This window comes from Thalassotalea agariperforans (assembly GCF_053470345.1).
In genome coordinates this window covers 516622-574292 of sequence record NZ_JBQMWH010000001.1, presented here as the reverse complement: position 1 = coordinate 574292, position 57671 = coordinate 516622, and the positions used below count along the sequence as shown (strand labels likewise).

The window sequence follows — 57671 nt, the reverse complement described above, 5'->3', positions numbered from 1 at the left end:
ACCAGTGAACAATCATAAGATAACAGACAAAACAGCCACAGCAGAGTGTGCAAAAACGACCTCTGCTGTGGCTAGCTGCTTAGCTGCCAAACTTAACTCTGATCCCTGCGTTGGCAATAAAGCCATCATTTCGAGACCAAATATCGGTTGTCCATTGGCCACTTGCGGAACTTGATGGTAATAATAGTGGATGCTCATCTGTTTGTTTAACATCAAGCAAGTTTTCCAAATTAATAAACCAGCTTACTCTGCCAATTGTTATCTCCCCCATTAAGCCTAAATGCCAATATGGACGAGACTCTTCTAAATATGGATTATCATTTAATCGCTGTGAGCCCGTATAATAGGCTTCAAAACCGGCTCTAAAATTACCGTGTTGTTCCCACATCGCAACAAATCCTGCCGAGTGCTGTGGTGTTAATGCTATCGCTCTTCTATTTTCGTCATTTAAAGGTGCTTCTGTCGCATCTAAATATAAATAACTGGCCGTGAGTTTAAGGTCGTGCCAATAATAACGTAACAGAACTTCCGAACCTCGAATTTTACTGACTCCCTCAGTATTAACTAATTTTACCCTGTCTAAATTCATATCGTTGCTTGATGAAAAGGCTTCTAAGCTCGCCACGTTATCAACATCAGAGCCAAATAAAGTCAAACTCGTTTCTATACTTTCAAAGGTATAGGTGAAATCAAGCGAAGCCGTTTTAGCCTGCTCAGCTTGTAAGTTCTCTATTTTTTCAAGCCTTGATAAACCAACAGCTTCAATTTCTTCAACAAAAGGGGTTGTCGCAAAATAGCCACGTCCGAATGAACCTCTAATAGTTAAATCTGAAGGGCGATATAATAGTGATATTCTTGGGCTAAATTGAGTGCCAAATTCACTATGTTCATCAATACGCGCGCTGTAAGTCGTGGTTAGCTGATCATTTAGCTCATAATCTAATTGAGCAAATACACCCGGCACTTTATAAGAGTAATTAAATTCAGCGAATGTCTCAGAGCGATAAAATTCAGCTTGGTATGCAATACCGACCACCCAATCACTTTTATCGCTATATCCAGCAACGCTGGATTCAAGTAAATAACTTTCATGTTTGTCATCTTCACCGATTTCGCCATACATATGCTGATGATCTTGCAACATAGCAGATGCTCGTGTACTAAACGTAAGGTTGTCTAACAACGGCATATTAAAAACTAAACCACTGTCTACACGTTGTGATTTTTGTGATTGCTGGTAAAAACTGCCATCGGCAACCGTGCCGCCAACAGTGTTGCCACCAACACGTTGCTCCTTCATTACCCCTGCCGTAGCATAAAGCGTTTCGCCTTTTTCCCCTTCCCAAAAAAGGCGAGGTCGAGCGGTATAGCGCTCATATTCAGCAAGATCCAACCAGCCATCATTATCAATATCTTGCCCATCTTGGTAATGAGCGCCAGCCGTTAATGAACCTTTAACTGTCTCTGTTAATGGCGTTTCAATATAAGAGGTAAAATCTTGCCCTTCACGTGTTGTTAAATTGATCAACATTTCACCATTAAGATCATCACTTGGTTTTCGAGAAACAAGGTTAATAACACCTCCAAGCGCAGAGCCACCGTAAAGCGATGAAGCAGAGCCTTTAATGATCTCAACCCGGCCAAGATCCGTCGGCGGAATTTGTAACAAACCAATTGAAGCTGCCTGATTGCCGTAAAGCGGTAAACCATCCGCTAATAATTGTGTGTAACGACCATACAGCCCTTGTAATCGCACATTGGCACTACCAAGAGCTGGCGATGTGGTTTGGACACGTACGCCACCAGTTTCAGCCACTAGCATCGAAATATTACCCGGACGCATCGCAGCTTTTTCTTCAATTTCTTCTCTGTTAATAAGCTCTACCCGAATAGGTTGTTCATTAGCAACCCGCCCAGAACGTGTTGCTTGCACTACTATTTTTTCGATATTTTCTTCATGTTCATGTTCGTGCCCATGCTCATCTTCTTCATGGTGTTGATTTTCTTCGTGTTGATGTTTGTTCTGTAGTTGAGCGCCATGCGTTAACTGCGCTTCACTGTCGCTTAGCTGTGCACTTAGTGCTTGGCTATAAGGAAGTAAAGGTATACTCAGGCTAAAAACAAGAATTACAGGGGAAAATGAGTTGGACATAGGTAGCATTTTTTACAAAATATTTAAATTAATGATATGCTCATTTTAAAGGTTACAGCTACTGGAAGGTCAAGGTGAAAATAAGCGAGTTAGCCATTAAATCCCAAGTACCCGCAAAAACAATCCGCTATTATGAAAAAATCGGTTTGTTAACGCCACCACATAGAACAAGCAATGGTTATAGACAGTATCAAAAGGAAAATATTGAAACGTTAATTTTCATTCGACGGTGTCGAGAACTAAATATTGCAATTAGCGATATAAAACAACTGATTGAAGTACAACAAGAGCCAAAAGCGTCTTGTGCTAGCGTTGATAAAATTATTACCGATCAACTCGCACGTATTCAGCAAAGTCAAAGGGAGCTTGCGATGTTAGAGGTGTCGTTAGCAGCACTCGCCGACTCTTGCAAAAATCATCAAGTTCAAGATTGTTGTATCTTGCACCAATTAAAATCTATGTAACCTTATTTATCCGCACGTAATTGCGATGGTAGCTCATGAAATAGCATTTTAAAGTGACGACTAAAATAACTGTGATCTGAAAAGCCACATTCATAGGCAATTTCCGCAATAGGTAAACGCGTTTCAACGAGTAACTGACGTGCTTTTTCTAAGCGAAATTCTCGAATAAATTGTTTCGGGGTTTTGGATAAGTATTTTTTAAAACGTCTTTCTAAGGCACTTATGGATAAAAACGCAATTTCTGCTAATTTTTCAACGCTAATTTCTTCTTGGTAATTGTTTCTTACATATTCAACCGGAGCTTTAATCTCGGTAATGCCCGACATAATTTCCGACGTTTTATGAAGGTGTCGGGTGACACCATATGAACCAATAATATTACCTTGATCATCCGTTAAGGGTTTTTTAGAGGTTAAATACCATGCTAATCCACCTTCTTTGGTTAAATTCATTTCTAAACGATCAGTTACAACTTCGCCAGCCATCACTTTTTGATCATCAACAATAAATTGTTTCGCGATATGTTTTGGTGAAAAGTCGTAATCAGATTTACCCAGTAACTGCTCTAACGTTTTATAGCCAACTCTTGTGATATAGCTATGATTGGCATACATCACTCGGCTTTGTTTGTCTTTTATCCAAAAAGAGATTTCTGGTAATAAATTAAACATGGCTAACGCTTGCTGGCTAGATATTTGCGATAACAACTCTTCTCTATTCAAACGAAATCCTTAACTGAATAAACCCAATATACCGGTTAGATATTTACATTTTAATTGCATATAAAAACATGTCACGCCGATTTTATTGCATCGATAACCGAATTTTTATTACCTGTCTTTTTATTAGATGGCTACACTGAATAAAGCTTTTATCAAGCAAAATGGAAATAACTTTATCATTTTGACATACATTAATAACAAATATTAGGTAATAAAATGGCTGAGACAAGCAAAACAAAAATTAGAATGGGCATGATCGGCGGCGGCAGTGGTGCTTTTATTGGCGCCGTACATCGTATGGCAGCAAGTATTGATAATGAAATAGAACTTGTTTGTGGTGCATTTTCCAGCTCAGCTGAAAAATCTATCGCTTCAGGTCGCGCATTAATGTTACCAGAGCAGCGTTGTTACCCTGATTTTCAAACCATGGTTGATGCTGAATCAAAGTTACCTGCTGATCAACGTATGCAGTTTGTCGCCATTGTAACTCCAAACCATATGCACTTCCCTGCGGCAAAAGCCGCTTTAGAAGCTGGCTTTCACGTATTATCTGATAAGCCCGCCACCCTTAATTTAACCGAAGTTAAAGCGCTAAAAAAAATCGTTGAACAAACGGGCTTATTATACGGCTTAACCCATACCTACACTGGCTATCCTATGGTGAAAGAAGCTCAAACCTTAGTTGCTAATGGTGAGTTTGGCCCTATTCGAAAAGTCATTGTAGAGTACATTCAAGGCTGGTTATCTGAAGCACAAGCTAGCGACAACAAACAAGCAGATTGGCGAACGGACCCCGCACGTTCAGGCATTTCCGGTTGCATGGGTGATATTGGTAGCCACGCTGCCAATTTAGTGGAATATGTTACCGGTAAAGAAATTACCCATGTTTGTGCCGAGTTAACCGCTTTTGTTGAAGGTCGTCGTTTAGATGATGACGGTATCGTTTTATTAAAAATGCAAGATGGCATTAAAGGCACCTTGCAAGCAAGTCAAATTGCCGCTGGTGAAGAAAACAACTTAACCATTCGTGTCTACGGTGAAAAAGGTGGCTTAGAGTGGCAACAACAAGAGCCAAATACATTAACGCTTAAATATTTAGATAAACCAATGCAAGTATTAAGAACCGGTGGTATGCATAGCGCTCGCACAACCGCAAATACTCGTACACCAATGGGTCACCCTGAAGGTTATTTAGAAGCATTCGCCAATATTTATGTCAGTTTTGCCCAAGCCGTTCGTGATTTTACTAACGGTGACTATGATGCCAATAAAGACTACGACTTCCCTGATGTACATGAAGGTGTCCGTGGTATGGCGTTAGTGGAGTCATTTGTTAACAGCTCAAATCAAGACACTAAATGGTACAACCTAGAGCAACTGTTAGCTGATTAAAAATTAATTACTAAGTTTATTGAACTTAACGAATAAAGATAACAAAGAGAGTTTATATGAAAACGTTAAAAGGTCCTGCGATATTTTTAGCACAATTTGCTTCTGATGAAGCACCATTTAATACCCTACCTAATATTTGTAAATGGGTAGCAAGTTTAGGCTATAAAGGTATTCAAATACCCTCTTGGGATGGCCGTTTATTTGATTTAGAAAAAGCAGCTAACGACTTAGATTATTGCCAAGAAGTACAAGCGATTGTCGCTGAAAATGGTTTAGAAATCACCGAACTTTCTACCCATTTACAAGGTCAATTAGTTGCTTCACACCCAGCTTACGATGCCTTATTTGACGGTTTTGCCCCTGATCATGTCCGTAATGATTATGAAGCAAGAACCAAGTGGGCAACCGAGCAAATGTTTTTAGCGGCAAAAGCCAGTAAAAACTTAGGGCTAAAAAGCCATGCTTCATTCTCTGGCGCATTATTATGGCATACCGTATACCCATGGCCACAGCGCCCTGCGGGTTTAGTTGAGCAAGGTTTTGCTGAATTAGCGCGCCGTTGGTTACCTATTTTAGATGCTTTTGATGAAGCCGATTGTGATATTTGTTACGAACTTCACCCTGGTGAAGATTTGCATGACGGCGTTACTTTTGAACGCTTTTTAGCTGCTGTTGATAACCACCCTCGTGCAAATATCTTGTACGATCCAAGCCATTTTGTGTTACAACAATTAGATTATCTTGAATTTATCGACATTTATCATGACCGCATTAAAGCCTTTCATGTTAAAGATGCTGAATTTATTCCAAATGGTCGCTCAGGTGTTTATGGCGGCTATCAAAGCTGGATTGACCGCCCTGGTCGTTTCCGTTCATTAGGTGATGGCCAAGTTGATTTTAGCGGCATTTTCACTCGTATGGCCAAATACGATTTTGACGGTTGGGCTGTTTTAGAATGGGAATGTTGTGTTAAACACCCTGTTGCTGGCGCGACTGAAGGCGCACCATTTATTGCCAAGCACATTATTGAAGTCACCGAAAAGGCCTTTGATGATTTCGCTGCAACTGGGGTTGATGAAGAATTTAATAAAAGTATTTTAGGCATAAAATAACCTAAGTTAGCATTTAATAACCTCAATTAGGGGTAAGCTATTTTAGCTCTTCCCCAAAGTGAGGTTAAAAAATATAACTTACTATTATTTAGAATAATAAAAAGTAAAAAATAACTATAACAATGAGAGAAATAATTATGAGTTCAGCAACACATATCTCTGATGCAGATGCAAAACGAGTCTTTAACATCAGCTGTATCGCTCTGATCGTAACAGCAATGACATTTGCTATTCGCGCAGGGATTTTAGGAGACTTAGGTCAAGAATATGGATTAAACGGTAAAGAACTAGGTTGGATTGCCAGTATGGCATTCTTAGGCTTCCCATTAGCCACGATGTTTGGTGGTATTTTGTATAATGCAATTGGCGCTAAAAAAATCGTCTGGTTAGCCTTTATCGGTCACGCTTTAGGATTAATATTAACCGTATTTGCTGATGGTTTTTGGGGCTTAATGATCTCAACTTTTCTAGTTGGTTTTGCCAATGGTTTAGTTGAAGCTGGTTGTAACCCGATAATCGCACAACTTTTTCCTGATAATAAAACCACCATGTTAAACAAATTTCATGTCTGGTTTCCTGGCGGCATTGTAATCGGGTCTCTAGCTTCAGCAGGCATGAGTTCAATGGGCTTAGGCTGGGAAGCTCAAGTATCCGTTATTTTAATTCCTACTATCATTTATGGTGTGATGATGCTTGGTTTTACCTTCCCTGAAATAGAATCTGAAAATGACGATACCTTAATTAACCTTAAAGGCTTATTAAATCCTATTTATATTTTTCTGATCATTTGTATGACCGTAACTGCAATCAGTGAATTTGGCCCAGGTCAGTGGATTAACCAAATTCTTGGTTCTTCAGGAGCACATCCAATGCTAATATTGGCCTTAGTAACAGGTATTATGGCACTTGGCCGTTATTTTGCTGGACCATTAGTACATAAACTTAGCCCTCCTGGCGTATTATTAGCTTCTGCTGTTTTAACAACCTTGGGTTTATATTTAATGGCTCAGCTGCAAGGTGGTTCAGTTTATATCGCTGCCGTTGTTTTTGCTGCTGGTGTAACATACTTCTGGCCAACAATGATCGGTTGTGCCGCAGAATACACACCTAAAACAGGAGCTTTGGGCATGTCATTATTAGGTGGCGCTGGAATGTTCTCCGTAAGTATGTGGAACCCTGTGATTGGTGGTTGGATTGACTCAGCAAAAGCTGAAGCTGCCGCTACCGGCCTAACTGGTTCAGCACTAGAAATTGCAACAGGACAGGCTGCTCTGAGTAATTTAATATTATTCCCTATCTTCTTAATTATCATCTTTAGTGGCTTTTTTGTTTACATGAAGAAAAAACAAAAAATAACCATCGATAGCTCAATTTAAGCTAACCTTTGATATCTTTGGCGCTTACTACTTCTATTGTAAGCGCCATATTTTCTTTAACAAATATACCTATAGTATCCACATCAAAAGGTGTAAATAATTTTGCTCTTCCATAGTTAATAAAGCCTTATAAATACGACAAAAATGCTATTAAGGCGCTCTAACAAAAGGCTAAAAACACAAGTTTTTGCTAAAAAATAGTGATTCGTTTAACATGAAGTTTCAGGCTTGAGCCACTCATACAAATACAATAAAAATAAAACTCACCTATTATGAAAGATGTTATCTTCAATACCCACGATCTCGCATTATTAATTACCATTTATCAATGTCTACTTTTTGCTATTTTTCTGTTTGTCTTAAAAAAAGGGCGTAGACAAAGTAATATTCTTTTGGCGTTATTTCTGTTAACCAATGCCGCAATTCCCTTAGATAATTTAATTAATTTTGGTGAAATGTTCAGGCAAATAATCATCGGTTATTCGCCGCATTTATTTTACACCTTTGGTTTAGCTTATTGGTTAGAGCCGGTGGTTTTATTGTTTTATGTTCGAACACTTATTTATAAAGATTATCAATTTAAAAAACAGCACATTCTTTATTTATTGCCGCTATTAGCTTATTTTATTCACGAAAGTCAAAATTGGTACTTCCTAGATGCTGAAACCAAAATAGCGCATTTAACCACTTACAGCCTAGCCGATGCCCCCGATTATATTTTTGGTATAAATTTCTTTAGAGAGTGCTTTCGCACATTTTGCGGTATTTTATGTTTGGTTGAGCTAAAGCGCTATCATCAACATATTAAAAATGAGTTTTCGGATATAGAGTCAATTGATCTGACCTGGCTAAAAGTATTAATTATCGGCTTTCTCACCATTTATATCTTTGCCATTATAATTACTATCGGTTTTACCATTAACTTTACCTTAGGTATTGAAATAGATTATGAACTGATTGGCCTAACCTCAAACTGGTGTGCCATGCTCTTGATCAGTTTCTTGATCTACTTCAGTTTAGGGTTTACGTCATTATTTAAGGGTATTGATCCTGAAATTAATAAACAAAGTGATAAAAATCCTGTCGATTTAGAACAAATCGATAGCATTGTCGCTTATATGGAAAGTAGCAAACCATATTTAAATCACTTGTTAACTTTAGAAAATCTGGCTAAGCAACTAAATATGCCAGCACGTATGTTATCGCAAAATATTAACCGTCATTTCAAACAAAACTTTTTTGAGTTTATTAATAGCTACCGTATTGAAGAAAGTAAAAGATTATTGCTGTTACCTGAGCATAAAAAGTCAACCATGTTAGACATTATGGATTTAGCTGGCTTTAATTCAAAAGCAACATTTAATACGTTTTTTAAAAAGCTGGTTGGCGCAACCCCAACCCAGTTTAGAAAAGAACATTTAAGTAACACCAAGCAAGATTGTTAACTTCGTCATTTGATGCGGCTTTACAATTAAAGTAATAAAAGCTTATACCATTGCGTATAAAGAAGTGCTCACTTTCTTATACGGATTGGTATAACCTGTCACTTAACGAAACCAAACATGTTCATTTTTTGTACTAATTAAGAACTAAATTCCGCTAAAAGCCAGTTAAAACAATAAATACAGTTAAAAAATTAGTACAAATTAAAAACATTGTTTACTATATAAAGATATAAAAATAATATTAAATCTCTATTTTGTTTAGATTATTTATAACTTTTTTCATTTTTTTCGTGTTTGGGTTAAGTATTAACCCAGCACTAAATGCGGCTGAACTTGAAAAAGTTCGTATGCAACTTCGTTGGCATCATCAATATCAATTTGCCGGTTATTACGCCGCTAAATATAAAGGGTATTATGAACAAGCTGGTTTTGATGTTGAGATTGTTGCTGGCGGCCCTGACATCCAACCAGTACCAGAGCTATTAGCAGGTAGAGCTGACTTTGCTGAAGGTAACAGTGAAGTTTTAATCAACCGCTTAAACGGAGAGCCGCTGGTAGCCTTAGCCGCTATCTTCCAACATTCGCCATCAGTGTTGATCACCATGGCAGATTCCAATATTACCAAAGCTGAACAGTTAAAAAATAAGCGTGTCATGCTTGCGGGTAATAACGACGATGCCGATCTTATTGCGATGTTTAGAGCCGCAGGTTTAAAAGAAAACCAAATTAATATTCAAAAAAGCACTTATAAATTAAATGATCTGATCAACGGTAAAACCGATGCTTTTAACTCTTACAGTACCAATGAGCCTTTTTACATTGAAGAACAAGGGCTAAAATATAATGTAATTGCACCAATCGATTATGGTGTTGATTTTTATAGCGACATTCTCTTTACTTCCGAAGAAAGAGCTATAAATAATCCCGAATCTGTTCAGCGATTTAAAGAGGCTTCATTAAAAGGCTGGCAATACGCCATCACCCACTCAGAAGAAATCATTAAAATTATTATTCGCGATTATAATCGTAATAAATCCTTAAACCATATGCGTTTTGAAGCATTAACGGTGAATTCGTTAGTAAAGTCTGAACTATTACCCATTGGTCATATGTTTGAAAAGCGGCTAGAAAAAATGGCCGATATTTTTTTAGAACAAAATATGATTGTTGATAAAGACAACCTTACCGGTTTTATTTTTCAGCCACCACAACCGCTTGATTCTCGCACTTATACTTGGCTAATTTCTGCTGGCTTTATTACCTTTTTATCTATTGCTGTCGTGGTACTTATTTTAAGAATGAACTGGCAATTAAAAAAAGAAATTAAAAAACGGAAAAAAGCTGAAGCTGAATTACAACTACTTGCTGATACCGATGGCTTAACACAATTATTAAACAGACGTGCATTTATTAAACAATTTCAAGAGCATGCCGCACTGTCTGAGCGCTATCACCAGCCTTTTACTTTATTACTTTTAGATTTAGATTTATTTAAAAATATCAATGATACTTATGGTCATGATGTTGGCGATAAAGTACTTATTCAAGCCACTCGCTCGTTAAAATCCAGTTTACGTGATGTTGATATTTGTGCCCGTTTTGGTGGCGAAGAATTTATCGCTTTATTACCCAATACCAGTATTGAACACGCATTACCGAGTGTTGAACGGATCAGAGAAAATTTTGAAAATGACAAACTCATCTTAGACGATGGCAACGAAATACACTTCACAGCATCTTTTGGTGTTGTTCAATGGCAACAAGAACCGTTAAGTGAAATCCTCAAAAAAGTCGATAAAGCTTTATATGAGGCCAAAAATTCTGGTAGAAATAGAGTAATATATTGCTAACAAAAATTAAGGCTGAATAACATCTCAGCCTTAATTTTATCCTCTCTACTTTATTACTAATTAAGCTAGCTGCTCTATCGCTGATGACTATGGTTAATTAACTATGGTTGATAGCTAAAATCGGCTTGTAAGCGAACATCATCTGATGATGCGGCTAACAGGACACTAAAGTCCCCCGCTTCCGCGTACCAACCGTTACGCTTAATATCCCAAAAAGATAAATCACGTTGGTTCAGTGTTAAGCTTACTTCTTTAGTTTCACCCGGCTTTAAAAATACCTTAGTAAAATCTTTTAACTCTTTAGCAGGTCGAGCAACACTTGCCACTTTATCATGCAAATAAAGCTGTACTATTTCAGCGCCGGCAACTTGGCCAGTATTAGTGATTTTAGCCGTTACCGTTAGCTGCTCAGCACCTGAAAGTTGCCGACTTGATAACGTTAAGTCACTATAACTAAATTGGCTATAAGATAAGCCATGGCCAAACGCAAAAATCGGCTGAATATTTTGTTGCTCAAACCAACGATAACCAATAAACACGCCCTCAGAATAGAGTGACTCAACCGCGTTATAGTCATTTAAAGCAATAGGCGCTGTATCAGATAATTTTTTGGGTAACGTAATAGGTAATTTACCACTTGGGTTAACATCGCCAAAGATAATATCAGCAAAGGCATGCCCTGCTTCCATACCACCATACCAGCCCCACACAATAGCGTTAGCTTGCTCAGCCCAAGGCATTTCAACTGCAGAGCCCGCAATTAAAAACACTACAGTTTTTTCATTTACAGCTAATAATTTACTGATAATTTCATCTTGGCTGTTAGGTAGTTTCATATGGCTTCGATCGATAGACTCACGATCATCAGCGTGACTCAATCCGCCAAAATAAATAACCGCATCAGCTTCTTTTGCTGCCGCTAAATATTCAGCTTCTGGGGTAAATAAATCATTCGGCGCTTCCCAACCAAGCACAAAACCTTGACTGCCTTGGTATTCAACTTCAAATTGATAGGTTGTATCTGCTTGCAACGCAATTTTATGGCTTAACTGTTTATCAGTTGTTGATGCCAGTACCACTTCGTTATTAATTTTTAAACTAAAGCTCCCCTCAGTTTTAACTATCAGTTCGTGTATCCCCGTATTTAACGGTTTAATATCTGCGGACATGGTAATGTAAACAGAGCTGCTGACATTTACCGGTTGATACTGAGAATCAACTACCCAAGATTCATCAATAAGCTGGTTACGGTTTTGATCAGAGTAATAAGCAATATTCCAAGCTGGGGTACCTGTCCAATGGCGACTAGCAACATAATCACTGGCGATAGGTGCCAATTCACTACTTTTTGCACGCATCAAGGTAATTTTTACTTCATTACCTAATTGTGCCTTTAAACCTGCTAAAGGTGTTATTTCATATAAAGATTTAACTTCAGATGAACCACCACCTTGACCATGTTTTTTATCGGCATTCGGGCCAAGTACCAAAATATGCTTGATCGCTTTTTGATTTAGCGGTAACACAGCTTGCTGGTTTACCGGCTCATTTTTTAATAACACAACCCCTTCAGTCGCAATTTTACGTGCCGCGGTTTGATGTTTAATACTATTTCGTTCACCTTTATATCGCGCCTTATCGTACATACCTATACGATGTTGAACACGTAAAATGCGACGCACTTTATCATCTAATACCGATTCGGGTATCTCTCCTGCTTCGATCATTTTTTGGAAAGGCTTAGCTAAAAAATAATCATCATAACTATCAACAACGGTTCCCATTTCTAAATCTAAACCATTAACTGCCGCCTCATAAGTATTAATATCGACATTCCAATCAGTTAGTAACACGCCATTAAAGCCCCACTCGCCTTTTAAAATATCCATCACTAAATGCTTACTTTGATTAGCATTAGTCCCGTAATATTCGTTATAAGCCCCCATAACTCCTAAGACATCGGCTTCTTTTACCGCATATTCAAAAGCTGGTAGATAAACCTCTCTTAATGTTCGTTCATCTGGCTTAGCATTAACACCTGTTCGGTTTAATTCTTGGGTATTTAACGCATAATGTTTAATGGTGGCCGCAACATCATTTTGTTGAATAGCCTTAATTTGGGGAACAACTAACTTGGCAGCTAAAATAGGGTCTTCCCCCATGTACTCAAAGTTACGCCCATATAGAGGTAAGCGCGCTAAATTGACACCAGGCCCTAAGATGAAATCTTTTTCACGATCGCGTGCCTCCGCCCCTAACACTTGGCCATGTAACGCTGCTATATCGCGATCCCAGCTTGCGGCAACCGAAGTCAAATGGGGTAAGTAGGTTGCGTGATCATCGGTCCAACCCGCTGACGCCCAACTATCTCGCTCTATTTGGTGTCGAACACCATGAGGGCCGTCAGATAACCACATTTCTGGAATACCAACCCGATCAATCGCATTGATATGAAATTTGCCACTGGCATGCACTAACGATATTTTTTCCGATAACGTTAATTCTGCTAGTTGCTGTGCTATTTTTTTTTCTAAATCCTGTTCCCGTTTATTCACAGAAGATAATGTTTGTTTAACATTTGTTGTAGACGCTAGTGCTGAATTTTGCTCATCATTTGATTTTCCACACGCCACCAACATAAAAAAGATCAGCAGATAAACCAACCTAGATAAAATTTTCATTTTTTTGCCTTTATCGAATTATTTGACCTTATTCTGCCGACGTCTTTATCATGACAAAAATCAATCAAGATAAGTCTTTAGAAACTAACAGCAATTAAGCTCTATTAGAAAAATGTGTTTCGCTAAGCGAAACACATTTTTAATGCTAATTAACCTTAAATAATGCTCAATTTAAGCTTAAAAATTAGCACGAACGACAAAAGCAATTCTGCGGTCTGACTCAAACCATGAACGGCCTGTTGCTAATAATTCATCATTTAAAATCATTAACGTTTTCGATACGGAATTGGTTAAGTTTGTACCTTGTAAACCAACAGTAAAGTTATCAAAGTTGTAGAATATTGACGCATCTACTTGGCCGCGGTCATCATTCCACAATGGGGCTTTACTAATAACATCGCGGGTGGTTAATAAGTATTTTGAACGCCAGTTATAAGCAATACGCGCGTTAATCGCGTCTTTTTCATACATAGCAACAAAGTTAAAGGTTTCTTTTGACTGACCTTGCAGTGGCACTGAATCAAAGTTTACGCGAATGCCAGTATCTTCGGCATCACTGCTAAACCAAGTTTCATCTTCAGGTAATATTTCATTGTTAGGTGTACCGCTAGCATCAATATAGGTAAACGTTGATTGAATACCAAAACCTGGAATAAAATCATCAAAGAACTGTTGATACGAGATTTCTACACCATCCATCTTACCTTCAGCACCATTAACCGTCGATGAAACTAATGAGGTTTCAGTACGACCCGTTGATGGGTTTGTATGGGTTTGCGCGGCAGCACCTTTGATAAAGTAGTTTTCAAGGTCTTTATGAAAAATGGTCGCACTTAATTGACCAACATCAGCAAAATACCACTCTAAAGCAAAATCATACTGCACCGACTCCATTGGTTTTAAACCCGTATAGCCACCTTCACCGGTACGACTACTGATAATAGCCCCTTGGATCAGGTAATCTAATGGGTCTAATGTTGCAGGATCGGCATTTTCATCAATTTCAGGTCTAAACGCGACAATATCAGCACTTAAACTCGTTTGATTACGAACATCTTGTAAATCAGGAAATGCCGCCGCTTTAGAGATAGCAAATCGGCCGATCAATGAATCGGTCAATTCTACTTTAATATTAAAGCTTGGTAATAATAAGTTAAAATCGGCTTCTGATTGCAATACTTCAGCGTGATTATTACCCCATTCGCGATCTGCTAATGATAAATAGTTAACTCTATCACCAACCCAATTATTGTCATCATCATCAAAAAACTCACGTGCATCTGCGTATGTGCCATTATTAATTTGCGTGGTGATATAATCACGAACATAGTCTGTCGTTAATTGTTCCGGTACACCCGCTGGTACGGCAAAATCAGGACGAATATCAGGGAAGTTTATATAACCACTCGATTGGCGATTTAAGGTTACATAACGCAAACCTATGTTACCGCTAAACACTAAATCAGTGTCCCCTTCAAAATTTAAACGAACATAAACCGCTTTGTTCTTTTCAACGGTGTTATTAATATCACCTGGTGAAAATAAACCAAATTCACTATCATTAGCACCATTTAAATTAGGATATGAATTCCATTTATCACTACTTGTATAAGGCTGTCTAGCCGGATCTGCGCCCATAATGGAACGAACATATTCTTTCGTTGGTAAAATAGTGTGATCACCAGGCACATTAAAAACGCCACCGCCTTGGAAATCACTCCAGTCAACCAATTCAAAATCATCTTGATAACCTTGTAAGTTGGTTAACCAACCCGTACCACTTGAAAATTCAGGTGCTAAGGCATTCCAATTGTAATCGGTTCTGCGCACGGTTTGATCGCGTTTTGCATAACGAACACCCGCTTGTACTGAGGTAAATAAGCCGTCATCTTCTAAATGGTAGGTACCATCAAAACGAACAGCAATTGAATCGCCATCCGAACGTTCATAATGATCCATGGCACTGCGTAAAAAATAGCTATCATAGTCACTATAATAATTGGTATCGCCAGCAGGATCATTGGTAAAACCAGGCCAAATACCATCGGGATTATTCGGTGATGTACCAGCAGCAAAAAGTTCTGGGTTAGCATCACGGTAACCATGCCATGGGTCAATTAACGTTAATTCAGGTTTATCGCCTGTTACATCATAGCTTTGTGCGGCTTTTGTTGCCGTCATAACAACTACGTCATCATTTGAGCTTTTTGCTTTTATGTATTGAAAATCAGCTGATAAATCTAAGCGCTCGCTTGGGCTCCATTCAAAATTTATTGAAGTGTCTTCAACCAATGATGAACTGTCTTGAATTCGGCTATCAAACTGAAAAGTATTGGGAAACTCAGGATGTGAACCATCTCCCCAAGTGCGAGGAATACGGTCTTGATTACCGTCGGCGGCTCCCCAACCATCCGTTGCAGCAAATGCACCTGATTCAAAGACACCACGCTCATCAAAGGTCCATTGTGTGTCGGCATGAGGACGTGTTCTCCGATTATCAATGCCGTAATAACCCCCTTGGTATTTCATTGCTTGCTCATGCCACGTTAAATTAGAATCTGAGCGCATGTATTGCAAGGTGGTTCTAAAAGTTTCATCAGCATTGGCATATTGTAACGCGGTTGAAAAGCCTTCACGGGTACGATCATCACTTTTTTTCAGGATATTGCCACCTTGTGGTGCCCATACAATTCCTTCGCCATCTTCGCCAACAAAAGCTTCAGCTCCTGCGATATTTGATGCTTTAAATTGCACGGCTGCGTCCGACTGAATACCGTGTGACTGACCATATAATTTTGATTTAGCAAAGTTGGCTAAAAAGCCAAAACGACCACCGCTGTCTAATTCCCATTGGTCACTGAATAAACCTGAAAAGGTTGGGCTACCTTTTTCAGCAAGGCTACCGTAAGAATAATCGGCGTTAAAGGCAACTACACGCTCTTGTGAGTCAAATGGTTTACGGGTACGTAAACTGATGGTACCGCCAATACCACCTTCTATCATGTCAGCGGTTTGGTTTTTATAAACATCAACGCCACCCATTAATTCAGGGGAAACATCTTGGAATGATAAACCACGGCTAGAATCGGCGCTGAAAGAGTCACGACCATTAAACTCAGAGCGAGTTTGGGTCATACCACGAATAATCGCGCCAGAGCCTTCAACACTAAAATGATCAGGATCATCTGGGCCATCAAATAATTCAATCGAAACACCCGGTAAACGTTGGATCGCTTCTAACACGCTGCGATCAGGTAACGAGCCAATATCTTCAGCGGTGATTGAGTCAACAAAGGTGGCTGATTCTCGTTTTAAGTTTTGCGCGCTTAACAAATTACCGCGCGCGCTGGTTACTTCAATAACTTCAATATTTTCTTCTGCTGCATTGGCTGGCGCTTCTTCAGCGATAGTGCCGGTGCTGACACTCATCACTGCCAAAGCAATTAAGGAATGTTGAAATGATGAATTAAATTTATGTTGAACCGATATTTTATTTTGAATACTCATTGAGTACTTCCCCCGATTTACTTTTATTTATTTTTTTATTCACTCAAATTAAATAAAAGTTTCTTATTTATGGTTATTGTTGAACTTCCAGTAATTAAACTAGCAGCCTTAAACAAAGCTATCGTCTTGATTAACAAAAAAGATGAAAATTGAACGTTCAACTTTACGCATACCGATACTTAAACACAAAAACAAACATAACCAATTGATTAATAATAAATAAAAACAAAAACAACAAGTGCTTTTACTCTAAAAAATTTATTTAAACCAACATAAATTAAGCATTCTTGAGATAATACGGTTATCAAATTTTCATTAACGGATAAGTTTTTTTTCTGAGGCTTTAATTCCTGAATGTACCTAATAAATATAGTCAGAAATAAAGAAAAAATTGCAGACAAAAAAATAAAAGTAAAAAATTAAATTTTTTTTGAACTAATTGAAGTGACGCCACTCTTATTACTTGAAAGAATTAATCTCCCTTAGTATTTCATGTTTTTTAAACGCATTTTTTAATGCGTTTTTTTTTGCTTTTTATTTAGAAGCGGTTAATACCATTCCGTATAAAGAAGTGCTCACTTAGAACGGTATGGTATAATTATCAAAAGGCAGTTCAATAATTAATTGATAACTTTTGCCCGCTTGAATACCAGTAATAAGGTGAGTGTCTAAACAGTTACCATCAAGAGTTACTTTAAGTTGCTTGCTAGTACTTGGCATAGCTACTTTTTTAATGACAAAATGAAAAGTTGCCTGCTGAAAAGTGCGAACGCCGCTGATGGTCTGCAATGACTTCGGCAGTTTAGGTTGAATTAACAAGTTGCCTTTTTCGCCCTTTAAACCACATAATTCTTCAACAATACAACGATAAAACCAGGCTAATGTACCAGTATTAAAAAGGTGGCTAGATTTACCCGCTTGTTCAGGTAACTGAAAATAAGCACCACGATAATAATTAGGGATATAAACCGGTAATTGACCACGGGTGACAGCATCATCAAAATTTGGGATCATCGCTTTTAATACTTCAAAAGCTTGTTGATGCTCACCGTGTTGGTACAAACTATAAGCATAAAAAACCGCGGCATGATTATAAACCGAGCCATTTTCAGAAACGCCTGGGTATTTTTGTGTTAATCGGCCAACATCTTCACGCATTTTGGTATAGCTTGGCGCTAACATCATAACACCATAAGGTGTCGTTAATTGTTCAGCGATACTTAAAAGCATACTGGCTTTTTGTTCATCGCTTGCTGATCCGCTTAATAAAGCCCACGACTGTGGATTTAAATAAATTTTACCTTCTTTATCATTTTTAATACCAAACACCACATCATCATCGGTAATACCACGAGCAAACCACTGGCCGTCCCATAAATGCGTTTGCACTGCTTGCATCATCGCTTCTGCCGCTAAACTATAGTGTTCAAGTTTATCAAAGCGTTGTTTACAATCGGCCAAATATTGCTGACAAATATCTCGCCAGCAATTAATGGCATAAATTGTCGCCAAAGTTAACCAAGCTGATACTCCTTTGCCTTTGTAACCAACCATATTCATCGGATCACACCAATCACCCTGCTCAATTAAACTGAGTCCACGATAATCTCTAGCTTGTAATAACCAATCAATGGCCAACTCAATATGCTCAGCAACCGTTTTTTTATCATCGCTGTCAGCAAAATTCAGCAACTCAGTTAATAAACCCGCATCATTGCTTTCATTTAAATATGCCATTAAACAAATTGGCAACCATACACAATGATCCGCATGTGGAACTTGGTTAATGTATTTAAGTTCGGCATTTTGATGTAATAAAATACCATCAGGCATAGCACCATTAACGGCTTGTTGTGATAAGGCTGTTAATATCGCTTGTCGTGCTATAGCTGGAGCAAGGTAAGCCATGCCCATATTATCTTGAATATAATTTCGGGTTTGTGGATCTGTGGTCAGGCGATTAACATCACCATGATAAAACATTTGCCGTGGTAACCAATGATTTACCATGTCATCGAACGCTTTATCATTACTATGAATAGTTAAGCAGCCTTTTGCTTGCTTAAGATAATTAACATAATTTAATTTAGCTTGTTGTAAACAGGTATTATTTTGTAAATATTTTGCTTTCAATTGGGCTATTTCAGCTTCATCTTTCGCAGGCCCAAATAAAAAATTAAAGCGACATGTTTGCTCCGGTACCAAGCCGCGTTGATATTGCATAACCGCCGCAGGTACTTCATAACAAGCGGGAGTATTACTTAACTGCTCAGTTTTTAAGGCATCTGGCGAGGTTAAACCGCCTTCACCTTCAAAAACATTTTGATTAGCCAGCCAAGCTGTTGGTTGTTCATCCGCTAGAAAAAAGGTTTTATCTTTAAGTTCTTTATTTTCAAAATATTGTTCTACCTTTTGATAAGTCGTGATGGCTGTTGCGACAATAGCATTTAACTGACGATGATAATCAGCCGATTGATTCATCCACGACATATAACCAATAGGAAAATAAGGATAAACACTAATATTACGTGGCTTATTAGATAAGTTAGTCACCTGACACGACCATATTTCAACAGCGTCGTCGGTAGCTAAGGTCAAGGTAATTTCTACACGTAGCGCTAAATTCTCAATCTGCCATGAAATTTCACTATCACTGATAATAAACTTGTATGAATCTAAATGCCCTTTAACAGGCTCATAAGGCGCTGAAAAAAAGTTATTATTATCTTCGTCTTTAATATAAAAAAAGCGTCCTGGATGATTAGCATAATAATGATGCTCAGGCTGCATGAAGGTTTTTGCTTCAATATTTGGCGCATAAGCATATTTAGCCGGCTCTGGCTGCATAAATTGTGCAACCGCAAAGCCACGACAATTCATTTGAATCATCATTTTTTTGTTCCACAAAAATCCAGCTGACTTAGGTAATAACGTTGGATCATGTAACTCAACTTGTGAATCACTGGCACCTGCATTAATGACAGTAAAAGGCATTGGCTTAGACATTTTATTTTCCTGAATCTGTGGCTAAATGATCACTGGCTGTCTTTCGCTCGGCAAGTTCACGCTGTACTTGAACAAGCTTGGCTTCGGTTAACGGGTAAAACCAAATAACTACCATGGAAATAAACGCAAAAACAGCGGGGATCAGGGTCATCAATAACACAATACCTTGCTCTGAAGCGCCGGTTTGCGCTTGATTAGCAACATAACCTAACGAAGCTAAAAGCCACCCCATCATGGCACCAGCAAAAGCACCACCAAGTTTTTGTGAAAAAGTGGCGGCTGAAAAAATCATCGCGGTGGCTCGTCGGCCAGTTTGCCATTCCGAATAATCAGCCGAGTCAGCATACATAGAAAACACTAAGGGTGATTTAGGGCCTAGTGCTAAACCAATGGCAATTTGCAAAGCAAACATTAAGGCAATTTGATCTTTGGGCACAAAATAAAAAACAACAGATAACACCGTCACTATGCCCATTAAAATCAACAATAAACTACGTTTATCAATAAACTTAGTTAACAGTGGCGTAATAGCGGCACCACACATTAACGACAACATATAGGCCATTGAAAAACTACCAATCAAACTTTCTTGTTCAACATAGTATTTAAAATAAAAAGTACCTGTGCTACCCCGTAAGGTGATTGTCATCATAATAATGAGCGCTAAAGTAAACAAAACTAGCCAAGGTTTATTCTTGGTTAGGTCTTTTATATCTTGGCTGATCGCCGTGTTTTGACCTGCCGGTGGTTTAATACGCTCTTTAGTGGTACTGAATGAAATGAAAAATAATAAAGCCGCTACCGCACCATATATTCCCATGGTTAATTGCCAGCCTAATGCTTCATCACCTTGCCCAAGATAGCCAACTAATTCAGGCGTTAAATAAGCAACAATACTACCGCCGGTAAACGCCCCAATAAAACGAAAGCTGGTTAACGTGGTACGTTGCTGCGAATCTCCCGTAATAACCCCTAATAATGCGCCGTAAGGAATATTAATAAAGGTATAAGCTAACATCATGAAAATATAGGTTAAATAAGCCCAAATTAATTTATTGGTTTCATTTAAATCAGGCACGGTAAACGTTAGCACGCCTGCTGCAGCAAGCGGAATGATCCCCCACAACAAGTAGGGGCGAAATTTACCAAAACGAGTTTCAGTACGATCAGCTAATGCCCCCATTAACGGATCTGAAAACGCATCGATTAAGCGAGTTACCAGCATCATGGTGCCAACAGCACCAGCTGAAATACCAAAAACATCGGTATAAAAAATAAATAAAAAAACATCAAATACCCGCCAATAAAAATTACTGGCGACATCACCGCAGGCATAACCCAATTTTTCTTTTAACGACAGTTTGGCATTTACTTCATTTAAGTTCATGGACTTTCCTAATTCTATTTATTGTTATTTAGGGATAACTATTGCTTCGGCTAGTGACTATCAAGCATTCATATTTTTTAAACTATTGACCGTATTGCTTTAAAGTAAAAAACAACAATGAAAGCGCTTACATAATAAACCTGTTTATGTTTTTTTTTCAACACATAATTAATATTAATTAAATGTTATTTAATCAAACACTATTCAAAAGTAAATTAAAGCCATTATTTACAAACAGTTAAAATATAAAAACTTATTAATTAAGATTATAAACACCACATTTTTTGAGAGTTAATTAACAATTTATTAAAATAAAACACAAATTAACTTGATCTTATTTAAATATTAACCTACGTTAATGAAAGCGCTTTCAAGGATTTTACATTCAAGTTTGTCGTTTTTTTTAAATTACATGTAAGCGCTTACAATGAAAATTATAAATAAATAGTCAAATGATTTGATCACTCGTGGGAGAGAGATATGAAAACAAGTACATTTAGAAAATCAAAATTAGCGACTAGTTTATCACTAGTATTAGGCGCAACCATTGCATCCCCTGGTTTTGCTGAAGAAACAAAAAGTGAACAGCAAATTGAAGTAATTGAAGTAACAGGGATGCGTTCAAGTATTAAAGAATCTACTCGCTTAAAACGCGATGCAACAGGTGTAGTCGATGCTATATCTGCTGAAGATATAGGTAAATTCCCTGATACAAACTTAGCAGAGTCATTACAACGCATTACCGGTGTTTCTATTGACCGTTCTAATGGCGAAGGTAGCCGTGTAACTGTTCGTGGTTTTGGACCACAATATAATATGGTGACATTAAATGGCCGTGCAATGCCTGCTACAGAACTCCCTTTTGGTGGTGGTCGAGCGAATAATCGTGCATACGACTTTCAAAACCTATCTTCAGACGCGGTCAAGTCGGTTGAAGTGTATAAAACGGGTCGAGCCGATATTGCAACAGGCGGTATTGGTGCATCAATTAATATCAACACAGCTAAACCATTAGATAAACCAGGTTTACATGCGAGTATTGGTGGTAAAGCTTTATTCGATACATCAGTACGTGATGGTGTGAGAGATTTAAATGATAAGGTAACCCCTGAGCTTTCTGGTTTAATTAGCTGGACGGATGAAGAAGAAGTATTTGGTGCTTCATTTACCGGTAGTTTCTCTGAGCGTCATAGTAGCCAAACGGGCGCTGAAGTTAACGCTTGGCGAAATCGTACATTTTCAGATTTAGATGGTGATGGTGATCCCGACATTAACCGAGAAGTTGAAGAAGCCTATGTTGAAGGCGGCGTTACTTATCCTGCAACTGTATACTCTAATTTACCTGCTGAAGGTACGGCAATTCAACTTCCTTCAGACATTGCCTATCGTTTAGAAGATACTCAACGCGAACGTACCAATGCTCAATTAACACTACAATATCGTCCAATGGATAACCTAACCGCAACCTTAGATTATACCTACACGGAATTAACTCAAGAGAAACAAATTTCTGATATTTCAGGATGGTATGACAGCTTCTTAGGCGAAGTAACCTTTACATCGGGTCTAAATCCAACACCAGAGCTATATTTTGAAAACCGTAATCAAAGTGCTCCTCGTGATATCGCTCTAAAACAAATTGCCCGTAATATTAAAACTGAAGATAAATCAATTGGTATTAATCTTGATTGGGATGTGAATGATTATTTTAATCTAACGTTAGATTACCACGACTCAAAATCTGAAAGTTTACCTACTGAAAAATTTGGTAATGATTTAACCGTTGGTATTGGTTCTAATGTCCATGCCGGCATTGGTGCTCGTTATCTATCAAGTGGCTTACCTGTTCAACTGGCTAATTTTGATGATTGTGATCCTCGTCCATCCACCCAAACTGGAAACGGCTATAACTGTAACGGTGTTTTAGATATTAACGATTTAGGCACAACGATGTTACAAACGGTATGGAATGAAAATACCAATGACATACAACAGTTACGTATTGATGGTTCATATGAATTTGATGAAGGCAGCATAGACTTTGGTATTGAATCTCGTGATATGAAAAACCATACCATTCGTTCTCATACCGGCAACCAAGCAATGGGTGGCTGGGGTGCTTCAAATGCAGGTGAATTACCGACAGCATTTTTAGATCCAATTGATTTTAACGATTCTTTAGATGATTACAAACTGCCAAGCGAAGCTTGGACACAGGGTTTCAGAGGTGATGCCAAAGAAATTTTATACTGGGCAGATACTCAATACGATCTAGTAACAGATAAAAACCCTAATAACGAAGTTGATTTGGTAATAGAAGAAGAAATTTTTGCCGCTTACTTCCAAATTAATTTAAACGGTGAATTAGGTGGAATGCCTTATCACGTAAGTGCGGGTCTAAGACACGAATCAACCGATTCAACATCAACAAGTGCATCAGCAATTCCGTTACGAGTTCGTTGGACAAGTAATAACGATACCTTAGTTGACCTTAGTGATGAAGTTTCGCCACGTTCAGTTAAAAATGAATATGACCACCTGTTACCAAGTTTTGATTTCGATCTAAATATTAAAGATGATTTAAAAGCGCGCTTTTCATACAGTAAAACCATTGCTCGCCCACAATATCAACAGTTAAGCTCTGCTGTAGCAATTACAGGAGGCCCTGCTGAACCAACAGTACTTGATCCAACAGCAACGGGTGGCGCTAGTTCAAATAACCCGAATTTAGTACCTCTTGAATCAGATAACCTTGATTTATCATTAGAATGGTACTTTGAAGAAACAAGTTATGTTTCTGTCGGTTATTTTGAAAAACGTGTTGATAACTTTGTTGGTAGTGGTCCAATTCGAGAAAATTACTTTGATTTACGTGATGCTTCCAATGGCCCTAGAGCTCAACAAGCAATCAATGATCTTGCGAATATCTACGGTATAACAAGCCCAACCAATACCGATCTATTTTCGATGGTTGCCGCAAATCAGCTAGGTGAAGCCTTGTATGCTAATGGTCATACCGATAACTGGTATGAAGAAAATGTTGACGTATTGCCAAATTCTGATGATCCACAAATGATCTTCTTATCACAATCACCGGTAAATAATAATGAAGCCAAAATTGATGGTTTTGAATTAGCTGTACAACATTTCTTAAGCGATACCGGTTTTGGCTTACAAGCTAACTACACCATAGTAAATGGTGATGTGAAATTTGATTTAGCCTCAACTGAAACCCAATTTGCGTTACTTGGGTTAAGTGATTCAGCCAACCTCGTTTTAATGTATGAAAAAGATGATTTATCTGCTCGTATTGCTTACAACTGGCGCGATGACTTCTTAAATGATGCGGCAATTGATGATTCTGAGCCTGAGTTTGTAGAAGCCTATAGCCAAATAGATCTCAGTGTGAGTTATCAGCTAACAAAAGAGCTGTCTTTATCATTTGCCGGCATTAACGTTACTGGTGAAGACGCTCGTCGACATGGCAGAACAAAAAATGCCTTGATCAATGCATATGAGTCGGAAGCGCGTTACGAATTTGGCGCTCGTTACACCTTTTAGACTTAGTAAATAAAAACATCATGAGCCCACCGAATAACGTGGGCTCTATTTTATTAACAATTTACCTAAAAGAATTTTTCTAAAAGAACCTACCTATGCGCCTTGATCATTTTGTCAATTCACTGTATTTGTAATATATACAATTACTTGCTTTATCAATAAACAACAAGCAAGCCTTTGTATATTCATCAATTCGTCATCACATTAAGCGCTGGTAATTATTTTAAAAAGGTTCTTAATTTCAAAAATAACAATAAATTAGGATAAACATGACAAATTACGTATTACTGAATAATAAAACCCACAAAGACATTAAAATAAATACCAATAAAAGCGTTAAATTAGGTAATAACATCAGCTACACATTAACGTTTCCAACCGAATATATTCATATTCAACGAGATTACCCTATTTTATTTAGTAAAAATCCCGACACTGGCGCATTTCAATCAGTGGTTTTATTTGGCCTTCGCCAAAATGAGAACCTATTTTTAAAACGCGGCACATGGCACGCATCCTATATTCCTGCGGTTATTGAAAAAGAACCCTTTTTAATCGGTCATGAAGAACAAAATGTAAATGGCGAAATCATCAACAACCCAGTTGTTTGTATTGATATGGATAACGCTAGAGTTAGCTATGATGAAGGGGAAGCAATTTTTACTACAACAGGTGAAAATACGCCTTACTTAAATCAAATAAGTCATCATTTAATGTTAATTAATACCGGTATTGAAACCAGCAAAAAAATGTTTGACGCATTCATAGCCCATGATTTGCTAGAAACCATAACCTTAAATATTGAACTCAATAATGGTGAAAAAATTTGCATTGATGGTAACTATACAATTAATCAAAACAAGCTATCAAAGTTAAGTGCTACTGCGTTAGAAGAGCTTAATTCGCAAGGTTTTCTGCAAATGGCATACATGGTAGTGGCATCTATCAATAACATTCAAAAGCTTGTCGATATGCAAAATAGTCGTTTGTAGGGAGCAGCGTAATGTCAACAAAAGCAATCAAAAATATTATTATTGCCGGAGGCGGAACTGCTGGCTGGATGAGTGCTGCTGCATTATCGAAACTTCTTGGCCGACAGTTTAATATAACCCTTATTGAATCTGATGAAATAGGCACTGTCGGCGTTGGAGAAGCAACAATTCCAACATTAGTAACTTTCCACCGCCTTTTAGGTATAAATGAACAAACATTTATGCGAGCGACTAACGCTACCTTTAAACTAGGAATTAATTTCGAAAATTGGAAAGAACCTAAACATAGTTATTTACATGGTTTTGGCCGTGTTGGTAAAGAATGTTGGGCCGGTGAATTCCAGCACTTTTGGTTGCATGGTTTACGACATGGTCATCACGCAGGTTTTGAGCAATATTGTCCTGAAGTACAAGCGGCAAAAGCAGGAAAATTTGCTATCACTGAAGAAAACCCTCTCAATTATGCTTATCATTTAGACGCTACGTTATATGCAAAATATTTACGAAAATTTAGTGAAGATTTAGGGGTAACCCGACAAGAGGGAAAAATAACTCAAGTTACCAAAGATCCTCAATCTGGCGATATCCGTTCACTTACATTAGCATCTGGGCAAGTGATCACCGGTGACTTATTTATTGACTGTACCGGCTTTGCAAGTTTATTAATAGAAAAAACATTACATACAGGTTTTGAAGATTGGTCTCACGTTTTACCTTGTGATAGCGCCGTTGCCGTGCAAACGGAAACTGTAAAAGAGCCTATTCCTTACACCCGTTCTATTGCCCATGCAAATGGCTGGCAATGGCAAATTCCCTTGCAAAACCGCGTTGGTAATGGCTTGGTTTATTGTAGTAAGTACTTAAGTGATGACGACGCGAAATTATTACTATTAAAAAATATTGAAGGTACGCCTCTCACCGAACCCCGTATTATTAAATATCGTACAGGTAAGCGAAGAAAAGCTTGGAATAAAAATTGTGTTGCAGTTGGTTTATCTAGTGGTTTTATTGAGCCATTAGAATCAACAAGTATTCACTTAATTATGTCAAGTATTCTGAGGTTGATCGTGCTGTTCCCATTTGAAGGACAGAAACAAAGCCTTGTTGATGAATATAATCAGCAATTTGATCAAGAACTCGCCCATGTGCGAGATTTTATTATCACACATTATAAGGTAACAAACCGTGACGATAGTGAGTTTTGGCGCCATTGCCAAAGTATGGAACTCCCTAAATCATTAGCTCACCGTATTCAATTATTTAAAGATTCTGCTCGTCTACAAGTAGCTGCCGATGAATTATTTCACATTGATTCCTGGTCACAAGTTATGATCGGGCAAGGAATATTGCCAGAACAATATCATCAAATAGCAAACGTAATGCCACAGGCAGAATTAGATCGTTTTTTAACCTCGTTAAAAAATAACGTGAAATTTAATGTTGATAGACTACCAAGCCACCAAACCTTTATTAATCAATATTGTTTGGCTGATCATAAATCACAATAGAAGTACTAATTATGCCAACTTTACAAGACTTTATAAAATGGAATGAAGATAAATGGGAAACCAAAAATTGTGAAATGTATTCCCAAACAAAAAACGATAATATTTGGCCTTGGTTTAGTAAAGAGCTAGACCTTGATGTAATTGAATACTTGGCCGAGCACAAAATAAGTTCTGGTAAAATTTTAGATTTAGGCACCTGTAGCGGTGCGCAAGCTATTGCTCTTGCAGAAAAAGGCTATGACGTGGTTGGCTCTGATATATCTCAAACCGCCTTAAATAAAGCCATAGAAGCGGCTAAAAACTTACCTAAAACCACTAAATTATCTTTTGTTATCGACGATATTTTAGCCAGTTCAATTGATGAAAAATTTGATCTTATTATTGATCGAGGCTGTTTTCATTCTATTTGCTGTATTAGTACCAAAAAATATATTGAAAACATTCAAAAACTACTTAAACCGTCAGGCAGGTTACTACTCAAAACCATGAGTTTAAAAGAACCTAGGTTTGAAATGTATGATGAGTTTGCAGGCCAAAAAATCCCTATGCCTTATCGCTTTGATAACGAAATTATTCACAACGTATTTGATGAAAAATTTCATATCGAAAAAGTCGCCGATAGCTTTTTTTACAGTAGCGTTATTGATCCACCCGCCAAAGCAATACTGACAATACTATCAATGAAATAAATGTTCATGAAATAAAGCTATTAAGCAGTTTATTTGCTTAATAGCTTATTGAATAGGTAACTTCATTTTGCTTAATAAGCAAAATAATTTAGGTTAGTTAACATGGTTAGAATTAACCACTTAAACTTTTTGCAAACCAAACTCTTTAATTTTATAAATTAACGCTCGATTAGTTAATAATGCTGCGGCATATCTTTGAGCTAATTGGGCATTTTCGTTAAAGAGCTTTTCTGCCATTTGATAATTAATATGACAACAATCCGTAACTCGTTCCGAGGTTTGAAACTGCATACCATATAAAATATATTGCCAACTTGCTGCGGGGAATATTTCATCAATTTGAGAAAAATCTTCTGTGCTTGGTGGTTGATATCGCCATAAGCTTAACAAAGTAACTAAACTTTCAGGGATACTCGTCTCTGCCCTATTATCATGCCAATAATCGCCCTTTCTTTGGCTCAACACATAATGTAATTTAAGAAATTCAATAATACGTTGCCAGCGGTATAAGAACTTTTCATTATAACGCTTCGCCACCAGCTCCATAGCTTCTCTATTTATCGGTAAATCTCTGCTAATACTACTCGCAGCTAACTCAACCAAAACTAAAGCTGACGCCTCTAACGGCTCTAAAAATCCTGCTGACATGCCAACCGCGACACAGTTTTTATGCCAAAATTTAGCCCTGTGGCCTGGCCGAAAAGTTATTTTTCTAAAAGATAACGAACTCGCTATTTTTTTATTCGCTGATTGCTCAATGTATTGAGTTAATTGCGCTGCGGCTTGTTCATCGGTTTGATATTCACTAGCATAAACATGACCAACACCGCGCCTTGTCGGTAAGCCAATATCCCATATCCAACCTGCTGATTGGGCTGTAGAAAGAGTATAAGAGGCGATTGGACTATTATCTTCCACATAGGGTACTTGCACTGCCAGTGCAGTATCATTAAACAGCACATCTTTTTTATTAAGATATTCAATACCATAATGCTTGCCTATTAATAAAGACGCTAAGCCACTACAGTCAATAAATAAGTCTCCCGCTATATCACCCTGCTGTTTAGTGGTAACGGATGCGATATCACCACAAGGCTTAGTATTAATCCGCTCAACATGATCAACAACATGACGCACTCCTAAGTTTTCAATACAATGCTTTTGAATAAAATCAGCTAACTTAGTTGCATCAAGGTGATAACCGTAATTGGCTACTGCCGCATATTCAGGCGTGGTAATGAGTTTAGGGGCTTTATTTAAATCACATAAGTGGCCCTGAAAAGCAACGGTTTTATCAAATGCAACACCGTGTTTAAGCTTCTGCCAAGGACGAACTAAATCCGTTTTCTGATAGCCCTGAGGCAAAACAAAAGGATGAAAATATTGCTCATCAGGCTGCTCAGTTACCCAATTCACAAACTTAGATCCTTGCTTAAAAGATGCATCGCATTCTCTAAATAAATCAGTTTCAGAAATACCTATTTTATTCAGCGTTGCTCGCATCGTTGGCCAACTTCCTTCACCAACCCCGATTGATTTTACCTCTGGCGATTCAATCAGCGTTACTTGAATACCTGACTCACTGTTTGCTTTATGTTCAGCTGCAATAACGCCAGCGGTTAACCACCCCGCGGTTCCACCGCCAACAATTACGATCTGCTTTATTGTTCCGTCCATTTTATTGGCCATTTATGTTATCTCAATACTGAGCTAAATTTTTATTGTTATTGACAAGTTATATCAGATTTTTTTGCCTGATTGGGAATTAATACAACGTCTGCAATGGTTAACGAATATGGTGCGTTACTAGTAATGGTTAATACCGAGGTAACTTTCGACAAGTCAGCCCCTGCTTGTTCAAAACATTGTAAATCGATTAATAAGCTATGCCACTGCTCATCTGCTAAACCCGCTAATAACTTATTAAGACTCAACTCACCCTGACAATCGGTTTCACAGGTCATACTTGCCGTTAATGGTGCTCTTGGGGGTTCAGCAATTTTGATCGAAAACGACAAAGCAGAATTTACTTCTTTTAACGCCCGTAAATCTTCAGTGAAGTTACTGGTAAAACCGAATTGAGCTATTGCTGAACCGTCAAAATTAATCTCTAATGCGTCTTCTTGTACTTCTTTATCTGTGGTACGTAGATTAATCGCGCCCAAGCTTTGCACACTACTATTAACAAGCGCCCTATTGCCACCTGAGGTTAATTCTAAGCGCCACGGCTGTTGGACAGTACCGTTAAAAACTGACTGGGCTTTATTTAAGTTTTTATTAACGATAATAGTTTCATCTAAATTATCAGCTAAAACATTTTTATCGCCATACTTAAGGCCAAAACCATAAGGTAAAAGAGGGTCATAATCTTTATCAAAACGATTTATTTGTGTTTGCTGAGCAGTTTTAGGCCAAGAGTATGAAAGCTTGCCTTTAAAGTTATAATTAATCTCACCATTTTCCTTAGTAAATAACACATCGCTGATCCCTTGCCCTTCAGTGCCAGGCAACCAAACCGCAACAAAAGCGTCGCTAGCATTTAATTCCGCATTCACCCACATAGCGCGACCTGAAATAAACAAAGAAACTACAGGAATACCGTCACTTTTCATTTTTTTAAGTAAAGCTAATGCGCGTTTATTACCACGCTGAAACTCTAAATTATCACGGTCGCCATGCCCTTCGGCATAAGGCTCTTCACCAAAAACGACAATAGCAACATCAGGTTTTGCTGCATAATGTCCATCAACACTTAAAGTGGCAGCACCGCCATTATGTTCAACAACCTGCTTAATACCTTGATAAATAGAAGTAGCGCCAGGAAATTCAGCATTACTATTATTGGTGCCTTGCCAAGTGACTGACCAACCACCTGATTGTTGAGCTATATTGTCAGCACCCGCGCCCGCTACCAAAATATTTTGCTTACCTGAAAGCGGTAATAAATTATTTTTATTTTTTAATAGTACTAACGACTCACGCACGGCCTGACGTGCAACAGCACGATGTTCAAGTGAGCCAATTATTTCAGTTTTTCCTGATAACACCCTGTTTTTAGGGCTAGGTTTAGTAAAAATACCGGCTCTTACTTTTACACGTAAAATACGGCTAACCGCATCATCAATGCGTGCCATCGAAATTTCACCGGCTTTAACTTGTGCCACAGTATTTTCATATAGCGGTTTCCATGCCTTAGTTGCCACCATAAAAATATCTAATCCGGCATTAATCGCTTGTGGGCAACTTTCATTCGAACAACCTGCAACTTGTCCGTGACCATTCCAATCACCCACCACAAAACCATCAAAGCCCAGTTGTTTTTTTAACACATCCGTTAATAAGTATTTGTTGCCATGATTTTTTTTGCCATGCCAGCTGTTAAATGATGCCATCACCGATTGTGAACCGGCTTGTAGGCCGCCAACATAACCTTGGGCATGAAGATCAAACAGCGTTTGTTCGCTATCAATATTATCGCCTTGATCATCGCCACCCACCGTACCACCATCACCTAAAAAGTGTTTAACCGTAGAAATAACCCGTTCATCGCCTAAAAAATCTTTATCAACACTGCCCTGTAAGCCTTTAACAATAGCCGCTGAATACTCTCTAACGATTTCAGGATCTTCCGAATAACCTTCATACGTACGCCCCCAACGATCATCGCGTACTACCGCAACTGTTGGTGCAAACACCCAATCAATACCAGTAACCATCACTTCTTTTGCGGTAATAGCGGCAACTTGTTCAAGTAATTTCGGGTTATTAGCCGCCCCTAAACCAATATTATGGGGAAATAATGTCGCACCGATAACGTTATTGTGTCCATGAACAGCATCCGTTCCCCAAATGGTTGGAATAGTACTACCATCGAGTGAATCATCAATTGAAGCTTGATACATTGCTTCGGCTAAGTTGATCCAATCTTGTGCTGTTGCATGCTTATTGCCTTGTGGAAAAGAACCGCCACCATTTAAAAAGGAACCAAAACCATACTTGCGCATGTCTTCTGGGGTAATGTCACGAATTTCAGGTTGGATCATTTGTGCTACTTTTTGCTCAACCGTCATTTGTGCTAATAATTGGCTAACTTTTGCTTCAACATTAGGATCTTTTTTAACGTCAAAATTTAATACCGGCCAAATACTTTTCTGCTCAGTAGTACTAACGCGTGTCGTGCTATCAGTTGCCTTTTCTTTTACTGTCTCAATTTTTTGGCACGATGATAAGCCAAAAGTGGCAACCATAATTGATAAGACTGAATAAATTAACGGATTAAATTTCATAAAAAGTTTCCTTAATAAACTTTTAATTACAATATCTAACTAGAGCTATCTAAAGCGTAGAAACAAATAACGTGATAAACCAATGGCATTTATTCGTTATCTAAGAAAATCAGAGTAAAAGTATTGACCTTTGACTGATTAATCACTAACCTAAATGTAAGCGCTTTCATTCATTAGACATTAATAGCCGTTTTTTTTCAAGCTATTTGTAAGCGCTTACAATATTAACCCTATCGCTGTAACGAAAACTGGTATAACACATGACAAGATTATCTTTGCCTAAGAACTCTCCGATGCTAGAGAAAAAATTCACCTATGGTGTCGCGACGGCCTCCTTTCAAATAGAAGGCGGAATAGATGATCGACTCCCCTGTATTTGGGACACTTTTTGTGCCACGCCAGGAAAAATTGCCGATAATTCTGATGGCTCGCAAGCTTGCCAGCATTATCAACGCTGGCAAGAAGATATTGAGCTAATTGGCTCACTTAATGTTGATGCTTATCGCCTTTCTATTTCATGGCCGCGGGTAATGACCCTTGATGGCCAATTAAATAAAACCGGTGTCGATTTTTACCTTAATATTATTGATGCCTTAAATGCTAAAAATATTAAAGTATTTGTGACTCTTTACCATTGGGATTTACCACAACATTTAGAAGATCAAGGTGGTTGGTTAAATAGAGATACCGCTTACAAATTTGCTGAATATACCGACTTAATTACTAAAGCCTTCGGCAATAAAGTACACTCTTATGCCACCCTTAACGAACCTTTTTGCAGTGCCTTTTTAGGTTATGAAGCGGGTATTCACGCACCAGGGATTGTCGGTAAAGAATTTGGTAAAAAAGCAGCTCATCATTTGTTGTTAGCTCATGGCTTAGCCATGAAAGTGCTCAATAAAAATAGCCCAGATTCACTAAATGGTATCGTATTAAACTTTACCCCTGCTTATCCCGCTAGCGACTCAATAGCCGATATAAAAGCAACCAGCTTTGCCGATGATTATTTTAACCAGTGGTATATTAAACCAATTTTTGACGCACAATACCCTGAGATTTTGTCACAACTACCTGTTGAGCATCACCCGGACATTCAGCCTGGTGATATGGAAATTATTTCGCAACCGGTCGACTTTTTAGGCATTAACTTTTACACCCGCGCCATATATCAGGCTAGCGACAGTGAAATTTTTGAACAATTACCACCACCAGCACCATTAACCGATATTGGTTGGGAAATTTATCCTCAAGCCTTTTCTGCCTTATTGGTTGATTTAAATACCCGTTACCAGCTACCGCCAATTTATATTACTGAAAACGGTGCCGCCATGGATGATCAGTTAATTAATGGCGAAGTTAACGACCAAGATCGCATTGATTATTATCAAGCTCATTTAAATGAAGTGCACAATGCGATTGAACAAGGTGTTGTTATCGACGGTTATTTTGCTTGGAGCTTAATGGATAATTTTGAATGGGCTGAAGGTTATTTAAAACGCTTTGGCATTGTTCATGTTGATTACGACACCCAAGTACGTACGATTAAGGCCAGTGGTTTAGCTTATAAATCACTGATAACTAGAAAATAAAGTTATTCCCAGTTAAATTAATTGGTAGCAAACTTCACAACTATAAAGATAATAATAATGAGTAAATTACCGTTTTATGAAAAAGTCGGTTACGCCATGGGCGACGCTGCTGCAAATTTAGTATGGCGTGGTGCCTTAGCTTATTTAGCGGTATTTTACACCGATACCTTTGGTATAACAGCGGCCGCAGCCGCCATGTTATTTTTAGTTGTGCGGCTTTCCGATGGCGTCACCGATATAATTATGGGCATGATAGCTGATCGCACCAACACACCTTGGGGCAAATTTAGACCATGGATTTTATGGTCAGCCCCCGTATTAGGTTTGTTTATGGTGTTGTGTTTTACCACACCAAATTTAAGCGATAACGGTAAATTAGTTTATGCCTATTTTACTTATATTGGTTTAACCCTCGCTTATACCGTTAATAACGTGCCCTACTCAGCTTTAATGGGGGTAATGACACCAAGTGATGTTGAACGTACCAGTTTATCTGGTTTTAGATTTGCGGGCGCTTTTGCCGGTGGCTTATTAGTCATGGGCTTTTTACCTGAGCTGGTTGCTTACTTTGGTGAAGGTAACGATGCCATTGGCTATCAATATACCATGTATGTTTTTGCCGCGGTCTTAATTGCCTTAATGGTTATCACCTTTGGCACCACTAAAGAACGTATTACACCTAAAATAGACAAAACCACCAACCTAAAATCAGAGCTTTTTGATTTATCGAAAAACTTACCTTATATCATTTTACCGCTACTAGCGATGACGTTATTTTTCTATTTTCGTGATATTTATAGTGGCATCTTCTTTTTTATTGTCATGGGTGTCATGGCGGTCATCATTAAAAAATTATTACGCTTACCGACAGAAAATATGACCGGTACTCAACGCGATATGGTTGACCTGCTCACTAATAAACCTTGGTTAATTTTATTAGGTATGGGCTTTTTAACTATGATGTTTAACGGCATAAAATACGGGGTTATCGCCTATTATTTTAAATATCATGTCGGCAGTGAATTAATGGCTGGCCAATATTTTATTGCCTTATTAATTGTTTCTATCTTAGGTGCTTTATGTACCGGCTATTTAGCTAAAAAGTTTGGTAAACGAAATTTATTCATTGCCTCATTAATATTAAGCGGCCTGATCACCGGTGGTTTATATTGGGTGCCCAAAGGGGATATTACTTCTCTATTTGTTATCGGTTGTGCGGCCGAATTTTTTGCTGCCATGATGCCAACCCTCTTTTTTACCATGTTAGGCGATTCCGCGGATTATTCTGAATGGAAAAATGGCCGCAGAGCCACCGGTTTAATTTATTCGGCAGGTACTTTTGTGCAAAAAACGGGGGGTGGCTTTGCTGGGGCTTTAGTACTTGTAGTTTTAGCCGGTTATGGTTATAACGGCATGGATAAAAGTACCATTGAGGCTTCATTACCTGGCATGCAATTATTAATGAGTTGGATCCCTGCAGCTTTTGCTTTTGCTGGCGCGGCCTTAATGTTGATCTACCCATTAAGTAGCCAAAAAAATATTGAGATCAGCAATGAACTCATTAAACGCAGAGCTTAATTAGAATATTTGTCTATGTGGCTTGCCATTAGGTTTTATTAAAAAATGTGCTATATTACGCCGCTACGTTTACCTAGCGGCGACTTTGCTTTAAAGCGCCTAATAAAGCGTTGTTAGCAATGGATAGCTTAATCAAAAAAACGAAGTTCTATTAAACATATTTATTAAATTAACATTTATTGCGGACAAAAAATGGCAACCATTTACGAGGTTTCAAAACTAGCAGGTGTTTCATTAGCGACCGTATCACGGGTAATGAACAAAAATGCCCGCGTTAGCGATAAAACCCGCGATAAAGTTTTACAAGCAATGGCGCAATTGGGCTATCGTCCTAACTCTATTGCTCAGTCCCTCGCCTCCAATCGTAGTAACAGTATCGGCATAATGGTCTCTGAATTAAGTGGTCCTTTTTATGGTCAAATGACCGCGGGTATTGAAGAAGAATTTAGAGCCGCCGGAAAACACGTCATTATCACACCTGGCCATAGTGATATTGAAAAAGAAAAAGACGGTATTGAGTTTTTAATTAGTCGAAATTGCGACGCCATTATTATGCACGTTGAAGCGGTTAGTGATGAATACCTAGTTGAATTAAGTAAAGGCTCAACCCCTATTATATTAATTTCCAGAAAAGTGAATAACTTAGCTGAGCGATGTATCAGTTTGGATAATGAATTAGGCGGCTATTTAGCAACCAAAGCAGTGATTGAACAAGGCCATAGTAATATTGCCTATATTGCTGGCCCATTATTTAAAGCTGACTCGACAGATCGTCTCGCCGGCCATAAACGAGCTTTAGCAGAAGCCAACATTCCTTTTGATGAAAAATTAATGTTTGTTGGTGACTTCAAAGACGTGGGTGGTACTAACGGGATAAAACATTTTATCGATAATAACCTTACCTTTACTGCCGTTGTTTGTGCTAATGATGAAATGGCTTCTGCGGTAATGACCTATGCCAGAGAGCATGGTTTTGAGTTGCCTAAAGATTTATCCATTGTTGGTTTTGATAATATTAATTTTGCTAATTATCTATATCCTAAGCTTTCAACCATTGATCACCCGGTAAATGAAATGGGTAGAATGGCAGCAAAGCTCGTCTTAAAAGACGTATACAAAACTAAAAACATTGGTGAAATTAAACATCTTTTTGAACCATCACTGATCGTAAGAGAATCAATTTCACCCAAAACAGCTTAACGCTTTTTCAAGCCAAACAATTAAACACTCGTTCGCTTATATTGACGATATTGCGGTTGCCAATAGTTACGCTCTATTTTGGCAATCAACATATCATCAGGTATTTCTAATGCTAAACCTTGTTGATAGGCAACTTTAGCAACAGCAAAAGCAATTTTTTTACTGATTGAAGCAATTGCCGTCAATGGTGGTAATAAGTTACCGACACCAGTATTCGCTAACGGTGATTCTAACGCCAAGGCTTCACTCGCCGCCATTAACATTTCATCGGTAATACGATTAATATTAGCCGCAACTACCGCTAAACCTAAACCTGGAAAAATATAACTATTGTTACACTGAGCGACAGGATAAAGTTTACCGCTATATTCAACCGGATCAAATGGGCTGCCGGTCGCAACAATCACTTCACCCTCAGTCCAATTAATTACCTGCTCAGGTGTCGCTTCTACTTGTCTTGATGGATTACTCAACGGAAAAATAATCGGCAGTTCACAATGAGACTTCATCGCTTTAATCACTTGTTCACTGAACAAACCCGCTTGACCAGAAACACCAATAAGAATTCCAGGTTGCGCATTCTCCATTACTTCTAATAAACTGGCATATTGACCAGCAATTGACCAACTTTCTATAGCCTCAGCACTTTGCATTAACTTAGCTTGAAAGTCTCGTAAATCACTCATACCTTGAGATAACAGACCAAAACGATCAACCATAAAGATTTGGCTGCGCGCTTGTTGCTCACTGATCCCCTCGCTTACCATTTGGGTAATAATTTGCTCGGCAATACCACAACCGGCTGAACCGGCACCTACAAAAGTGACTTTCTGATCCGATAACTTCACGTTTTTACTACGACATGCCGCTAATAAAGTACCGACAGTTACCGAGGCTGTACCTTGAATATCATCATTAAAGCAGCATATTTCATTACGATAACGGGTTAATAATGGCGTTGCATTCGGTTGAGCAAAGTCTTCAAATTGCAGCATAACATGGGGCCAGCGACGTTTTACTGAATCAATAAACATGGCCAAAAAATCATCATATTCTTCTTGGCCAATACGTTTGTGGCGCGTCCCCATGTACATTGGGTCGTCTAATAACTTTTGATTATTGGTGCCAACATCTAACATTACCGGCAAACAATACGCAGGACTAATACCACCACAAGCGGTATATAAAGATAATTTACCAATAGGAATTCCCATACCACCAATCCCTTGATCGCCCAAGCCAAGAATGCGCTCGCCATCGGTCACCACGATCACTTTAACTTTATTTTTTGTCGCATTTCTTAAAATATCGTCAAGATGCTCTCGTTCATTGTAAGAAATAAACAAACCTCGCGCACTACGATAAATATCAGAAAATTGCTCACATGCATCACCAACGGTAGGCGTATAAATAATTGGCATCATTTCTTCAATGTGATCTTGTATTAATTTGTAATACAAAGTCTCATTATTATCTTGAATAGCGCGCAGATAAATGTGCTTGTTCATATTGGTATCGAAGCTTTTATACTGCATGTAAGCTCGTTCTGCTTGTTCTTCGATGGTTTCGTAACGTGGTGGCAATAACCCCGTTAAATTAAAACTGGCACGCTCTTCTTTGCTAAAAGCACTACCTTTATTTAATAACGGCGTTTCTATTAGGCTTGGGCCTGCATAATGGATATACAGGGGTCTGTTTTTTGGAATACTCATAGTTATCGCTATTGGTTAGGCTTGATCAAGTGTAAAGAAAGATAGGTTAAACCTATATATTGACAATATAGATGAATAAAGCGGTGCTGAGAAGTTCCACGCTTAAAATTTAGCAAATAAACTCAATAAGTTAAAAAATAAGGTGAAACCACAGCTTATCAACAACTAACATGAGCACCAACCAAATAAGCAATAAACGAAATCGTCGACAAAAAGGGCAATCAGTATGCCACCATGTCTTAAGTCTATTTTTCACAAATCAGCCTCTGCTCTTTAAAAAATGGCGTTCTAAAATTAAAGAACATTTATTTAACAAATACTTGATGCATATTAATATATTTATCCTTAATAAGCTTACAATATAGCTTATTAACGGACAATCCTTAGAGGTTAACATGCAAATCACCGACTTAGCCCAAGAGCAAAAAATTCCTGCTTTGTGGCGTTTAGGCTTTAGACCCTTTTTTCTTTTTGCTAGTGTTTTTGCTGTTGTAGCCATTGCTATCTGGCAACTGATATTAGCTGGAAAACTGTCATTAACACCTTACGGTGGTGGTTATTGGTGGCATATTCATGAGATGTTATTCGGTTTTGTTATGCCAATAGTTGCCGGTTTTTTATTAACTGCTGCGCAAAATTGGACGGGCATCCGAGGGGCTTACGGTAAAACCCTGCAAGGGCTATTTATTTTATGGCTACTACCTCGAATATTATTATTAATACCTACATTAGTACCGCAGTGGTTGATTATTATCGCCGATCTAGCTTTTCTGCCAGCGGTTGCTTTTACCCTAGCTAAGCCCATTATCGCTATCAAACAGTATAGAAACTTATTTTTTATTCCTTTGTTGGCGTTATTTACCGGTTTTAATGTTTTGATGCACCTTAGTTTAGTGACAGCTCAACCGCTTAATATCACAATAATTTCATACAGCTGTATTTTATTGGTTTGTGTTCTAATTTCAGTAATGGCCGGCCGTGTTACGCCTATGTTTACTGCTAATGGTACCCAAACAGAAAAAGTAGTTGGTTTGCCATTATTGGAAAAAATAACCAATGGTAGTTTGTTATTATTAAGCTTGGTTATGTTACTTTCTGCATTTTTTACTATTAGCCCTAAGTTACTGGCCGCATTATTTTTTATTGCAGGTATAAGCCAATTTGTTCGCTGGTTTCGCTGGATGCCATGGATAACACTACCTGTGCCTTTATTATGGTCACTTCATGGTGCCATTAAATTTATTTGGTTTGGTTTGATCTGCTTAGGGTTTTGTTATTTATACCCTGAGTTACCTAAAAACCATTTTTGGCATTTAATTACCATAGGTGGCATTGGAGGTATTATTCTCGCGATGATGGCTAGAGTTAGCCTAGGCCACACAGGGCGAGTTTTACAAGTTTCAACTTGGGTTGCTTTAGCCTTTATCTTGCTAAGTGTCGCGGCACTGTTCAGAACCTTGGGTCCTTGGTTAATGCCTGAATATACCCTCTTTTTTTATGCTGGTAGCAGCATGTTATGGTTATTCGCTTTTATTTTATTCTTAATAAAATACGCACCAATGTTTTGTCAACCAAGAGTTGACGGACGACCTGGTTAAATTATCACTATTGGTTGAATAGCAGATACGTTATGATTCTGTTATTCAACGTTAAAAACGTTGCCATAATTAGGTGATAGTAACCAATGAAAGCTGTATTTTTAGATTTAAAATCGTTTATTAACAACATCTCTCTGGCGGCAATTGAAGCACAAGTTACTGACTTAACTTGTTACGATATGACACCACCAGAGCTGGTGGTAGAAAGAAGTATTAACGCTGAAGTGATCATCACAAATAAAGTCGTCTTAAATCGTGATGTCATGAGCAAACTACCGCATTTAAAATTAATCTGTGTTGCGGCAACCGGCACTAATAATATTGATATACCTGCCGCTAATGCACTTGGTATTAAAGTTATGAATGTCAGTGGTTATTCAACCAATTCTGTCAGCCAGTATGTTTTTGCACAATTATTAGAATTTTATTCCAGCACGAATGAAAGCATTCAAAGAGTTAGACAAGGTGAGTGGCAACAAAGCCCACTGTTTTGTGTGCATTCTTCTAAATTTGATGAATTAGCCGGTAAAACCATTGGCATTGTTGGCTACGGTGATATTGGTAAAAACATTGCTAACATTGCCCAAGCTTTTGGCATGAATGTGATAATTGCCGAAAGAGCCAATGAAACAAAAATTCGTGCTGGCAGAGTCAGTTTTAATGAGGTACTAAAAACAGCTGATATTGTTTCTCTGCATTGCCCACATACACCAGAAACGGAACACCTTTTTAGTCATGAGCAATTTGCTAACATGCAGCCGCACGCTATCATTATCAACACTGCTCGCGGCGCAATTATTGATAATTCAGCTTTGTTATCGGCACTTAACAATAAAACCATTGCCGGCGCTATTCTTGATGTTTTAGAGCAAGAGCCGCCACCTGCAGATCACATATTATTAAAGCCACAACCGGAAAATTTATTTATTACGGCTCATATCGCTTGGGCAAGTTCACAAGCACAACAAAAGTTACTCAACTTAATTGGCGAAAACATCAAACAATTTAAAACAAGTAAGTAATACCAATCCGTATAAGCTCAAGATACGTATCAAAAAAGCATAAAAAAAGCCTGAACAGCTAGCTGTTCAGGCTTTTTTATATTCAGTAGTTTTTTACTAGCTTGTTATTAACTATTATTCGCTAATAAAAAAGCTCTTAGTTCAGCAAAGTCTGCTGGCATATTCACTGATAAGATTTTTTCGCTAGCACAATCAGCTAATTCTTTTGGTAAACCAATAGGACTACCTAAAATACTTTCAACCACTTCTTTAAATTTAGCAGGATGAGCAGTACCTAAAAATACACCATACTCTTGTTCGGTCATGTTGTATTTTAACGCTTTATAAGCAACTGCTGCGTGTGGTTCACTGATATAACCAACAGAATTCAAGTTAGTTACTGTCATTTGTGTTTGTTCTTCATCAATTGATACTGATGAAACACAATCTTTTGGTACTATGCCGGTTTTAAGCATAAATTCAACACGTGGCCAGTTATTAGGATTACTTACATCCATAGCATTTGAAATAGTTGCAACCGTATCATTCGGTGACCATTCACCGGTCTCTAAATAGCGAGGAACCGTATCATTGGCGTTAGTTGCCGCAATAAAACGTTTGATCGGTAAACCTAACGACTTACCTAATAAACCTGCAGTTAGGTTACCAAAGTTACCACTTGGAATAGAGAATACTAAGTTAGCTAACTGTTCATCAGTTACGTTACCTTCAGCGTTTGACGCTTTTAACTGTGCAACCGCTTCAAAATAATAACAAATTTGCGCTAATAAACGGCTAATGTTAATTGAGTTAGCTGAGTTTAAACCAATCGTTGTTTTTAATTCTTGATCATCAAAAGCATTTTTTACTAATGCCTGACAAGCATCAAAATCAGCTTCAACAGCAATAGTTTTGATGTTACCACCTAAGGTAGTGAACATTTTTTCTTGTAATAAACTGATCTTACCTTTCGGATAAAGGATGACCACTTCAATGTTATCAATGCCATGAAATGCATGAGCAACCGCAGCACCAGTATCACCTGAAGTTGCCGTTAAAATGGTAATTTTTTCACCTTGGCTAAATGCTTGTAAACATTGCGCCATAAAACGGGCACCAAAATCTTTAAACGCTAATGTTGGGCCGTGAAATAATTCTAATACTGATGCTTTATCCGTTACCTTTTGTACTGGCGCTGGAAAGCTAAAAGCATTTGTTACAATCTCGGTTAATTGTGCGTCAGTTAACGATTCTTCAACAAACGGTTTTAATACCTTAACGCTACGCTCAACCAATGGTAATGCTAATAATTCATCGATATTGTCAAATGCAGGGATCGTTTCAGGAAAGAATAAACCTTGGCCTTTACCTAGCCCTTGTTTTACTGCTTGAGCAAAACTAACTTGTTCACTGTTGTCTTTTAAATTATAAAACTTCACTTAAATTCCTTACGATGCTGCTGCATCTGGTAATACTATTGCGCCCTGCTCGTCTAATTGACAAACATGAACAAAACCTAATTCATTTTGCACGTAGTTATCTTGTAACCACTGTGCTTGTGCTTGTGCTTTTGTTAAATCATCACAAATAGCAAATAATGTTGGCCCAGATCCTGAAATACCAACAGCGACACTACCCATGGTTAATAACTCAGCTCTTGCTTGCTCAAAACCTGGTAATAAATGACAACGATAAGGCTCAGCCACCACATCGTTAAATTGAGCAAATGCTTGTTTCGCGTCTTGACGATGGCAAGCATCAACAAAAGCCGCTAAGTTTTGGCCAAAAGTAACAACATCAGCACGTGAATAGCTAGTTGGTAACACTTCACGAGCCGCTTTTGTTGATACTTCAATACCTGGATACGCCATAATATAATAAAACTGACTAAAACCAGGTAAAGTACGGGTAACATTAACCGCATCCGGCAGCATTAATTGCAAGCCGCCTAAAAAACATGGAGCCACATTATCATAATGTAAACTGCCACTGATTTGCGCTTCCATTTCACCCATCATATTTAGCATAGCCATGTCATTAAATGGCTTATCATAAAAAGCATTTAATGCATGAAGTGCGGCAACAACAGAACAGGCACTTGAACCTAAACCACTGCCAACCGGCATTTTTTTATCAAGTGTTAACTTAACAGGTTGTGCTGTTTTACCAAGCTCAGCAAGGTGCTTGTTGTATAAGTCGATACATTGCCAGACAATGTTTTCTTTAGGGTCTGCCGGTAACTTAGCTGAAAAGGCACCTTCAACAATTAAGCTGTTTTGTTCTGCCGCTTCAATTGAGACAACATCACCTAACAAGGTTCCGTCAACAGGCTTTACCGCCATACCTAAAATATCAAAACCAACACTAACATTACCAATTGATGCTGGCGCAAAAATTGAGAGAGACATTATAACGTTTGCTCCCAAGCAAGAGTTCTTAAAACATCACCAAAGACACCAGCAGCAGTTACCGCAGCACCAGCGCCATAACCACGTAAAACAAATGGTAGCGGTTGATAATAACGCGATAAAATAGCTAACGCGTTTTCACCGTCTTTAATGCTAAATAGTGGATGCTCAGGGCCAACCGCTTCAATTGATACTTTGCACTTACCATCAACAATATTACCAATGTAACGCAATACTTTGCCTTCTGCTTTAGCCGCTTGTACACGCTTATCAAAAGCAGCATCAATGCTTGGTAAGTTTTGCATAAAGGTGGCTACATCACCGCTATCGTCAAAATCACTTGGTAATACAGGTTCAATTTCAATATCAGATATTTCTAACTGCATACCGGCTTCACGCGCCATAATTAATAATTTACGCGCAACGTCCATACCACTTAAATCATCTCGAGGATCTGGTTCAGTAAAGCCTTTCTCTTTAGCAATCGCAGTGGCTTGTGACACCGTCATGCCTTCTTCTAACATACCAAATAAGAAAGATAATGAGCCTGATAAAATACCTTCAAAACGTTGTAATTCATCACCTGCTCGGATCAAGCTTTGTAAGGTATCAATAACCGGTAAACCAGCACCAACAGTAGTTTCATATAAGAAACGACGATGTGTTTTTTGTGCTGCTGCTCTTAACTCTTGATAATATTCCCATGAATCAGTATTCGCTTTTTTGTTCGGCGTAACAACATGGAAACCTTCTGATAAATAGTCAACATAGCTCATTGCTAAGGCTTCGTTTGACGTACAATCAACTAACACTGGGTTAATTAAGTGATTAGCGCGGACAAATTCTTTTAAATTATCCGGAGTTAAATCAACCAAGTTTTGGCCTAACGCGGCTTGCCAATTATCTAAGTCAATACCTTCAGCTTGTAACGAGATACCTTTAGACGTAGCAATACCATAAACTTTACAGTCAATATTTTGATTCTTTAAGGTTTTTTGTTGGCGATTAATTTGCGCAATTAATTCACTACCAACAACACCACAGCCCACTAAGAAAACATCAATTGATGGACGCTTAGTGAAGAAGTTTTGATGGGCAACTTTAATAGCATCAGTACATTTACGTTCTTCAATAACGACACAAATACTACGTTCTGACGAATCTTGTGCAATCGCAATAACATTTACTCGTGCTTGCGCAAGTGAAGTAAAGAACTTAGCCGCAACACCTTGTTGTTGTTGCATGCCATCACCTACTAAACAAACAATTGATAATTGATCGCGTAATTCAATAGGGTCTAATAAGCCATTAAGTAGTTCTAGTTCAAACTCTTCTTTTAAGCTTTCTTCAGCTAGTACTTTATCTTGCGTATGAATACAGAAGCTAATGCAATATTCGCTTGATGACTGACTGATCATCACTAATGAGATATTTTCTTTACTCATGGTAGCAAACACACGGCTAGCCATACCAACCATGCCTTTCATGCCTGGGCCTGAAACATTCACCATGGTTAAGTTATCTAAGTTTGAAATAGCCTTAACAATATTTTTGTTATCGCTTTCATTGGCGATTAAAGTACCTGCAGCTTCAGGGTTGCCGGTATTTTTAATTAAACATGGAATGTGATGCTGGGCAATTGGGCCGATAGTTTTTGGATGTAAAACCGAAGCACCAAAATAAGAAAGCTCCATCGCTTCCTGATATGACAAATAATCAATTAAACTCGCTTCTTTAATTGAACGAGGATCGGCATTATAAACACCATCAACATCAGTCCAAATTTCACAACACTCGGCATTAGCACAAACAGCAAGTACCGCAGCTGAATAATCAGAACCATTACGGCCTAATGTTGTTACTTGGCCTTGCGTGTTAACACCAATAAAACCTGGCATAACAGCAATATCTTTAATTTCACCGTAAGCGTGTTTAAACTTTTCTTTTGATTCAACTAGGTCAGCAATGGCATTCAGTGGCGAGTCATTTGTAACTAAGAATTTTTCAGGGGCTAATTCAACCACATCAAATTTTAATGCACTTAAAATTGATGATAACAAAGCGACACTTAAACGCTCACCAGTGCTGATAATACGAGCTACGATGTGATCAGGACAGAAGTTTAATAACACGGTACCTTCAAGGTAACGGCGTAATTCATGCTCATGGTTTGAAAGCGCTTGTTCCGCATGAATGCGATCAAAACCAGCAACAGATGCTGATAAGTCTTCAATAATGGTAAAAATAGCTTGTTTAAAATGAGCTAAACCTTGTTCAATTTGACCACTGTCAATTGAACTGTCTGCTAAACCAACTAAATGATTGGTAACACCCTGAGGTGCTGAAACAACCACAGCTAGTGGTGAATCTTTACGTTTGCCTTGGATAATTTGGGCCACTTGCACAAATCGTTCTGCGCTGGCAAGTGAAGATCCGCCAAATTTTAAAACTCGCATTTTGCTTCCCCTATATAATGAAAAAGCCCGTAACCTTTGGCCACGAGCTTTGACAGTAATTTAATCGTTTACGCGTCAGCCGTTGACCACCATCCCTAAACGGGTGGTAATGATAATAATGGTCGTATGGCTAGTAATATTTTTCATGGCGCTAAAATGCCTGAAACAGGGCTTTTTGTCAATAAAAATCTATAAAAATAGCGTTATTTGAGGAGATAATGTGTTAATTAGCGTTTTAATCCAATTTTCATTCTAATTTATGCACAATGAGACAAGTTACTACGGATTTTTACGCAGTTTCGTCCCGATCCTTTTGCATCGTAAAGCGCTTCATCTGAACGCGCAATTAAATCTTCATAGCGTGTATCACTTGCTGCCAAAATAGACACGCCAATACTAACGGTAATTTTTATTTCATCACCATTAAATTCAATCACTGATGATTCAATAAACTTTCGAATTTTTTCGGCAAGCTCGCGCGCACCGTCTAACGACGTTTCAGGTAAAATAACCGCAAACTCTTCACCACCATAACGACCAAAAATATCACATAACCGTAACATCTGTTTGATACGGGTGGCGCTTTCAATTAATACTTGATCACCTCCTAAGTGGCCATAGGTATCATTTAACCGCTTAAAGTTATCTAAATCAAACATGATCAAGGCTAAGTCATGATCAAATCGACGCGCTCTCGAATATTCTTTAGCTAAACATTCTTCCCAATGTTTTCTATTAAACACCTGTGTTAAACCGTCAATACGATTAGCTAGTGCTAACTTATCAAGTGCTTGCTGCATTGCTAATTGGTAATGACAAACGTCTGTTGCATCTTCGATGGCAATATAAATGAATTCTTCACCTTGATTATTTTGAATAATCGTAAACTTACAGTTTTGCGCCATAAAATGGCTATCGGTTGTGATCGGGCGCGTGTGAGGAAATTCAAACAAATGATGACGTTGTTCCCATGAACAAAACGCAGGAGTTTTTAATTGAGTAACACTAGAGAATTTACGCCTTAACCAGCGATTAGGCAATTCTGGGAATATTTCAAATATCGATTGGCCTTTATATTTAGCTAAAGATTTATTGGCATAAATTTCAAGAAAGTTATTCCAATAAACTAATTGATAACTAAAATCGATAATAATAACGCCAGAATTTAACTGGTTATTAATAGACTCGACAAAACTATCAACCTCAGCCATATTAAAAGTCTTCCAAAATTCTATCGATAACATCGGTAATATTTATAATTGCCGCTTCAGGTATCAATAAAATCATATCGCAGTTGAATGAAAAGTCCGTTACTTGGTAGGTAATTTTTACTTTTAAGGCGAGATCCCAGCTAAAAGAAAGTTGCGCTAAATATTCTGTGATCGGGCTATTATTGGCCGAAATTAACCGAGGCGCACTATACGACATTTGGTTTTCAATTTGGCTAGCGAACACATTTAAAAAGGTTGTTGTTAAAATTGAGCTAATATCAGTTAGCTGTTCTTCAACGGATAATTCATCCGGTTCGTAACCCAAAATATCGGCAATTTTATCAGTATCAGAGCTTTTATATACCAGTAGCGCTTCACCACGTATGCCTTCATAACCAAAAAAGCCTTGGCTGACAATAGCACTAGCTTCTACTTCACTATAAAGCGAATTAGAAAGTGCACTAGCATCGACTTGCTCAATACTAGGAACATTAAGATGAACAAAAGTATCTAAGTAGCGAGCAAGTTGATCACTCGCTTGCCCCATAGCAACATTAATTAGCTCTTGTAAGCAATCTTGTTGGTCTTCGTTCAAATTAAAGGCGCTCATATATAACCATGCTCACTTAGTTTTTCAGCTAATACTTCGGGGCTGACTGGTTTACGTAAAAAAGCTTTAGCGCCTAAATTAAGCACTTTATTTTGCATTTCGGGCTGAATATCGGCAGAGATAACAAAAACATGGCAATTGATATTTTCATCTCTAATACCTTGAAGCACGCCAATACCGTCAATTTCAGGCATTGTCAGATCTAAAAAGAGGACATCGATAGGATTATTCCGAAGGTGTTCAAGCCCTTCTTTACCATTGGTTGCAATTGCTACATCAACTTCCCATTGCTCAGGAAGACTTCTTTTAACTTGTTTACGCGCAAGATTAGAATCGTCGCAAATGAGTACAGAGACACTCATCAAATATAACCCTTAATATTATTTTTTTTATTTTAGAATCACTAATCTACCTTAATTTAACCCGTATGTTAAATGAAATCATGATGAAATTAACATAAATATGACATTAATGGGTTGGCGAGGAATTTATCAATATCTGAGCAATAAAGCATCTAAAACCTTATTCTTTGAAGTAAGATTAAAATTAATGCTCAGGTAGCACTTTATTATTCGAGATAAATTAAGCGTTAAAAACCAATAAGACTACGTAAAATTAATAACGATAAAATCGCCGATGCTAAATAGATCAACGTTATCTTCAAGCTAAATACCATTCTTTTCATAACTGCCTCATTGTTAAGTGGCCTTATAGTTATGACCACAACCTTATTAAATAAGTTTCAAACAATAATTATGCCAAGCTAAATAGCCGCCAATAAATTTCAGCGAAAGATAGGATATTTATCGATATTTCAAAGAGTAAGATTCAGAAAGAGAATCGAGATAAAACAGGCGATTTAGCAAGATGGGTAGTTATAGTTCAGGTAAAGACAATTGTTTCTGATTTATTTTTAGCCAATGTTTTTGTTGTTGATAATCAGGCATATAACTGGCAACCAATTGCCAAAAAGCGGCAGAATGGTTCATATGCTTGATATGGCATAGTTCATGAACAATAACGTAATCAAATACGGCTTTAGGGACCATAGCTAATAAGGTATTAAAGGTCAGCGCGCGTTTACTATTACAACTCCCCCAACGAGATTTATAAATCCGTATTTTAACACTCGTAGCACAAAGCCCGGTGACGTTTTGGTAAAAAAACAATTTTTCCTGTAAGTAGGTGTCAACTTGTTGGCGAAACCAATCAAGAATAAGTGTTCTTAGCAATAACGCTTTGTTGGCTAATAAGTTTTGTGATGTGGTTAACGTAACAACCAAGCTGTCTTCTAATAGACAAACGTTTTGAACATCGCCCATTAACACCGTAAAGCGCCTTGTTTTACCAAAAACAAAAAGCGAATCACCATCTTGATACGAAAACGTGGCCGGTTTTTGCTGTTCGATAATCGCTAATTTTTTAGTTACCCATGCCTGTTTTGACAAAACAAACTGTTCAACTTGTTGCTTAGTTAAATAAGCAGGAGCTCGAACCACCAGATCACCTTGTTTTATTTGTAACGCGATGGTTTTGCGTTTATTACTAAAGTGCAACTGGTACTTCATATTGGATATTATTAAGCAGACTCTTTATTCGCTGCAATATCAGTAACAACACCGGCTTTTTTTGCTGCCGGCTTAGCAGCAGGCTTTTTAACAGGTTTTGGTTTTTTAGCTTGTAATGCAATTAACACATCTTCACGGTTTTGCGCTAAATAAATACTCAACTCTTCCACCAAGCTTTCAGTTAATTCCGCTGGTGCTTTATTAAACATTTCAGCTAAATTATCAGCCATATCTAGCATTTTATCGTAATCATCAGCGGCTTTTTTATCCATGAATGTTTGAACCTCCACCCCGTTTCTCATTACAACAAATCGACTTTCAACTGCCATTTTATTTCCCCAATAGTATCTTGTCAGCGACAATTAAATACAACAAAACTGTATAAAACAACAGTAACACAAACATAGCCATGTTTAAAGCTGAAAGTTATCTGATTTTTTTGAGTACGATCCTTTCTTAAATAATATTCTTTAACATAATTAAAACAGGTTAGACCTCTTACATTGATACCTTAACTCTGTTACCATTCAGCGTACACGTGTACACCTAATAGTGTTTTCTAATAACGAAAAGAACAAAGAGTAATAGCAATGCAAACCTTGGGAATTGAGAAAGCCAGCAAAGCATATAGCCTAGCAGAAGAAATTGCTAACGCGGTTAGTCATGGTATTGGCGCTTTATTAAGTGTTGCCGGCTTAACGCTATTGTTGGTGGTTGCCGCCTTTGAACAAGACGCAACAAAAATTGTTAGCTTTGCAATTTATGGAACTTCTTTGGTATTACTGTTTATGGCATCAACGTTATATCACGCCATTATTAATGAAAAAGCAAAAGCCATACTTAAATTAGTTGATCATTGTGCTATTTATATTTTGATTGCCGGTACCTACACGCCATTAATGTTGATCACTTTACAGGGTACGTTAGGCTATAGCTTATTGGTTTTGATCTGGCTGCTAGCATGTGCAGGTGTGGTTTTTAAACTGAAATTTGGTCACCAATATAAAATAACTTCTTTGCTCACTTATTTAGGTATGGGGTTTATTTCGTTATTTGTGATAAAGCAACTTTATCAAGCGTTGCCATTTACTGGTTTATTATTATTGGCTTGTGGTGGCTTGTTGTATAGCTTAGGGATCATTTTTTATGTCCAAAAAAAGATCCCTTATAACCATGCCATTTGGCATTTATTTGTTTTAGCTGCTGCCGGCTGTCACTTTGCCATGATGCTTTATATTTAAAGCATCACTCGCTAGGGGCTAATTCACCTCTAAAACAATACGTTCAATATCATCAGAAAATTCTCTTGGATCTGCTGATTGTGCGTAAGCAATATATTCTTGATACTTATTGGTCGCGTTACTCTTTAACAAAGTAATTTTTGTTTTATAAATGTTATTTTTATCGCCAATAATCGCTTGATGATCAGCAGGAGGTTTAACGATCGGTAAAGTACCTTTAGCTGGGCCATAATAAGTCCATTTAACAGGAATGCTGACATTATTGATCAAGGTTAAATAATCAAATTCAGCAATTAACATTGGATGGCTTTTAACCTGGCTAAAATCATAGCTACCATCAGCACTTAATTCCGATAAATATTGTTGGTCGATATCAGGTAACTCTTTACTTGCTTGCACATCAAGTGATTGCTCGGCAATTTCAGATGCGATGCGTCGTTGCCGCTGTAATTTAAAAGTACCTAATAACGAAGTTACATCAACAAACTGATGGCTCGCTTCTGAAACAAACACCGCTTCACTTATATAAGGGTGACTCTTAAATAAATACACCTCTCGCTGGCTTGATGGCACATTAAAAGCAAAATGATGACGCCCTGAAATTAACTGGCTCGTAGTTACCATTTGATGGTTTTTAGCTAAGGTTAACTCATACTCGGCAACATCAACGGCTGTTGCTTGCCAAAAGCCATTATTTGCTGAAGAAAAATCATCAACAAATTCAGTTGCGCCAATCACTTCATCTTGGCTATTTTTACCTAAAACCGCAAAAGAGTGTTTCGGCCAAGCCGACGATTTATCACGACACACTTCAACATCGGTAAACTCAGTAGTACGTTCATCAATTGCTTGCCAACTGGCAAAATTAGCTGAGCTTAGCACTTGTTCACGACTAGCAAATGGTCGGTGTCGCAGTTGTAAATCTTGTTTTACACATTGGCAAGCATTGTTATTAACTTTATTGTCATATTGAGCGAAATATACAGCTTGAGTAGCTGTTTTAACATTTTGATGACTAACAATATCATAACCTTCTGGCGCATCGCCTGAACGTGTTTTTGCTACAATGGTATAATTGATATTTTCTTTGGTAATGATCAGATTAACCACACCTTGTGCATTAGGCTGGTACTTTTTAATGGTTTGCCAATTCTCATCTTGTAAATAAAAATCATAATCAGAAAATTGATTTGTTAAACCGCAATTATTCAGTAATTGCCCTTGTAAGCTAAATTTATACTCTTGCTTCGGGTTATCTGCTGGTTTTGAACTGCCGCCACCACAGGCCTGTAGCCCTAATACGACAAATAGAATACTGTGATAAACAAAAGATTTAAACATGACCAAAAACTCAAATAAAAATGCAGCGCTATTATACGGTGCGAATTTATTTATTCGAATGAATATTCACGTTATTACCAAATAAATTGTAAAAAAATTAATATCTTTTCTATGTGCGATTATCACGAAATAATTTATTTCACTAAATTATTAACTTAACCAAGACTATTTAAACAAAAAGCAGGATAATTAGCTTGTAAGATAAAATTGCGTCAATAGAAAGGTAAAGCCAGCTCTGCTCAATCGCTTTCCCCTTTCGATAAACACACCAAAATTCGGAAACTATTCAATGGAAATCAAAGTTAATTTTCTCGACAACCTCAAGCTTGAAGCTAAGTTTGATGACTTTACCGTTATTGCTGATCAACCGATTCGTTATAAAGGTGATGGTTCAGCACCAGGCCCATTTGATTATTTCCTCGCCTCGTCGGCTCTGTGTGCTGCCTATTTTGTTAAAGTATATTGTGTATCTCGAGATATCCCAACCGAGGGGATCCGGCTGTCACAAAACAACATTGTTTCACCTGAAAACCGCTATCAACAAGAGTTTAAAATTCAAGTAGAGCTACCGGATAGCATTTCAGATAAAGATCGCCAAGGCATACTTCGCTCAATAGATCGTTGCACAGTAAAAAAGGTGATTCAAACAGGCCCAGAGTTTAACGTTGAAACCGTAAAAAGTTTAGATGAAGACGCTCAAGCCATGTTAACCATACAACCCGACGATGCGGCGAGTACTTTTATTTTAGGTAAAGACTTACCGCTTGAGCATACTATCGCCAACATGACCAGCATCTTAGCTGATTTAGGCATGAAAATAGAAGTGTCATCATGGCGCAATATTGTGCCAAATGTTTGGTCGTTACATATTCGTGATGCCGCTTCTCCCATGTGTTTTACTAATGGTAAAGGCGCCACTAAAGAAAGCGCTTTATGTTCAGCACTGGGTGAATTCATTGAACGACTCAACTGTAACTTTTTCTATAACGATCAGTTTTTTGGCCAAGACATCGCCAACAGCGATTTTGTTCATTACCCCAACGAAAAATGGTTTCCATTAGAGGATGATGATGCCTTACCTCAAGGTATTTTAGATGATTATTGTTTAGACATTTACAACCCTGACGGTGAACTGCAAGGCTCACATTTAATCGACACCAACTCAGGCAATGTTGAACGTGGTATTTGTTCAATTCCTTATGTTCGCCAGTCTGACGGTGAAACGGTTTATTTTCCTTCGAACTTAATTGAAAACTTATTTTTAAGTAATGGCATGAGTGCCGGTAATAATTTTGAAGAAGCAAAAGTACAATGTTTATCGGAAATCTTTGAACGTGCGGTAAAACGCCAAATTATCGAACAAGAAATAGTTTTACCCGACGTACCCGCTAGCGTTATTGCAAAGTATCCTGCAATTTTAGCGGGTATTGAAGGATTAGAAGCACAAGGTTTTCCTGTTGTTGTTAAAGATGCCTCATTAGGTGGTCAATTTCCTGTTATGTGCGTCACCTTAATGAACCCTAAAACCGGTGGTGTTTTTGCCTCGTTTGGCGCCCACCCAAGTTTTGAAGTAGCACTTGAACGCAGCTTAACCGAATTATTACAAGGTCGCAGCTTTGAAGGCTTAAACGATGTCCCGTTACCAACCTTTAACAGTATGGCCGTTGCCGAACCTGAAAACTTCGTTGAACATTTTGTTGATTCTACCGGTGTTATTTCATGGCGATTTTTTAGTGCTAAACACGACTATGAGTTTTGTGAATGGGATTTTTCCGGCACTAACCAAGAAGAATGTGAGCAATTATTTGGCATTTTAAAAGACCTTGGCAAAGAAGCTTATGTTGCAGAGTTTTCTGACTTAGGTGTAGCTTGCCGTATTCTGGTGCCTGATTATTCCGAAGTGTATCCAGTAGAAGACTTAATTTGGGACAACACCAACAAAGCGCTACTTTACCGTGAAGATATTTTAAATATTCACTCATTAAGTGATGAGCAATTAGCTGAATTGGTGCAGCGTTTAGAAGATAGCCAATTAGATAACTACATTGATATTATTAGTTTAATTGGTATTGAATTTGACGAAAATACGGTTTGGGGGCAATTAACAATTATTGAGCTTAAACTGTTAATCTATCTTGCCTTAGGTGCACTAGAAGAAGCACAAGAGTTAGTTGAAGCCTTCTTACAATATAACGACAACACCGTTGCCAGACGTTTATTCTATCAAGCCATGAGTGCTGTGCTTGAAATCGCGTTAGATGAAGAACTTGAAATTGAAGATTACCTACACAACCTCACGCGCATGTTTGGTGATGAAGTGATCACCAATGTCATTGGCTCAATTAATGGTGATGTTAAATTTTACGGTTTAACAAAAACCAGTATGGCGTTAGAAGGCTTAGACAAACACCTAAGATTAATCGAAAGCTATAAAAAACTACACAAAGCCCGCGCAGAAAAAGTTAACGCTGCCAGCTAGTCTTTTAATTATCAAATAACAAAAAGGGTAATAACATTGCTGTTATTACCCTTTTTTTAACAAAATAATTTATTAAATTAGTGGTTTTCAGACACCATATTGACGGTATATTTAGGGATTTCTACCACTAAGTCTTCATCAGCGATAATCGCTTGGCAACTTAGACGTGAATCAGGCTCTAACCCCCAGGCTTTATCTAATAAGTCATCTTCTAACTCATCACTTTCAGCTAATGAATCAAAACCTTCACGAATAATCACGTGACAGGTAGTACAAGCACATACCTTTTCGCAAGCATGCTCAAGACCAATATCATTTTGTAAAATGGTATTTAATACAGTTTCGCCTTTTTCGCCATCTAAAACAGCGCCATCAGGACATAATTCTTCATGTGGTAATACAATAATTTTTGGCATAATCGTCTTCTTAAACGTTTAAATTAACTGCGTATTCAACTTACAGGTCGTCTACTGTTTGGCCTGAAAGTGCAATTTTTATTGATGAATCCATTCGGCGTTCAGCAAAAATCGCCGTCAAACCATTCACTTTTTCAATACTTTCTTCTATCGCTTTTTCATCAGCTCCTTGGCTGATTTGTGCTAATTCATTAATGCCGGCATTAATATCAGCAAGTTCTTGCTCTGATAATAATTGCGCATCCACCGCAAGTGCCGCTTGTAATGCTTCTATCACTCGAGCAGCTTCAACTTGTTGCTCTTTTAACATACGGGCAGCAATATCTTCTTTGGCATTCGACATTGAATCTAAAATCATTTGAGTGATTTCTTTATCTTCCAAACCAAAAGACGGCTTCACAACAATACTTGATTCAACGCCAGTTGATTTTTCCATAGCCGTAACTTCAAGTAAACCATCAGCGTCTACTTTAAAAGTAACACGAATATGGGCAGCGCCTGCCGCCATTGGTGGAATACCACGTAATTCAAAACGAGCAAGCGAACGACAATCATCCACTAACTCACGCTCACCTTGTAAAACATGTACCGCCATTGCGGTTTGTCCATCTTTAAAGGTAGTGAATTCTTGAGCTTTTGCCACAGGAATAGTGGTATTACGGGTGATCACTTTTTCAACTAAGCCACCCATGGTTTCTAACCCTAATGACAACGGGATCACATCAAGCAATAACATATCACTTTCAGGTTTATTACCCGCAAGAATATCTGCTTGAATTGCCGCACCAATGGCCACTACTTTATCGGGGTCAATTGAAGTTAATGGCGTTTTCTTAAAATACTTTTCAACTTCACTACGTACTAATGGCACACGAGTTGAACCACCAACCATTACTACTTCAATAACCTCATCGGTAGTGATGTCAGCATCTTTTAATGCACGACGACATGCACGTAAGGTTTTATTTACTAAGCCGTTTATTAAACTATTAAAGCTATCGCGCGATAAATTTTGTGACCACGTTTCACCATTATCAAGTTTAATGCTTATTTCATGCTCGGCATTGTCGGTTAACGCTTCTTTCGCAGCACAGGCTTGATGGGTTAATTGACGCTCTAACGACTTTGATAACGGACGAGTTAGCTCGGCTTGTTCAACAATATAATCTACTAAGGCAACATCAAAATCATCCCCACCAAGGGCAGAGTCACCACCGGTAGCGAGTACTTCAAATACACCTTTATTTAAACGTAGAATAGAAATATCAAAGGTACCACCGCCTAAATCATAAACCGCAATCACCCCTTCTTGTTTTGAATCTAAACCATAAGCCACAGCTGCTGCCGTAGGTTCATTTAATAAACGCAAAACATTTAAACCGGCAATTTTAGCCGCATCTTTGGTGCTATGGCGTTGAGCATCGTCAAAATACGCAGGTACAGTAATAACTACGCCGGTTAATTCACCACCTAGGGCTTTTTCAGCGCGAGCACTTAATTGCTTGAGTATTTCACTCGACACTTGCACAGGGTTCACTGCACCTTGGCGAGTTTGAATATTTGGATGATTATCATCACCAACAAATTGATAAGGTAATGAAGGATATTTGTTTTCGATATCTTGTTTACTACGACCAATCAAGCGTTTTGCTGACACTATCGTATTTTCAGGATCTGTGATAGCAAAGGCTTTCGCCGCTTTACCAACAAGAATTTCAGAGTCTTGATAACTAACGATTGATGGCAAAATATCATCGCCATTTTCATCCGTTAAAGTATTTGTCATGCCACTTTGCACACTGGCGATCAATGAATTAGTAGTGCCTAAATCAATGCCCGCTGCTAAACGGTGTTCATGTGGAACCGTACTTTGACCTGGTTCAGCAATTTGTAATAAAGCCATATTAGATTCTTAAACTTTTAAATTTTTCAGATTAATCGTCAAAGAGTTGCTCTTCTAAACGATCTAATTCGATATGTAATTTTTGATAAAATTTTAATTTACGCAAGTTTTCACTCGCCGCTAAATTTGATTCCGGCGTATTGTCATGTAACTGCTGACGCATTTTAGTACTTAAACTATCATACTCAACATCTAATTCTTCATTAGCGGCAAATATAGCAGCATCAACATCGCTTGCGTGTTTAATGTCTTCTAACATTTCACGCAATTCCATTTGACGCATTAAAAAAAAGTTATCTTGAAACGAAGCTTGCTCGGAAGGCATATCAACTTCGCGTAACGTCAACATATATTCAGCTCGTTTTAACGGCTGTTTTAATGTTTGATAAGCGTCATTGATCTGAGCAGATTTTTGAACAGCTAATAGCTGCTCTTGAGATGAAGCATGGGCAAATTTGTCAGGATGCACTTTTTTTTGTAGTGTTTGATAAATTTCGGACAGCTTAGCTGTGTCGACATCAAAGGATTCTTCAATACCGAATAACGCAAAATAATTCAAAGCAATACCTCAAAAACTCGTTTGATAACAGAAAGCGCATTGAATTTTCTTATTGTCAATGAGGGCAATTTCTCTTGCAAAGTACAGGCTAACTAATTAAAGCTGCGTACAGGTAACCAGAGAAACTACCGTTAATCTCAACAAGAAAAATTAAACGTTAAAAGATTCACCACAACCACATTCGCCTTTTGCGTTCGGGTTGGTAAACTTAAAACCTTCGTTTAAGCCTTCTTTAACAAAATCTAATTCAATACCAGCAAGATAAACTAAACTTTTTGCATCAATAATAATGTTTACACCATCAATGGTAAAAAGTTCGTCATCTTCATTTAAGCTGTCAACAAATTCAAGCACGTAAGCCAAACCTGAACAACCTGTGGTTTTAATACCTAAACGCAAACCAAGGCCTTTACCTCGGTTTGCTAAAAATGACTGAACGCGCTCTTTTGCAGCCGCTGTCATAGTTACAGACATGAAATTCTCCGCAAATTAAGCGTGTTTAGCGCGGTAATCTTCAATCGCCGCTTTGATAGCATCTTCCGCTAAAATTGAACAGTGAATTTTCACTGGTGGTAAAGCTAACTCTTCAGAAATATCCGTATTTTTGATTTGTGCTGCTTCGTCAATTGACTTACCTTTTACCCACTCAGTAACTAATGAGCTTGATGCGA

The 57671-nt window shown here is 38.0% G+C and carries 40 protein-coding genes (1 of these 40 running past the window's edge); 17 read left to right on the top strand and 23 right to left on the bottom strand.

Annotated elements, in window-relative coordinates; translation table 11 throughout:
* Nucleotides 1-79 precede the first annotated feature (79 nt).
* Entirely contained in the window at nucleotides 80-2152 is a 2073-nt protein-coding gene (locus tag ACSLUO_RS02495) for a TonB-dependent receptor plug domain-containing protein (RefSeq protein ID WP_448245889.1), read from the bottom strand.
* Between the two features lie 74 nt (nucleotides 2153-2226).
* Here ACSLUO_RS02495 and ACSLUO_RS02490 point away from each other — a divergent pair, with 74 nt between their 5' ends.
* Nucleotides 2227-2616: a MerR family transcriptional regulator gene (locus tag ACSLUO_RS02490; protein ID WP_448245888.1), complete on the top strand. Its 390-nt coding sequence runs from the start codon at nucleotides 2227-2229 to the stop codon at nucleotides 2614-2616.
* A 2-nt stretch (nucleotides 2617-2618) separates the two neighbouring features.
* Here the strand turns inward: ACSLUO_RS02490 and ACSLUO_RS02485 are convergent, their stop codons facing one another.
* Complete coding sequence (locus ACSLUO_RS02485; protein WP_448245886.1) at nucleotides 2619-3338, bottom strand: PAS domain-containing protein; 720 nt, start codon at nucleotides 3336-3338, stop codon at nucleotides 2619-2621.
* Between the two features lie 216 nt (nucleotides 3339-3554).
* On the opposite strand from ACSLUO_RS02485, the gene ACSLUO_RS02480 reads away from it, so the two are divergent.
* From ACSLUO_RS02480 to ACSLUO_RS02460, 5 genes are all read left to right on the top strand, one after another.
* A complete protein-coding gene (locus ACSLUO_RS02480) occupies nucleotides 3555-4730 on the top strand; it encodes a Gfo/Idh/MocA family protein (RefSeq protein ID WP_448245884.1) in 1176 nt (391 codons plus the stop codon).
* A gap of 56 nt (nucleotides 4731-4786) precedes the next feature.
* Nucleotides 4787-5842: a sugar phosphate isomerase/epimerase family protein gene (locus tag ACSLUO_RS02475; protein ID WP_448245882.1), complete on the top strand. Its 1056-nt coding sequence runs from the start codon at nucleotides 4787-4789 to the stop codon at nucleotides 5840-5842.
* 137 nt (nucleotides 5843-5979) lie between these two features.
* The gene (locus ACSLUO_RS02470) at nucleotides 5980-7218 is read left to right on the top strand and encodes an MFS transporter (RefSeq protein WP_448245881.1); all 1239 of its coding nucleotides are present in this window, start codon (nucleotides 5980-5982) and stop codon (nucleotides 7216-7218) included.
* A 272-nt stretch (nucleotides 7219-7490) separates the two neighbouring features.
* The gene (locus ACSLUO_RS02465) at nucleotides 7491-8663 is read left to right on the top strand and encodes a helix-turn-helix domain-containing protein (RefSeq protein ID WP_448245879.1); all 1173 of its coding nucleotides are present in this window, start codon (nucleotides 7491-7493) and stop codon (nucleotides 8661-8663) included.
* Nucleotides 8664-8953: 290 nt separating this feature from the next.
* Complete coding sequence (locus ACSLUO_RS02460) at nucleotides 8954-10513, top strand: diguanylate cyclase (protein ID WP_448245878.1); 1560 nt, start codon at nucleotides 8954-8956, stop codon at nucleotides 10511-10513.
* Between the two features lie 101 nt (nucleotides 10514-10614).
* Here ACSLUO_RS02460 and ACSLUO_RS02455 read toward each other — a convergent pair whose 3' ends face one another.
* The 4 genes from ACSLUO_RS02455 to ACSLUO_RS02440 form a co-directional block, all read right to left on the bottom strand.
* The gene (locus ACSLUO_RS02455; protein ID WP_448245876.1) at nucleotides 10615-13194 is read right to left on the bottom strand and encodes a glycoside hydrolase family 3 C-terminal domain-containing protein; all 2580 of its coding nucleotides are present in this window, start codon (nucleotides 13192-13194) and stop codon (nucleotides 10615-10617) included.
* Nucleotides 13195-13371: 177 nt separating this feature from the next.
* Nucleotides 13372-16701 carry a TonB-dependent receptor gene (locus tag ACSLUO_RS02450; protein WP_448245874.1) on the bottom strand — a complete coding sequence of 1110 codons (3330 nt, stop codon included), beginning with the start codon at nucleotides 16699-16701 and terminating at the stop codon, nucleotides 13372-13374.
* A 579-nt stretch (nucleotides 16702-17280) separates the two neighbouring features.
* Nucleotides 17281-19707, bottom strand: a complete 2427-nt coding sequence (locus ACSLUO_RS02445; protein ID WP_448245873.1) for a GH36-type glycosyl hydrolase domain-containing protein — start codon at nucleotides 19705-19707, stop codon at nucleotides 17281-17283.
* Nucleotide 19708: 1 nt separating this feature from the next.
* Nucleotides 19709-21094: an MFS transporter gene (locus ACSLUO_RS02440; RefSeq protein ID WP_448245871.1), complete on the bottom strand. Its 1386-nt coding sequence runs from the start codon at nucleotides 21092-21094 to the stop codon at nucleotides 19709-19711.
* Nucleotides 21095-21574: 480 nt separating this feature from the next.
* Between ACSLUO_RS02440 and ACSLUO_RS02435 the strand changes: the two genes are divergently transcribed.
* The 4 genes from ACSLUO_RS02435 to ACSLUO_RS02420 all read left to right on the top strand — a co-directional run bounded on the left by ACSLUO_RS02435 (nucleotide 21575) and on the right by ACSLUO_RS02420 (nucleotide 27844).
* Nucleotides 21575-24655 (top strand): TonB-dependent receptor, encoded by a 3081-nt coding sequence (locus tag ACSLUO_RS02435; RefSeq protein ID WP_448245869.1) that lies wholly within the window; start codon nucleotides 21575-21577, stop codon nucleotides 24653-24655.
* Nucleotides 24656-24924: 269 nt separating this feature from the next.
* Entirely contained in the window at nucleotides 24925-25647 is a 723-nt protein-coding gene (locus ACSLUO_RS02430) for a SapC family protein (RefSeq protein WP_448245867.1), read from the top strand.
* Nucleotides 25648-25658: 11 nt separating this feature from the next.
* The gene (locus ACSLUO_RS02425; RefSeq protein ID WP_448245865.1) at nucleotides 25659-27155 is read left to right on the top strand and encodes a tryptophan halogenase family protein; all 1497 of its coding nucleotides are present in this window, start codon (nucleotides 25659-25661) and stop codon (nucleotides 27153-27155) included.
* Between the two features lie 11 nt (nucleotides 27156-27166).
* Nucleotides 27167-27844, top strand: a complete 678-nt coding sequence (locus ACSLUO_RS02420) for a class I SAM-dependent methyltransferase (protein WP_448245863.1) — start codon at nucleotides 27167-27169, stop codon at nucleotides 27842-27844.
* A gap of 120 nt (nucleotides 27845-27964) precedes the next feature.
* On the opposite strand, the gene ACSLUO_RS02415 is transcribed toward ACSLUO_RS02420, so the two are convergent.
* Together ACSLUO_RS02415 and ACSLUO_RS02410 are read right to left on the bottom strand one after the other, a co-directional pair.
* Complete coding sequence (locus tag ACSLUO_RS02415) at nucleotides 27965-29533, bottom strand: tryptophan halogenase family protein (RefSeq protein WP_448245861.1); 1569 nt, start codon at nucleotides 29531-29533, stop codon at nucleotides 27965-27967.
* Nucleotides 29534-29568: 35 nt separating this feature from the next.
* The gene (locus ACSLUO_RS02410; protein ID WP_448245860.1) at nucleotides 29569-32130 is read right to left on the bottom strand and encodes a glycoside hydrolase family 3 protein; all 2562 of its coding nucleotides are present in this window, start codon (nucleotides 32128-32130) and stop codon (nucleotides 29569-29571) included.
* Nucleotides 32131-32390: 260 nt separating this feature from the next.
* Between ACSLUO_RS02410 and ACSLUO_RS02405 the strand changes: the two genes are divergently transcribed.
* From ACSLUO_RS02405 to ACSLUO_RS02395, 3 genes are all read left to right on the top strand, one after another.
* Nucleotides 32391-33719, top strand: a complete 1329-nt coding sequence (locus tag ACSLUO_RS02405) for a GH1 family beta-glucosidase (protein ID WP_448245858.1) — start codon at nucleotides 32391-32393, stop codon at nucleotides 33717-33719.
* A gap of 57 nt (nucleotides 33720-33776) precedes the next feature.
* The gene (locus ACSLUO_RS02400) at nucleotides 33777-35297 is read left to right on the top strand and encodes an MFS transporter (RefSeq protein ID WP_448245856.1); all 1521 of its coding nucleotides are present in this window, start codon (nucleotides 33777-33779) and stop codon (nucleotides 35295-35297) included.
* Nucleotides 35298-35489: 192 nt separating this feature from the next.
* Nucleotides 35490-36497 (top strand): LacI family DNA-binding transcriptional regulator, encoded by a 1008-nt coding sequence (locus ACSLUO_RS02395; protein ID WP_448245854.1) that lies wholly within the window; start codon nucleotides 35490-35492, stop codon nucleotides 36495-36497.
* A gap of 20 nt (nucleotides 36498-36517) precedes the next feature.
* On the opposite strand, the gene ACSLUO_RS02390 is transcribed toward ACSLUO_RS02395, so the two are convergent.
* A complete protein-coding gene (locus ACSLUO_RS02390; protein WP_448245852.1) occupies nucleotides 36518-38209 on the bottom strand; it encodes an NAD-dependent malic enzyme in 1692 nt (563 codons plus the stop codon).
* Nucleotides 38210-38604: 395 nt separating this feature from the next.
* Between ACSLUO_RS02390 and ACSLUO_RS02385 the strand changes: the two genes are divergently transcribed.
* Nucleotides 38605-39807 carry an NnrS family protein gene (locus tag ACSLUO_RS02385; protein ID WP_448245850.1) on the top strand — a complete coding sequence of 401 codons (1203 nt, stop codon included), beginning with the start codon at nucleotides 38605-38607 and terminating at the stop codon, nucleotides 39805-39807.
* An 86-nt stretch (nucleotides 39808-39893) separates the two neighbouring features.
* Nucleotides 39894-40829 carry a D-2-hydroxyacid dehydrogenase gene (locus ACSLUO_RS02380; protein ID WP_448245849.1) on the top strand — a complete coding sequence of 312 codons (936 nt, stop codon included), beginning with the start codon at nucleotides 39894-39896 and terminating at the stop codon, nucleotides 40827-40829.
* A 107-nt stretch (nucleotides 40830-40936) separates the two neighbouring features.
* On the opposite strand, the gene thrC is transcribed toward ACSLUO_RS02380, so the two are convergent.
* From thrC to ACSLUO_RS02340, 8 genes are all read right to left on the bottom strand, one after another.
* Nucleotides 40937-42247 (bottom strand): threonine synthase, encoded by a 1311-nt coding sequence (gene thrC / locus ACSLUO_RS02375; protein WP_448245847.1) that lies wholly within the window; start codon nucleotides 42245-42247, stop codon nucleotides 40937-40939.
* A gap of 9 nt (nucleotides 42248-42256) precedes the next feature.
* Nucleotides 42257-43216 (bottom strand): homoserine kinase, encoded by a 960-nt coding sequence (gene thrB / locus ACSLUO_RS02370; protein ID WP_448245845.1) that lies wholly within the window; start codon nucleotides 43214-43216, stop codon nucleotides 42257-42259.
* Nucleotides 43216-45672 (bottom strand): bifunctional aspartate kinase/homoserine dehydrogenase I, encoded by a 2457-nt coding sequence (gene thrA / locus ACSLUO_RS02365; protein WP_448245844.1) that lies wholly within the window; start codon nucleotides 45670-45672, stop codon nucleotides 43216-43218. The genes thrB and thrA overlap by 1 nt, the downstream gene beginning before the upstream one ends.
* A gap of 257 nt (nucleotides 45673-45929) precedes the next feature.
* A complete protein-coding gene (locus tag ACSLUO_RS02360; RefSeq protein ID WP_448245842.1) occupies nucleotides 45930-46883 on the bottom strand; it encodes a GGDEF domain-containing protein in 954 nt (317 codons plus the stop codon).
* Between the two features lies 1 nt (nucleotide 46884).
* Nucleotides 46885-47493 (bottom strand): chemotaxis protein, encoded by a 609-nt coding sequence (locus ACSLUO_RS02355; protein ID WP_448245840.1) that lies wholly within the window; start codon nucleotides 47491-47493, stop codon nucleotides 46885-46887.
* Nucleotides 47490-47855, bottom strand: coding sequence for a response regulator (locus ACSLUO_RS02350; RefSeq protein WP_448245839.1), 366 nt, complete (start codon nucleotides 47853-47855; stop codon nucleotides 47490-47492). Before ACSLUO_RS02350 ends, ACSLUO_RS02355 begins: the two co-directional genes overlap by 4 nt.
* A 513-nt stretch (nucleotides 47856-48368) precedes the next feature.
* Entirely contained in the window at nucleotides 48369-49061 is a 693-nt protein-coding gene (locus tag ACSLUO_RS02345) for a M48 family metallopeptidase (RefSeq protein WP_448245837.1), read from the bottom strand.
* A gap of 11 nt (nucleotides 49062-49072) precedes the next feature.
* The gene (locus ACSLUO_RS02340) at nucleotides 49073-49390 is read right to left on the bottom strand and encodes a YebG family protein (protein WP_448245835.1); all 318 of its coding nucleotides are present in this window, start codon (nucleotides 49388-49390) and stop codon (nucleotides 49073-49075) included.
* Between the two features lie 261 nt (nucleotides 49391-49651).
* Here ACSLUO_RS02340 and trhA point away from each other — a divergent pair, with 261 nt between their 5' ends.
* Nucleotides 49652-50302 carry a PAQR family membrane homeostasis protein TrhA gene (gene trhA, locus ACSLUO_RS02335; RefSeq protein WP_448245833.1) on the top strand — a complete coding sequence of 217 codons (651 nt, stop codon included), beginning with the start codon at nucleotides 49652-49654 and terminating at the stop codon, nucleotides 50300-50302.
* 18 nt (nucleotides 50303-50320) lie between these two features.
* On the opposite strand, the gene ACSLUO_RS02330 is transcribed toward trhA, so the two are convergent.
* On the bottom strand, nucleotides 50321-51643 hold the full coding sequence (locus ACSLUO_RS02330; protein WP_448245831.1) for a hypothetical protein: 1323 nt from the start codon (nucleotides 51641-51643) through the stop codon (nucleotides 50321-50323).
* Nucleotides 51644-51932: 289 nt separating this feature from the next.
* Between ACSLUO_RS02330 and ACSLUO_RS02325 the strand changes: the two genes are divergently transcribed.
* Nucleotides 51933-54122 carry an OsmC domain/YcaO domain-containing protein gene (locus ACSLUO_RS02325; RefSeq protein WP_448245829.1) on the top strand — a complete coding sequence of 730 codons (2190 nt, stop codon included), beginning with the start codon at nucleotides 51933-51935 and terminating at the stop codon, nucleotides 54120-54122.
* A 77-nt stretch (nucleotides 54123-54199) separates the two neighbouring features.
* Here ACSLUO_RS02325 and fdx read toward each other — a convergent pair whose 3' ends face one another.
* From fdx to iscU, 5 genes are all read right to left on the bottom strand, one after another.
* Complete coding sequence (gene fdx / locus ACSLUO_RS02320; RefSeq protein WP_448245827.1) at nucleotides 54200-54538, bottom strand: ISC system 2Fe-2S type ferredoxin; 339 nt, start codon at nucleotides 54536-54538, stop codon at nucleotides 54200-54202.
* Between the two features lie 40 nt (nucleotides 54539-54578).
* On the bottom strand, nucleotides 54579-56441 hold the full coding sequence (hscA, locus tag ACSLUO_RS02315; protein WP_448245826.1) for a Fe-S protein assembly chaperone HscA: 1863 nt from the start codon (nucleotides 56439-56441) through the stop codon (nucleotides 54579-54581).
* A 31-nt stretch (nucleotides 56442-56472) separates the two neighbouring features.
* On the bottom strand, nucleotides 56473-57000 hold the full coding sequence (hscB, locus tag ACSLUO_RS02310) for a co-chaperone HscB (RefSeq protein ID WP_448245824.1): 528 nt from the start codon (nucleotides 56998-57000) through the stop codon (nucleotides 56473-56475).
* A 150-nt stretch (nucleotides 57001-57150) separates the two neighbouring features.
* Complete coding sequence (gene iscA, locus ACSLUO_RS02305) at nucleotides 57151-57474, bottom strand: iron-sulfur cluster assembly protein IscA (RefSeq protein WP_448245822.1); 324 nt, start codon at nucleotides 57472-57474, stop codon at nucleotides 57151-57153.
* Nucleotides 57475-57489: 15 nt separating this feature from the next.
* Nucleotides 57490-57671: the end of a Fe-S cluster assembly scaffold IscU gene (gene iscU / locus ACSLUO_RS02300; RefSeq protein WP_448245820.1), read on the bottom strand. The gene runs 199 nt beyond the window's last position; the window shows 182 of its 381 coding nt (coding positions 200-381); its start codon lies beyond the right edge, outside the window — the gene reads right to left on this strand; its stop codon occupies nucleotides 57490-57492.

What these genes read in the sequence shown, in the direction of transcription:
- ACSLUO_RS02495 (WP_448245889.1), bottom strand. Translation starts at nt 2,152, where the DNA reads ATGTCCAACTCATTTTCCCCTGTAATTCTTGTTTTTAGCCTGAGTATA.
- ACSLUO_RS02480 (WP_448245884.1), top strand. Translation starts at nt 3,555, where the DNA reads ATGGCTGAGACAAGCAAAACAAAAATTAGAATGGGCATGATCGGCGGC.
- ACSLUO_RS02475 (WP_448245882.1), top strand. Translation starts at nt 4,787, where the DNA reads ATGAAAACGTTAAAAGGTCCTGCGATATTTTTAGCACAATTTGCTTCT.
- ACSLUO_RS02470 (WP_448245881.1), top strand. Translation starts at nt 5,980, where the DNA reads ATGAGTTCAGCAACACATATCTCTGATGCAGATGCAAAACGAGTCTTT.
- ACSLUO_RS02465 (WP_448245879.1), top strand. Translation starts at nt 7,491, where the DNA reads ATGAAAGATGTTATCTTCAATACCCACGATCTCGCATTATTAATTACC.
- ACSLUO_RS02455 (WP_448245876.1), bottom strand. Translation starts at nt 13,194, where the DNA reads ATGAAAATTTTATCTAGGTTGGTTTATCTGCTGATCTTTTTTATGTTG.
- ACSLUO_RS02450 (WP_448245874.1), bottom strand. Translation starts at nt 16,701, where the DNA reads ATGAGTATTCAAAATAAAATATCGGTTCAACATAAATTTAATTCATCA.
- ACSLUO_RS02445 (WP_448245873.1), bottom strand. Translation starts at nt 19,707, where the DNA reads ATGTCTAAGCCAATGCCTTTTACTGTCATTAATGCAGGTGCCAGTGAT.
- ACSLUO_RS02440 (WP_448245871.1), bottom strand. Translation starts at nt 21,094, where the DNA reads ATGAACTTAAATGAAGTAAATGCCAAACTGTCGTTAAAAGAAAAATTG.
- ACSLUO_RS02435 (WP_448245869.1), top strand. Translation starts at nt 21,575, where the DNA reads ATGAAAACAAGTACATTTAGAAAATCAAAATTAGCGACTAGTTTATCA.
- ACSLUO_RS02430 (WP_448245867.1), top strand. Translation starts at nt 24,925, where the DNA reads ATGACAAATTACGTATTACTGAATAATAAAACCCACAAAGACATTAAA.
- ACSLUO_RS02425 (WP_448245865.1), top strand. Translation starts at nt 25,659, where the DNA reads ATGTCAACAAAAGCAATCAAAAATATTATTATTGCCGGAGGCGGAACT.
- ACSLUO_RS02420 (WP_448245863.1), top strand. Translation starts at nt 27,167, where the DNA reads ATGCCAACTTTACAAGACTTTATAAAATGGAATGAAGATAAATGGGAA.
- ACSLUO_RS02415 (WP_448245861.1), bottom strand. Translation starts at nt 29,533, where the DNA reads ATGGCCAATAAAATGGACGGAACAATAAAGCAGATCGTAATTGTTGGC.
- ACSLUO_RS02410 (WP_448245860.1), bottom strand. Translation starts at nt 32,130, where the DNA reads ATGAAATTTAATCCGTTAATTTATTCAGTCTTATCAATTATGGTTGCC.
- ACSLUO_RS02405 (WP_448245858.1), top strand. Translation starts at nt 32,391, where the DNA reads ATGACAAGATTATCTTTGCCTAAGAACTCTCCGATGCTAGAGAAAAAA.
- ACSLUO_RS02400 (WP_448245856.1), top strand. Translation starts at nt 33,777, where the DNA reads ATGAGTAAATTACCGTTTTATGAAAAAGTCGGTTACGCCATGGGCGAC.
- ACSLUO_RS02395 (WP_448245854.1), top strand. Translation starts at nt 35,490, where the DNA reads ATGGCAACCATTTACGAGGTTTCAAAACTAGCAGGTGTTTCATTAGCG.
- ACSLUO_RS02390 (WP_448245852.1), bottom strand. Translation starts at nt 38,209, where the DNA reads ATGAGTATTCCAAAAAACAGACCCCTGTATATCCATTATGCAGGCCCA.
- ACSLUO_RS02385 (WP_448245850.1), top strand. Translation starts at nt 38,605, where the DNA reads ATGCAAATCACCGACTTAGCCCAAGAGCAAAAAATTCCTGCTTTGTGG.
- ACSLUO_RS02380 (WP_448245849.1), top strand. Translation starts at nt 39,894, where the DNA reads ATGAAAGCTGTATTTTTAGATTTAAAATCGTTTATTAACAACATCTCT.
- thrB (WP_448245845.1), bottom strand. Translation starts at nt 43,216, where the DNA reads ATGTCTCTCTCAATTTTTGCGCCAGCATCAATTGGTAATGTTAGTGTT.
- thrA (WP_448245844.1), bottom strand. Translation starts at nt 45,672, where the DNA reads ATGCGAGTTTTAAAATTTGGCGGATCTTCACTTGCCAGCGCAGAACGA.
- ACSLUO_RS02360 (WP_448245842.1), bottom strand. Translation starts at nt 46,883, where the DNA reads ATGGCTGAGGTTGATAGTTTTGTCGAGTCTATTAATAACCAGTTAAAT.
- ACSLUO_RS02355 (WP_448245840.1), bottom strand. Translation starts at nt 47,493, where the DNA reads ATGAGCGCCTTTAATTTGAACGAAGACCAACAAGATTGCTTACAAGAG.
- ACSLUO_RS02350 (WP_448245839.1), bottom strand. Translation starts at nt 47,855, where the DNA reads ATGAGTGTCTCTGTACTCATTTGCGACGATTCTAATCTTGCGCGTAAA.
- ACSLUO_RS02345 (WP_448245837.1), bottom strand. Translation starts at nt 49,061, where the DNA reads ATGAAGTACCAGTTGCACTTTAGTAATAAACGCAAAACCATCGCGTTA.
- ACSLUO_RS02340 (WP_448245835.1), bottom strand. Translation starts at nt 49,390, where the DNA reads ATGGCAGTTGAAAGTCGATTTGTTGTAATGAGAAACGGGGTGGAGGTT.
- trhA (WP_448245833.1), top strand. Translation starts at nt 49,652, where the DNA reads ATGCAAACCTTGGGAATTGAGAAAGCCAGCAAAGCATATAGCCTAGCA.
- ACSLUO_RS02330 (WP_448245831.1), bottom strand. Translation starts at nt 51,643, where the DNA reads ATGTTTAAATCTTTTGTTTATCACAGTATTCTATTTGTCGTATTAGGG.
- ACSLUO_RS02325 (WP_448245829.1), top strand. Translation starts at nt 51,933, where the DNA reads ATGGAAATCAAAGTTAATTTTCTCGACAACCTCAAGCTTGAAGCTAAG.
- fdx (WP_448245827.1), bottom strand. Translation starts at nt 54,538, where the DNA reads ATGCCAAAAATTATTGTATTACCACATGAAGAATTATGTCCTGATGGC.
- hscA (WP_448245826.1), bottom strand. Translation starts at nt 56,441, where the DNA reads ATGGCTTTATTACAAATTGCTGAACCAGGTCAAAGTACGGTTCCACAT.
- iscA (WP_448245822.1), bottom strand. Translation starts at nt 57,474, where the DNA reads ATGTCTGTAACTATGACAGCGGCTGCAAAAGAGCGCGTTCAGTCATTT.